Raw genomic sequence first — 53,275 nt, 5'->3', positions numbered from 1 at the left:
CCCGCAGATTCGCCCTTCCGGGCCTCGGCCAGGGCCAATTGCATCGGTTCGGGCAGGGGCCAACGGCTCATTTCTGCGGAATTGGCCGCAATACCTTGACCCCGCAAGGGTGAATCGGTATGCGCGCGCCTTCTCCCCGAACGGGTAGCCATTTTCGAAGCGAGTTTTGACATGTCCCGGATTTGCGAACTGACCGGCAAGGGCCGTCAGGTTGGCCACAACGTCAGCCACGCCAACAACAAGACCAAGCGCGTCTTTCTGCCCAACCTGCAGAACGTCACGCTGATGTCGGAAAAGCTGGACCGCAGCTTCAAGTTCCGCGTCTCGACCCACGGGCTTCGCTCGGTCGAGCACGTTGGCGGGCTGGACAACTGGCTGCTGAAGACCGTGGACAGCAAGCTTTCGGCCAGCGCGCTGAAGGTGAAGCGCGAACTGAAGAAGGTGGCGGAAGCCGCCTGATTCGCGCCGGGCGCGACTGCGCGCCCTGCCCCGCACCCAGCATGAGGCGTCCGGTCAGCCGGGCGCCTTTTGCTTTGCCCGCGTCGCTGGCAGATCCGCCGGATCGAGTTCCAGCCGCAACAGCAGCGTCCGCTGGGTCACTGCCCCGTTCGAATCGCTGATCAGCCAGACTGCCAGCCTCCCGTCCACCAGTGGCTCGATCGCCAGGCCTTCATAATTCTCTTCCAGCCCGGTCCCGTCGAGCGAGACCAGCGGCGTGCTCTGCCAGGATTGACCAGGCATGATCTCGCGCGGGTCCGCGAGCACCAGCCAGGTTCCGAAGCGCGGCGGCATCGGCCAGCGCAGCCGCCGGGTCAGGATCAGGACCCGGCCATCGGGCAGTTCGGCCATGTCGGTCGGGCGAAAGCCCGCCGGCCCCTCGAAGACGAAGCGCTCGGCCACCCCCGGCGAACCATCTGTCGCGGGCGCGATGTGCAGTGCCTCATGGCCAGTCCAGCCAAGTCTGGCGTAGGCTTCGGCGAGGACCAGGAACGAGCCGTCGCGCCGCCGCAGCATGGCTTCGGCTCCGCTGTTGACCGACCACTGGCGCATCTCGCGCGGCTTGAAGCGTGCGGCGACGCGCGCGCGCGAATCCAGCCGGAGCAGCACATTGGCCCCCTCGGCCGTCAGCCAGGTTTCGCCGGTAAGCGGATCACGGCTGGCGGCTTCGACATCGCGCATCGACTTGGCGTGCGCTTCGGGTCCGAACAGCCCGGCCTGGAATGGTTGCCCTGGCTGGCCCGGCTGCGGCAGCTCGAGCCGCTGTCCAAGGTCGCTATAGGCCCGCAGCCACCCCCGGGCCGGAACCACCAGCGCCGAATAACCACCGAAATTGCTGTTGGCGCTGGACAGCTGCCATGCCCCGGTGATGCGGAAAGGGGCCAGATTGACTGCTGCCGCACCGGCCAAGGGCAGGGCTGTTACCGTGACAGCCTGGCTGGGATTGTGGCTGTGCGGCGGATCACGCAGCCATACCGTGCCGGCAAGCGCCAGCACGAGTAGGAAAAGCAGAAACCGGCGGAACACGGCCCAAGGTGTGTTCGGTCAGGCCGAACAAATCAAGCGCGATCAAGCTGCGGCCGGCTCAAGGCCTGCAGTTAGTTGCCGCCAAGGGAACCGCTGGTCCAACCCTTGTTCATGTCCTGGACAAAGCCGCGCGCTTCCTCGTTGCCCTGGGTAATGACCCGGTCCCATTCCTTGTTGGTCCGGCAGACCTTGCGCCGCATGGCGATGGAGCCGGTCACCGGCTGACTTTCACACCGGATATAGGCAGGGTGGTCCTTGGCGAGCCCCTTGTTATAGGCCTTGATCTGCGAGGCCTTCATCCGGATGATGCCGCGCGGCCCTTCGGCGGCTAGCTGCGGAACCGGTGCGGCGGCAGGTGCCGCAGCTGGCGCCGCCGTTTCATTGGCGGCAGAAGCGAGCAGGAGAATGGCAAACAAGGTGGACATCGGCTTACCTCTTTGACCTGGACTTGCGCGAAGGCATACATGGTCTTGGCGCGCTGCCGCAACGCCACTGGACGACCGGTACATCGCGCTGGTCGAACCAGGTGCGCCGATTGACCTTGGCGATCAGCCGACGCATGGTTCGGGGGTTCGAACCCGAGGAGCACTGCGATGTCCCGTTTGCCGCTTGCCGCCACCCCGCTCGCGACAGCACTGGCCCTGCTGGCCGCTCCCCTTGCTGCGGCAGACAAGGAGGATGGTCCGCCCCCACCGGTGTTCCAGGCCGTGCTGGACTGCAAGGGTATTGCCGATCCCGCTGCGCGGCTCGCCTGCTATGACAAGGCCGTGGGTGAAATGGACGCGGCGCGGGCAGCCAAGGACCTGGTCGTGGCCGACCGGGCGACGATGCGCGAAGCCAAGCGCGGCCTGTTTGGCCTGTCACTACCCAAGCTGAAGCTGTTCGGCAGCGGCGACAACGAGGACGTGACCGAGATCGAAAGCACGATCGCGGCGATTCGTTCGGCCGGGGATGGCAATCCGGTGTTCGTCCTGGCCGATGGTGCCCGCTGGAAGCAGACCGAAGGTCGCGAAACCTTTCCCAAGGTCGGCCACACGATCCGCATCCGCAAGGGCGCGATGGGCAGCTACATGGCCAATATCAACGGCAAGGCGGCGGTGCGGGTGGTCCGGCTGGCCAACTGAGGTCGGCTTAAGGCCGGAACTCCTCTTCCCCCACCGCGCCGAGCACGGCTGAACCGCTGGCGAAAAGACCCCGGATCAGGTCACGTTCGGCCAGGGTCAGCCACGGGTTCCAGACATCGAAGATGAGCACGGCACGCAGGTCGTCGCTGTCGTTCCAGGCCTCATGCTCGATCGTGTCATCGAAGACAAAGGCCTCGCCCTCGCGCCATTCGCGGGTCTCGCCGCCCACCCGGAAGCCGCAGCCTTGCGGCACGATCAACGGCAGATGGACGATCGAGCGGATATTGGTCACCCCGGTATGCGGCGGGATCCGGGTGCGCGGCTTGAGCAAGGAGAAGAACGCGGTAGGCCCACGCCCCGGGATATCGGCGCGCTGGAAGGCTTCGAGCGCGGCGACGGTCTGCGGGCAGGCTGCGTGGATGGCGGCGTTGGGGCGACCGAACTCCCACAGGAAAATAGCCCCCCAATCGAGCGAATTGTCCAGCGGCGTCCACTTATTGTCGGGCGTGCCCTTGCGCTGGGTGACATAGGGCCGCAGCACCTGGCCCTCGCCCAGCAACAGCGCGCGCAACTCGTCGCGGATGGCATCGGTGCGGGCCTCCAGTTCGGCCAGCCAGGGGAAATGGTCGCGCGCGAAGAACTCGTCGGCGGGGAGGAAGGGAAACTCGATCCCGTGGCACTCGTTGCGATAGATCCGGCGGCGGCCCATCAGCACGTCGAGACAGGCATCGAAGCGGCGGGTATCGGCTGCGGTCAGCCCGGCGCGTGTGTCGGTGGTCTCGGCGGCGATCCGTTGTTCCATCTCACGGGCATGATCGGCCAGGAACCGTTCGGCATGATCGAGTACCGGCTGCAGGCCTGGCGGCGGGCTTTCGGCCATCTGGGCGAGCGCGATAACCCCGCGCCAGGCGAGCGCAGCCTGTGGCCCCTCGCCCCGCCGTTCATGCAATTCGGCCTTGCGCAGCAAGGCCATGAAGTTGCGCTGGTCGATCGCCAAGGCCTCGTCCAGCGCCTTGCGCTCGCCATGGTCGTCCTGCTGGTGGCGGCGGGCGGTGGCAACGTTGAGCCACAGCGAGGCTTCGCTCGGATCAGCCGCAGCGGCCCGCAGGAACATGGTTTCGGCCGTGGCGAATTCCTGCATGGCCAGCGCCGTAACCCCGCGTGAATTGAGCACCAGGGGATCATCCGGCACAAGCGCCAGGGCCTGGTCGAGCAGGCTGGCGGCGGCAACCGGATCTTGCCGGGCCTTGGCGGCCTGGGCCTGGTCCAGCAGCTTGCGCAATGCGTCTTCCACGGTGCACCCCATTATGGACAAGCGGGGCGACAAGTCCTAGCCCGAGGCCGACCCATCGCATGGCCATGCGTTTTCAACCAAATGCGGTGCGGGTCAAGGACAGGGGCGGACAAAGCCCGGAGTTGGACGGACGAAAGTGAGCCAGACGGCGCTGGAATGGAAGCATCGGGCCGAAGGAGCCCTGCGCGCCGGACGCCGCGATGAGGCGGTGGTCGCCTATCGCGAATACCTGGCCCTGGAACCGGGCGATGCCGATGGCTGGTTCAATCTTGGCTATGTCCTGCGCGCCGCGCGGCGGTTCGAACCGGCGGTGGAGGCCTATCGCACGGCGCTGGCAAACGGCGTGGCCCGGCCAGAGGAAGTGCACCTCAACCTGGCGGTGATCCTGTCCGAGCATTGCGGCAGGGATGCCGAAGCGCGAACCGAACTTGCGGCGGCGACCCGCGCGAATCCCGCGTTCCTGCCGGCCTGGCTCAATCTCGGCAATCTGCTGGAGGACCTGGGGGACGATGCCGGGGCGCGCGAGGCTTACACGGCGGCGCTGGCGGTCGATCCGGCCTGCGGACGGGCCCATGGGCGCCGCGGGATGGTCGACCTGCACCGTGGTGATGCCGAAGGAGCGGCGGCACGGCTGGAAGCCTTGCTGCGTGAGCGTGTGGTGTTCCGTGCCGATGACCAGGCCGAAGTCCTGTTTGCGCTGGGTCACGCGCTCGATGCCGTAGGCGATTTTGACCGGGCCTTTTCCGCGATCGACCAGGCCAACCGGCTGCGGACGCACCGGGTAAGGTATGATCCGCGCGCTGCCGAGCGGCTAATCGACGCAACCATCGCCGCCGGTCCGGCGCGACTTGATCCTGTTCCTGCTGATGGCCTTGAGCCGGTCTTCATCTGCGGCCTGTTCCGCTCAGGCTCGACCCTGGCCGAAGTGCTGCTGGAGCGACGCTTTGGCCTGGCAGCGGGGGGCGAGCTGGAAGCGATCCCGGCGATTGCGGTCGAACTTGGCCTGCCCTTGCGGCAGGATCTTGCCCTACTCGATCAGCCGACGCTGGCGGCCCAGCGGGCCGCCTATGGCGCCGAGCTGGCCCGGCTGCACGGCACCGCCGGGCGGGTGATTGACAAGCGGTGCGACAATTTTCTGCAGATCGGGCTGATCCGCGCGCTGTTCCCCGCTGCGCCGATCATCCATACCCGGCGCGATCCGCGCGATACCCTGGTCTCGCTGTTGTTCGGCAATTTCGATGACAGCATGGCCTATACCTTCAGCGCCGATGCCGCCGCGCACTGGATCCGGCAGTACCAGCGGTTGATGGCGCACTGGCGCGGGCGGTTTGGCGAGACCATCTTCGACCTCGACTATGAGGCGCTGGTCAGCGATGCAGAGCCGGTCATGGCGGCCTTGGGTGGTTATCTCGGGATCAATCCGGTTGCGGGCGGGCAAACGCCAGCGCCGGTTGATCGGGCGGTTCGGACGCTCAGTTCCTGGCAGGTACGCCAGCCGCTCCATCGCCGTTCCGCCGGGCGGTGGCAGAGTTATCGCAAGTTCCTCGATCCGATCCTGCGCAGTCTGGAGGCCTGATGAACGATCCCGTCGCCGCGCTGGTCCGCGAAACCATGGCCGATGCCAGCTGGCTGGCCCATCGTTATGATCCGAGCCACGATGCCGTTCACTTCGTCGCTGCCCCGCGCGATGAGCGGCGGCGCGTGCCGTTCCTGACCGATGAGAATCTGCCCGAAGCCAGTCGGCCGCGCGTGTTGCGGCGCCTCGATGTTGCGCAAGCGCCAGCCGGATCGGTCCACTTCATCTTTCATTCGGCCTATTGCTGCTCGACCCTGCTGGCCGCCTGCTTTGACCTGCCGGGCAAGTCGCACGCGCTCAAGGAGCCGCAGTTCCTCAACGACATGGTCGGTTGGCGGCAGCGCGGCGCGCCTCCCCAACAGATGGTCCAGGTGATGGACGAGGGTCTGGCCCTGCTGGCCCGCCCATTCACACCGGGTGAGGCCACCGTGATCAAGCCATCGAACATCGTCAACGGCTTGACTCAGCCCTTGCTGGCAATCCGTCCCGCCAGCCGGGCGATCCTGCTCCATGCGCCGGTGCGGGCCTTCCTAACCTCGATTGCGCGCAAGGGCTTGTGGGGCCGGTTGTGGGTGCGCGAACTGTTCATGGCGCAGCTCGCCGATGGACTGTTGGCTGATATGGGCATCGATGACAGCCAGTGGCTGCGCCAGAGCGACCTGCAGATCGCCGCGATCGGCTGGCTGGCCCAACAGCGGCTGTTTCATCGCCTGCTGGAACGCTGGCCGGAACGGCTGCGCTCACTGGACAGCGAAGTGCTGGTGGCACGCCCGGCCGAGGCTATGCGCGCGGCGGCCGAGCTTTACGGCCTGTCGCTTGACGAGGCGACCATCGCTGCCTCGATTGCAGAGAACTTCGCCCGCGATACCAAGACCGGCGATGCCTTCGCCGCGGGTCAGCGCGAGGCTGACCGCAAGGCTGGCGAAGCCGCTCACGCCGACGAGATCGACAAGGTGACGACCTGGATCGAGGCTGTGGCCCAGGCCAATGGCCTCGCCATGAACCTGCCGAACGCCCTCATCTGAAGATTCGCCTGTTGGCAGTGCCTTAGCCGCGCCTGGGGTGCAGCCCGGTGCCTTGCCGCCTGGCCCTTCGCATCACGAACTCTGAGCCCACGAAAAAGGGGGCGCCCTTGCGGACGCCCCCCGTTTCTTTCGATCGGTTGACCGAAGTTCTTAGAACTTCAGCGAGACCGAAGCGTTGAACGCACGACCCAGCGGATCGTAGGTCGACGGGAAGGTGTTCCCGCTGTTCGCCGCAGTCGAACCGGCACCGTCGCCAAGCAGCGGCGGGGTCTTGTCGAACAGGTTCGAGACGCCCACCGTCACACCGAGGTTGTCGTTAACGTTGAAGCGCACCGACAGGTCGATGTAGTTGTAGGCACCGATCTTGTTGAAGTTGAAGGTCTTGCCCGCCATCGGCGAGCTCGCACCGGCAGCGTTAGTAACCACGCCCGAGAACAGGTTGCGGCTGGCGGTGGTGAAGCCGCGAGCAGCAAAGTCAGCGGCCTGGCCTTCGTACTGGACCGAACCGATGTGACGCCACAGGATCGAGAAGTCGATGTCCCCGTAGGTCAGCGTGGTACGCTGCTGGAACGAGAACTTCGGCTGGATCTGACCCAGGCTCGGACCGCAGTTGGCCGAGTAGTAGCCAACGCATTCGCGGTTGATCGAGCTCGGCGAAGCGCGGAAGGTCAGCGAGTCGGTCCAGTTGCCCGACAGGTTCCAGTTCAGACCAAGCGCACCGATTTCACGCTTGTAATTGATGGTAAAATCGATGCCCTTCGTCGCCAGACGACCGTTGTTGGTCAGCTCCGAAACCAGACCGAGGGTGGTCAGCGCCGAACCGCTGAGGCCACCCGTCACCGGGTTGCGCCGGATCTTGGTGGTGCAGGCAGCCGAAGCGGCCTGGGCAGCCGTGATCGAGCCCGGGTTAGCCGTGAAGCAGTCCGTCAGGATGTCGCCCGGGGTCTTCAGGGTGATCGCCTGGTTGACCTTGACGTTGTAGTAGTCGACGGTCAGCGTCAGGCCCGGAACGAAGTCCGGCTGGAAGATCGCACCCACGGTAAAGGTGTCGGCCTTTTCTGGCTGGATCAGCGGGTTGCCACCCGAGGTCAGGTTGGCCTGGTTGGCAGTCGGGTTCGGGATCAGGCCGATCGAGGCCAGCGAAGCACCCTGGTTGACGCAGGCCGCGGTCAGGTTGGCGTTGCCAACCGGAGCCGTACCAGCGCAGGGATCAACCAGGAGGCTGGTCAGACCAGTCACTACGGGCGCGAACAGTTCGTTGATGTTCGGCGCGCGCACCGCACGCTGGTAGTTACCACGCAGCTTGATCGATTCCACCGGTTCCCAAGTCAGACCGGCCTTGTAGGTCCAGGTGTTGTACTTCGGGCTACCGGCTGCATCGACCTTGTAGCTCGAGTAGCGGGCACCCAGTTCAAGCACCAGCGACTTGGCGAAGGCAGCATCTTCGACCAACGGCGCGTTGAGTTCGCCGAAGATTTCGCTGACGTTGTAGCCACCCTTGAACGGCCGCACGGCGCCGCCGGCCCCGCCGAGTTCGCCCGGCGACTGCGCGAAGGCATCGGGGATGCGGTCATAGCTATACTGGCGATGTTCGGCACCAAGCGCGAAGGTGACATTGTCACCGCCCAGGGCCAGACCGGTGTCGCCCGAGAGCACACCCTTGACCTGGCTGAGCTTGTTCTTGATCTTGATGAAGCTCGAACCGTTCAGGAAGTTCGCCATCGCGGGGGTGATGCTGCCCGCCGGGCCCCACAGGTTGAGCGGAACGCAACCATTGGTGGTGACGGTGCAGGCGCTCGACGAAGAGGCGTTGAGAGCCTGCTGGACGCGCGAACGCAGCACGTAACCCGACTGGAGCTGATCCAGTTCGCTTTCGCCATGGGCACCCGAAACATCGAAGGTGATCCCGTCGCTGATGTCCCACTTCACGCCAGCGCGATAGTCGAACATCTGGGTGGTGTAGTCCGAAACGCGCGGACCGATTTCCACGGTACGACGATAGACCGCCGGCAACGGCAGCGCAGCGGCACCGGTGCAGGTTGCGCCCAGCGCAATACCGGCGCGGGTGCAGAGCTCGTCACGAACCGCCGACGGCAGGAACGGGTTGTTGCCCGGAATGGTCAGGGCCTCACCGAAAATCCCCGACGGAGCGATGATCGTCGAGACGCGGTTCTTCGAGTAGACGCCACGGGCGTAGACTTCGATCGAATCGGTCACTTCGTAGCGAGCCGAACCGTAGATGTTGAAGCGCTCGTAAGGCGTCTGATAGATGTTGTACGGGTTGAAGTTGAACCCGTTGTAGAAGTCGGCGAAAGCGGTGCCGCCCGAATTGATCTGGCGAATGACCGAACCCGGGAATGCGATCGTGGTGGGCACCGAGGTGCGCGACGAACCCGAAGCAACGCCGGTACGCGAGTTGATGCCGAAGACCGAAACGTCACGGTCACCCTGGTAGACCGGCTTGGCTTTCTGGTAGCCTACGCTGAGCACGGCATTGCCGCGGCCATCGTCGAAGTTGCCACCGATGGTCAGGTCGGTACGGAAGATCTGGCCGTCGCCTTCGTCAGTGATCTTGTAGGCGCTGGTCAGGTTGACACCGGCAAAGTCCTTGCGGGTCACGAAGTTGACCACGCCAGTCACGGCGTCGGCACCGTAAGTGGTCGAAGCGCCGCCGGTCAGCACGTCGACGCGCTGGACGAGGGCGAGCGGGATGTTGTTGAGGTCAACCGTGCCGAGCTGGTTGGCGACGACCAGGCGGTCACCGTCAAGCAGGACGAGGTTGCGCTGCGTGCCGAGGCCGCGAAGGTCGACCGAGGCGAAGCCGCTGTTGCCGTTGTTGACGGCCGAGCCGATGCCCGGAACCGCGCCGGGCAGGCTGCGCAGCAGTTCTTCGGCGCTACCGGTGTTGCGGAGCTGTATTTCATCCTCGCCCACGACGTTGATCGGGCTCGAAGCTTCGAGGTTCGGGTTGCGGATCAGCGAGCCGGTGACGACGATGGCCTCATCGGCCTTCTCTTCATCGGCTTCCTGCGCATAGGCGCCGGTCGAAGCGAGCATGGCGATGGCCGAACCGGCCAGCGCGAGCGACTGCAGATAGGTCGCGCTCGAGAGCGTTTTCTTGGTGGTTTTCACAGGTCTGTCCCTCTGTAGATCCGGCGGGTTGATCGCCAGGATTCCTGTCATCATCCATGAAACGAACAGGGGCATAGCCCCGCCTGCTGCACGGATAGATCGGTGGGACATGACGAAAACCCGGGTGCGGGGCAAAGCATTTCAAGTCCGCCGCCGCATTCGATTGCGGTCTGTTGCAAGTGCGCCACAGCTGCAAGTTGAACGAGTAATAATCGTTCGCATTCACGGCCGTCGGTGCAATCTTGCTGCGATACCCGCCGGTTACTGTACCGGCACCTTGGGCATCGGCGGGACGAACAGTTCCGGATCGAGCCGGGAGTCGCGCCATTTGAGGCTCCAGTGAAGGTGAGGTCCGGTGGCGCGACCGGTGGCGCCGATCCGGCCGATCACCTGCCCCTGGCGCACTGTTTCCCCCGCTTTCACCGCCAGCGCCGAACAGTGCAGGAAAGCGCTGTTCAGGCCCATGCCGTGATCGACCATCAGCAGCAGGCCTTCAAGGCTGAACGGACTGTCGGCCGCCAGCATCACCACTCCATCGGCCGGCGCGACAAAGGGCGTGCCCGAAGCGCCGGTGGCGATGTCGGTGCCTGAATGATAGCTGCCCGGCGTGCCATTGTAGATCCGCTGCGAACCGAACCGGCCTGAAAGCCGCCCGGTAGCCGGCCAGACCATCTTCTGCCGCCAGCCCTCGGCCGGGCGTTCGATCGCGCGGGCCGCCCTGATCCGCTCAAGTTCGGCCGCACGGCGACGGGCGAAGGCCTCGCTGGGAGCCGTTCCGGGGCGCGGCCCGATCGGAATGTGCTCGATCCGCCAGGCCCGCCGCGCGATCGGCAGCAGATAATCGATCAGGGTGCCGTTCACGAATTCGGCAACCAGCCGCGCTTCCGGTCCGGCATCGCGATCGAAGGCAATCAGGAAGCGGCCATCGGGCGCAACCGGCACCGGTTTGCCATTGAACAGCAAGCCGTGCGAACCGCGCGGGGCAAGGCCGCGGGCGAAGCCGCCCTGGATCAGCTGGCCGGTCAGCGCGAAGGTATCGGCCCGTTCGGCCGCGTGGGCGGGCCACAAGGCCCCGCCCGCCAGTCCGACCAGCCCGGCTCCGGCCCCGCCAAGCACGACCTGGCGGCGGTCCATTCAGCCTTGTCCCAGCAGTCGCCTGGTAGCCAGTTCGGGCGAGACATAGGCCTCCTGACGTTCGACGCACCAATAACGCAGCGCCTCCAGCGGAATCGCCTCGGCACTGACGGCGCAGACCACGTGCTTGCCATGGGTCAGCACGCGAAAGCCATTGGCCTGGTAGAACAGGGTGGCGGGACGGTCGGAAGCGGACATCAACATGCGGCACCTTCTAGCCCAGGGCGCGACCTAGAGCAATTTCCCCTGCTCCGGCGGCGGCGGCTTGGGCGCAGAGCGGGCACGGGCTGGCGCAGCGATCGGTCGGCCACCCTCCAGCGGGGCGACCTCCAGGCCGCCATCGCGGAAATGCAGGGTCAGCGCAGCCTGCGCTGCGGCATCGGCTCGGGTGGTCAGCGTCGCGCCATCAGCGCCCGTCACCCGGACATAGCCGCGTTGCAGGACCGCATCGGGATTTAGCGAGGCGTGCAGCCGGGCAAGGCCGGCCAACCGCTCCTTCGCCCGGCCCAGCCGCGCCTCCAGCAGCGGCAGCGAGAGCCTTCCGCCGCTGCGTTGCAGCTGGCTTTCCGCGAGGCGCGTGCGATCGACCAGCGCGCGGCGCAGGCGCTCGGCCGACTGGTCCAGCCGCTGGCTGTGCGGGCTGAACAGCGCCTGGGGCTGGGGCAGACGCTCGGCCCGGGCAGCCAGCCGCTCGCGTCCCAGCTGCAGCGGGCGGGCCACGGCACGGCGCTGGCGCAGGGCAAGTTCGGCCAGCTGCGCGGCCAGCTCCTCGCGCACCGGCACAGCGATCTCGGCTGCGGCAGTCGGGGTCGGCGCGCGCAGGTCGGCAGCGAAATCGACCAGCGTCGTGTCGGTTTCATGCCCGACGGCAGAGATGACCGGGATCGGACTGGCGGCAACCGCGCGAACCACGATCTCCTCGTTGAACGACCACAGGTCCTCGATCGAGCCGCCGCCACGCGCGACGATCACCAGGTCGGGCCGGGGCACCGGGCCGCCCGGCGCAATCGCTCCGAACCCGCGCACCGCCGCCGCGACCTGTTCCGCCGCACCCTGGCCCTGAACCAGCACCGGCCAGACCAGCACATGGACCGGAAAACGATCGGCGAGGCGGTGCAGGATGTCGCGGATCACCGCGCCGGTGGGCGATGTGACCACGCCAATTACCCGCGGAACGAAGGGCAGGCGTCGCTTGCGCGCGGGATCGAACAGCCCTTCGGCTTCCAGGCGGGCCTTGGTTTTTGCCAGCAGGGCGAGCAGCGCGCCCTCGCCGGCGATCTCCATCCGGTCGATCACCACCTGGTAATTCGAGCGGCCGGGGTAGGTGGTCAGCTTGCCGGTGACGACCACTTCCAGGCCATCCTCGGGCTGGAAGCCCAGCCGCTGGGCATTGCCGCGCCACATCACCCCGTCGATCCGCGCGTTCTCGTCCTTCAGGGAGAGATAAAGATGGCCCGAAGCCGCGCGTTTCACGCCGGAAAGCTCGCCCCGGATGCGGACGAAGCCAAAGCGGTCCTCGACCACCCGCTTCAGCGCGGCAGATATTTCGCTGACCGAGAGGGCGGCAGCGTTGTCCCCGGCGGCGTCCTTCGCTACCAGCCCGGCATCATCATCGTCGTCGGAATAAGGACCGGGCATGAACATCCTGCTGTTGGGATCGGGCGGACGCGAACATGCGCTGGCGTGGAAGCTGGCACAATCCCCGCGTTGCACAAAGCTGTTCGCCGCGCCCGGTAATCCGGGGATCGCAAGCCATGCCGAGCTGGTGGCGCTGAGCGCCGAGGATCATGCCGCCGTGCTTGAATTCTGCGCCGCCGAGCGGGTCGGGCTGGTCGTGGTCGGCCCGGAAGCACCACTGGTCGACGGGTTGGCGGATGCCCTGCGCGCCGCCGGAATCCCGGTGTTCGGGCCGAGCAAGGCCGCCGCACAGCTGGAGGGTTCAAAGGCCTTCACCAAGGAGCTTTGCGCGCGCCACAACATCCCCACGGCGGGCTTCAAACGGGTGACCAATGTCACTCAAGCGACACTTGCGCTGGCCGAGTTCGGCGCGCCGGTGGTGGTCAAGGCCGATGGCCTCGCCGCTGGCAAGGGGGTGACCGTGGCGATGACCATGGCCGAGGCGCAGGCGGCCGTGGAAGAGATCTTTTCCGGCAAGTTCGGAGCCGCCGGGGCCGAGGCGGTGATCGAGGAGTTCCTGGAAGGTGAGGAGGCGAGCTTCTTTGCCCTGACCGACGGGCACACCATCCTGCCCTTTGCCTCGGCGCAAGACCACAAGCGGGTGGGTGAAGGCGATACCGGGCCCAACACCGGCGGCATGGGGGCCTACAGCCCGGCCCACGTCCTGACCCCCCTGCTTGAGGGCGAGGCCATGACCCGGATCATCGCCCCCACCGTCAAAGGCCTGGCAGATGAGGGCATGCCCTATTCGGGCGTGCTGTTCCTGGGCGTGATGCTGACCAGGCGGGGTCCGGAACTGATCGAATACAACTGCCGCTTCGGCGATCCCGAATGCCAGGTCATGCTGATGCGGCTGGAAAGCGACCTTGTCGAACTGCTGCTCGCCTGCGCCGAAGGCCGCCTCGCCGCGATCGAGCCACCGCGCTTTTCCCCCGACACCGCGTTGACCGTGGTCTTGGCGGCCGACGGCTATCCCGGCACGCCGAAAAAGGGCGGTACAATCGCCGGGGTCGAGGCCGCCGAGGCCACCGGGGCCAGGGTGTTCCATGCCGGCACCGCGCTGGCCGACGGTGCGCTGGTTGCCAACGGCGGCCGCGTGCTCAACGTCACCGCCCGCGGCGCCAGCGTGACCGAGGCCCAGGCTCGAGCCTATGCCGCGGTCGACCTGATCGAGGCCCCCGACCTGTTCTGCCGCCGCGACATCGGCTGGCGCGAAGTGGCACGCGAAGCGGCGGGAGACTGAGCGGTCAGTCGGCCAGCCCGGTCTGGTCGAGCACCCCCCAGGGATCGCTGCCGGCCGAACTGCGCGCCTCGGCCAGCAGCCACTGACGAAAGGCGCGCACCTTGGCCAGCCCGCGCTTGAGCGGCGAATAGCACAGCCACAAGGCGTGGATCTCGCGCCCGATATGCGGAAAAGGCGCAATCAGCCGACCCTGCTCCAGTTCACGTGCGAACAGGAACGGGCTGAGCATGGCCACGCCGTGCCCCGCCAGTGCCGCCTGGCTATCCAGCGCCTGGGATTCGAACCGCAGCCCGGCCGGCGCGGCGAGGCTAGAGGGCGGTTCCGGCAATTGCTCCAGCCAGCGCGGCCACCACTCATCTTCCGCCGAAATGCGCGGCAGAGACAGGAAGTCGCGCGGCTCGTTCACCGGATGGTGCAGCAGGAAATCGGGGCTAGCCATCGGTGTGAACACATGACGCATTACGAAATGGGCCTCAAGCTCCGGTCCGGGCCGCACCACCCGGCGGATCGCCACGTCGAATTCGCCACTCTCCAGATCGACCAGCCGGTTGCTGACATCCAGCCGCACTGCCAGTTCGGGGTGGCGCAACTGGAACGCCCCCAACCGCGCCGACAGCCACAGCGTCGCGAAGGAGCTGGGCGCGGTAATGGTCAGCACGCGTTCGTTCTCGGCCCGGACCAGGGCAAAGGCTTCCTCCAGCCCGGCAAAGGACTCGCTGACCCGCGGCGCGATCCGGCGACCCAATGCGGTGAGAACCATGTTGCGACCGCGCCGGACGAAGAGCTGCGCGCCCAGCCGCTCCTCCAGCAGCTTGATCTGGTAACTCACCCCGGCCTGGGTCATCGCCAGTTCTTCCGCCGCGCGGCTGAAATTCTCGTGGCGCGCGGCCGCTTCAAACACCCTGACAGCAGCAAGAGGGGGAAGCCGGGACATCATCAATATATAAGCTGCACTTGTAATTTGTGTCCAACGCTTTGTTGGTTTCGGGCGGAGACTGCGGGCAGATGAGAGGCATCACGATGTCCCAAGGAACCAACCCATGCTCAAGATCCTCCTCCCGCTCACCCTCCTTGCCACCGGCCTTCAGGCCAGCCCGCTGCTGGCCCAGTCCGCCCCGGCAGCCCGGATTGCCCATGGCGACCTGAACCTCGCCTCGGCGGCCGGCGTGAAAGCCCTCGACCGCCGGATTGCTCGCGCTATCGATCAGGTCTGCGAACCGCAGGCCGGCTACATGGCGATTTACCTCGACCGGGCGGAAGACGAATGCCGCACTGCCCAGCAGGCGCAGATCCAGCCCCGGCGCGATGCTGCGATCGCCCGGGCACAGCAGCGGGCCGCCGTTTTCGCCAGCACTGCGCGGTAACCCCCCAGGGACGGTCACCCGCCCCCTGTCCCTCAAGCGTGACTTGTCCCTGACCGGGCGGCAATCCCAGCGGGTTGCCGCCCCACTGGCGTGCTCAGCCCAGCCGCGCCTTGATGAGGGCCTTGAGGTCAGCCTCCGGCCGGGCGCCGAAGTGCGAGATGATTTCGCCCGCGCAGATCGCGCCGAGCGTCAGGCATTCGCGGAGCGGGCGCTCATTGACGTGGCCGTAAAGGAACCCGGCGGCGAAGAGATCGCCCGCGCCGGTGGTATCGACCACTCGGACCACCGGTTCGGCCGGCACTTCGGCGCGCTGGCCACTGGAGACTGCAACGGCGCCATGTTCGCTGCGGGTCACGACCAGCACCGGCACCTTGTCCTCCAAGGCGGCGATCCCGGCATCGAAATCGTCGAGCCCGGTCAGCGCCGCCAGTTCGACATGGTTGGCGAACAGGATGTCGATCTGCCCTTCGGCGATCAGCGCGCGGAAATCATCGCCGTGGCGATCGATCACGAAGGCATCGGACAGGGTGAAGGCCACCTGCCGTCCGGCATTGCGTGCGGCGGCAATCGCCCGGCGCATCGCGGCGCGCGGCTCTTCCGGGTCCCACAGGTAGCCTTCGAGGTAGAGCACCTTGGCCGCGGCAATGGCTTCATCGTTGAGCGCGGCGGCCGGCAGGAACTGCGAGGCGCCCAGGAAAGTGTTCATCGTGCGCTGGCCATCGGGCGTCACGAAGATCAGGCAGCGCGCCGTTGGCGGATCGCCGGCCCGCGCCGCCACATCGAAGGCAATCCCGCCAGCGCGGATATCGTGGGCGAAGACCTCGCCCAGCTGGTCGTCGGCCACCTGACCGATGAAGGCGCACTTCGCCCCCAGCGCGGCCAGGCCCGCCAGGGTATTGGCGGCAGAACCGCCCGAAATCTCGCGCGCGGGGCCCATCGCGTCGTACAGCGCCTTCGCCCGTTCGGTATCGACCAGGGTCATGCCGCCACGGGTCAGGCCGAGCTGGTCGATCAGGTCGTCGGCGCAGGGGGCCATCACGTCGACGATGGCATTGCCGATCGCGATCACGTCGGTGGTCGGTGCAGTCACGGAAGATCCTTGTCGCCGGGGGAAAACGGGAATGATCCGGCGCGGTTAGCCATCATCCCGCCGCAGGGCAAGATGCCGCCTGATTGACAGCGCGCCCGCCAGCAGCGATTCGCATCAGCCATGCTGCGCGCCTTCACCCTTGCCCTTGGTCAGCTGACCGACCCTGCCGTGCTGCGAGTGCTGGGCAAGAGCCTGCTGGCCACCCTGGTGATCTTCGTGGTGGCAGGCAGCGGCCTGTGGTGGCTGGCCGAACGCGGTCTGGCCCTGGCCGGGCTGACCGAAGCGCGACTTGGTGAGGCAGGCCTGGGCGAGACGGGGCTGGTCGAAGCGGGTATGGTCCGGGCGCTGCTGTCGCTGGTGGCCGTGGTGGTGGCAGGCTGGCTGCTGTGGCGGATCGTGGCCCTGGCGGTCTTGCAGTTCTTTGCCGACGAAGTGGTCCACGCGGTCGAGGCGCGGCACTATCCGGCCCAGGCCGCCCGCGCCCGCCAGCTGGGATGGCGCGAGGAGCTGGGCCATGGCCTGCGCGGCGGTGCCCGCGCGCTCGGCTGGAACCTGGCCGCGCTGCCGTTAGCGCTGGTCCTGCTGGTCACGGGGATCGGCCCGGCGCTGGTCTTTCTGCTGGTCAATGCCGTGCTGCTGGGGCGCGAGTTGCAGGACATGGTCTGGCTGCGCCACTGCCCCGATTCCACCACCGCCCCGCCGCTGACCGGCCTGACCCGCCTGCTGCTGGGCGGCACGGTAACGGCGCTGCTGGCCGTGCCGCTGGTCAATTTCCTGGCGCCGCTGCTGGGTGCGGCGGCGGCGACCCACCTGGTCCACCGGCGAAAGGCCGATCATGCTGCCTAGATTGCTCGTTGTCGCCGTGCTGGTCCCGGCGCTGGCCGCCTGTGGCGGACTGCCCCAGCCACAAGGTCCGGGCGCCAGGCCCGCGCCGACCAAGCCAGCCCCCGCGAAGCCCGCCCCCACAAAGCCGACCGCCAACAAGCCGCCAACAGGGAAACCACGCCCGGCGCTGACCGCGCCGCGCCAGCCCGATCGCGCCCCGCTGCCCACCGCCCGGCCGCTGGCCCTGCCCGGGCTGGAAGGGGTGATCGGCGCAAGCTCGGCCGAACTGGGCCGCCAGTTCGGCAAGCCCCGGCTCGACGTGATCGAGGGCGATGCCCGCAAGCTGCAATTCAGCGGCCGGGCCTGTGTGCTCGACATCTACCTCTACCCGACCGTCCCGGGCCGCGAACCGATTGCCACCTATCTCGATGCCCGCCGGGCCAGCGACGGGCAGGATGTGGACCGGGCGGCCTGCGTTGCGGCGCTGCGCGCGCGTTAGGCTCGATGCCCGGAAAAGAAGGGTAACGGCGCCTTAACCCTGATCGGCGATAAGCCCGCGCAAGACCAATTGTGCAGGACCGCCTCGTCATGACCATGCATTTCCGCGATCTCGCCGCTGCCGCTGCGGCCGATGGCATGATTGCGCCGGATGAATTGCAGGACCTGCGCCGGGCCGGCTGGGCCGATGGCCGGATGGATCCGGACGAGGCCGAATCGCTGTTTGTTGCCAATGACCTGCTGACCGAGCCGGATCGCGACTGGTGCGATTTCTTCGTCGAGGCGCTGAGCAACTTCGTGGTCCATACGGTCCAGCCGGCAGGCTATGTCGACCAGGAAATGGCCGACGAGCTGATCGCGCGAATCGACCGCGATGGCCGGGTCGATTCGCTGGCCGAACTGGAACTGCTGGTCCGCGTTCTGGAAATCTCGACCAGCGTGCCCGCCAGTCTCAAGGCCTATGCCCTGCAACAGATCGAATGGGCAGTGGAACACGGCGAAGGCCCGACCCGCCATGGCGAACTGGCCGCAGGCGGAATCAATCCCACCGAAGTGGCGCTACTGCGCCGGATGATCTTTGCCGCCGGGGGTGACCGCCCGGCTGCGGTCAGCAAGGCCGAGGCCGAAATGCTGTTCCGGCTCAAGGACGCGTCGCTGTACGAAGCCAATTGCCCCGAATGGCAGGCGCTGTTCGTGCAGGGCGTGGCCAATTACCTGCTCGGCTTTGGTGGCAGCGAACCGCTGAGCGCCGAACGAGCCAGCGAACTGGAAGCATTCATGAACCAGGAAGGGGCCGGGATCGGCGGCTTTCTCGGCCGCATGGCCCGCGCCGACGTGGAGGATGCCTTCGGTAGCCTGCTCGGCGGGTCCGAGGCTGAAACGATCGACTGGGATGGCGAGGCCGAGGCCGCCGCGCGGCTCGATCCGGCCGAGGCTGACTGGCTGCGCGACCGGCTTGATGCCGACGAGGAACTGGATGAGCTGGAAAAGGCGCTGATCGCCTTCATCGACGAGGAAACGGGCGAAAGCTTTGTCCCGCGGCCGTAAGCAGGATCACCCGCGATAGGCGAAGCCACTCGCCACCAGCTTGCGCCAGCGGCGCTGGCGGTGCGTATAGAACAGCCGCGCGAAACCCCAGATCAGCGGGGTCAGCAAGCCAGCCTCGATATGGACCCGATCGACATAGCGGGTGCCGGCCCCTTCGGGCGTGATCTCGATCCAGTGATCCCAGCGCCGGATCAGCGGGCCATAGCCGTTATCGCGCACCACGAAGCGGCCAGCGGGCTGGACCGGCAGCTCGATCCCGATTGCCTGCCAGCCGATCGGAATGAAGCCGAACAGCAGCATCCAGGTGCGAAATTCGCCTTCGTGCCAGCGCGCGGGGAAGGGCCTGCCGCGGGGAACGAACCGCAACAGGCCCCGTGCCACATAATGCAGCAGGCGCGGAGTCTGGACATGGTCCCAGACCACTTCCGGAGGTGCGGCCAGATAGGTCGAAAGCTCAACCGTGCGCACGGCAGCGCTCAGACCGTAAAGCTCTCGCCGCAGCCGCAGCTGCCCTTGGCATTGGGGTTGTTGAACACGAAGCCGGCGGTGAAATCGTCTTCCACCCAGTCCATCGTGCTGCCGACCAGGTAGAGCACCGAGGCGCCATCGATGAAGAACAGCCCGCCGGGGGTTTCGATCCGCTCGTCAAAGGCATTGGCTTCGCTGATGTAGTCGACCGAATAGGCCAGCCCCGAACAGCCCCGGCGCGGGGTAGACAGCTTGACCCCGATCGCGCCCTCTGGCGCCTTGGCCATCAGCGCGGCGATCCGGGCTTCGGCGGCGGGCGTAAGGAGCACCGCAGCGGGGCGCTGGCGCAGTTTGGTCTCGCTCATCACAACATCCCCAGTTCGAGCCGGGCCTCGTCGCTCATCTTGGCGGGATCCCACGGCGGATCCCAGACCAGGTTGACCTCGCAATCGCGCACGCCGGGCACCGCGCCGACCCGCAGTTCGACCTCGCCGGGCATCGATTCGGCCACCGGGCAGTGCGGGGTGGTCAGCGTCATGATCACCACCACGGCGCCGGCATCATCTACCTCGACCCCGTAGATCAGGCCCAGGTCATAGATGTTCACCGGGATTTCCGGATCGAAGATGTCCTTCAGCGCGGCGATCACCCCATCGTGGATCGCACCGCCGGGCTCACCGGCAGGCACGTCCTGCGGCTGGGCCTTCAGGAAGCCATCGAGATAGTCGCGCTTGCGCTCCAGCTTGGCGGCAGCCGATTCCGGCGGCGTTGCCGCATCGTCGACCCGCGCGCGCGGCGGGGCCGAGACGGCCTCCACTTCCTGAATCGTGAATTTCGGTTCCCCACTCACCCGAAGATCCTCCGTGTCCGTTCAATCCCCGCCAGCAGCGCGGCGATATCGCTCTCATCCGAATACAGTCCGAAACTGGCCCGCGCCGTGGCCGGTACGCCCAGGTGATCCATCAGTGGCTGGGCGCAGTGATGCCCGGCGCGGATCGCGACCCCGGCTTCATCCAATATGGTGCCGAGATCGTGCGGATGCACCCCCTCCATCGCGAAAGAGACGATCCCGGCGCTTTCCTCCGGCCCGAACAGGGTGATGTCGTTGCGGCGGCGCAGTTCGCTGCGCAGTTGTGCCACCAGCGCCGCCTCGTGGGCGTGGATGGCCGCCAGCCCATGGGCCGCGACCCAGTCGGCGGCCGCGCCGAAGCCGATCGCCTCGACGATCGCGGGGGTACCGGCCTCAAACCGCTGCGGCGGCGCGGCATAGGTGGTCCGCTCGAAAGTAACGCGGTCGATCATCGCCCCGCCGCCCTGCCAGGGGGGCATGGCCTCCAGCAGCTCGCCCCAGCCCCACAGCGCGCCGATCCCGGTCGGGCCGTAGAGCTTGTGGCTGGAAAAGGCATAGAAGTCACAGCCCAGCGCCGCGACATCGACCGGCAGGCGCGGCACGGCCTGGCAGCCATCGAGCAGCAGCTTTGCCCCGACCCGGTGCGCGAGTTCGGCGGCGCGAGGGGCATCCAGCACCGAACCCAGCACGTTGGAGACGTGGGCGAAGGCGACCATCGTGTGCTCGGGCGTGAGCATGGCCTCGGCTGCATCCAGGTCGATCCGGCCATCGGCGGTCAGCGGGCAGACATCGACCTGCCAGCCGGCCAGCTGCCAGGGCACGATGTTCGAATGATGCTCCAGCACAGAAAGCAGGACCCGGCCCTTGTTCGGGTAGCTATAGGCCACGAGGTTGATCGCCTCGGTCGCGCCGCGGGTGAAGACCAGCTCGTCGTTCCGGCCGCCGATCAGCGCGGCAACCTTGCCCCGCGCGGCTTCGAAGGCCAGCGTCATCTCGGCCGAACGGGCATAGACCCCGCGATGGACCGTGGCATAGTCCGCGCCCATTGCCTTTAGCGTGGCATCGAGCACCGCCCGCGGCTTCTGCGCGGTGGCGGCGGTATCGAGGTAATGCCAACCACCGGCGAGGCCGGGGAACTCGGCGCGGAGGGGGACAGCGTTCACAGCAGCCGCTCCAGCGCGGCCTTGGCAGCGGCCTGCAAGGCTTCCTCGTCCGCCGCGCCGGTGAAGGCTTCGGCGACGAAGGCCTGGAGCATCAGCCGCTTGGCCAGCTCCGGCGGCAGCCCGCGCTGCGCCATGTAGAACAGGCTGTTCGCGTCCAGCTCGCCCACCGCGCAGCCGTGGGCGCACTTCACGTCGTCGGCGAAGATTTCCAGTTCGGGCCGGGCATTGGCCGTGGCCGTCCGGTCAAGCAGCATGGCCCGGACCGACTGTTCGCCATCGGTCCCGTCCGCGCCCTTGGCGACGCGCACCTTGCCCAGGTAATTGGCCGTGGCGCTGCCGCCCGCGACCGAGCGCACCACCTGGCGGCTGATCGCATCGGGGTGGGCGTGGAGGACATCGGTGACGATCTCGACGGTCTGATCCCCGCCCGCCAGCTGCGCCGCGCCAAGCGTGAATTCGGCCCCGGCGCCCAGCTCTACCCGTACCGCGACGCGGCCATAGGCAGCGGGCGCGTTCAGCACGCGCAGGTCAAAGCTGGCACCATCGCCCAGGGTAATCGCGATCTCGCGGGCGACCGGCTCGCTGCCATCCAGCACCAGCGCCAGGCTGCCGCGCTCACCGGCGGCAACGGCAATCGTTTCCACCGCCACCGGCCACAGCGGGGCCAGCGCGGCGAGGTCCGCATAGCGGAAGTCCTCGTCTTTGCGGGTGGGAAGGGCGAGGGCCTGGGTCACGCCGCCACTGCCTCGTAACCGCGCTCTTCCAGTTCGAGCGCGAGTTCCGGCCCGCCGGTGCGGACGATCCGACCCCCGGCGAGAACGTGGACAAAGTCCGGCTTCACGTAATCGAGCAGGCGCTGATAGTGCGTGATCAGCAGCACGGCCTTGTCGGGCTTGCGCATCACGGCATTGATCCCATCGCCCACGATCCGCAGCGCATCGATATCGAGCCCGGAATCGGTCTCGTCGAGGATCGCCAGCTTGGGATCGAGGATGCCCATCTGGACCATCTCGGCGCGCTTCTTCTCGCCGCCCGAGAAGCCGACATTCACCGGCCGCTTGAGCATATCCATGTCCAGCTTGAGCAAGGCCGCCTGCTGGCGCGCCAGCTTGAGGAAGTCCCCACCCGACAGCGGCTCCTCGCCCCGGCTCTTGCGCTGGGCATTGAGGCTTTCGCGCAGGAACTGGACGAAGGACACGCCCGGAATCTCGACCGGGTACTGGAAGCCCAGGAACAGCCCGGCAGCGGCCCGCTCGTGCGGTTCGAGTTCGAGCAGGTCCTGGCCCAGGAATTCGACCGAACCGCCAGTCACCTCGTAACCGGGCCGCCCGCCCAGGGTATAGCCGAGTGTCGACTTGCCCGCCCCGTTCGGCCCCATGATCGCATGGACCTCACCGGCGTTGATGGTGAGCGACAGGCCCTTGAGGATCGGCTTGTCCGCAACGGTGGCGTGAAGATCGGTAATGGTCAGCATTCAGGACATCTCGTCATTTGTCAGCCCGGACTTGTTCCGGGCCAGTGCTTCACTATGGACCGCGCGCAACAGAACCGCACCGGCCCGGAACAAGTCCGGGCTGACCGTTGTGGAGGCAATTAGCACCACGCTCATTTCCGCCCCCGCTTCAGCGCCCGCCGCTCATGCCAGCGTTCGCGCATTACGGCGGAAACGTGCGCGGCGGCGGCAGCCGGATCGGCCAGGACCGCCGTGGCGGAGAGCCGCTCGACCCGGTAGCCGACCTCGGTCAGGCTGCGGGTGCGGTCGGCGGTGAAGGCGGCGTCCTCGTCGCCATCGAGCTCGACCACCAGCATCAGCGGCTTGCAGGCGAAATCGACAATGGCCGAGCCGATCACGTCCTGCCGCTTGAACTTGTAGCCGCCGGTCTCGACCTCAAGGAGCGCTGCGGCGAGAGCCTCGCTGGCGGGCGAAGGGTTGCGGCGCATTTCGCGGGCGCGCTCGTGCAGGGCATCAAGCCGCTTTTCCGAGATTTCCCAGCCGCGACCCTTTTTCCTGATCGCGGGAGCGGCATCCTCGGCGGGCGCGCGGACGGTGAGGGTCTTCTTGGTCACTGCGCGGCGCTTTCAGCCGGGGCCGCGGCGGCTTCGGCCTTGAGCTGATCGAGCACGCGCATCTGCGCCCGGTCGACGAATTGCCCGGCCATCTGCTCCAGCGTTTCGCGCCGCACGAAGGGCACCTGTTCGGCCAGGGCATCGGTAATCGCGGCAACGGCGGCGGTCCGCGCGGTTTGCAGCGAGGCGAGGTCCGAGAGGTTTTCCGGCAGCTTGCCGTATTGCGCCTGATAGGCGGCGATTTCCGTCCGGGCACCCTGCCCCAGGATATCGAGCGCGGCCTTGGCCTCGGTCGAAAGCAGGCCAGCGATCTTGCTGTCATCCAGCGCCGCGAGCGCGCCGGATGCCGCTTCGCTGCCAGCAGGCACGGTGCTTTCACCGCAGGCAGTGAGCGACAGCGCCGAAACAACCACCAGGGTCACGATTCCAAGACGCATCAGCCAACACTCCCTTCCAGCGAAATGCCGAGCAGCTTCTGCGCCTCGACCGCAAATTCCATCGGCAGCTGTTGCAGCACTTCCTTGGCGAAGCCGTTGACGATCAGCGCCACGGCAGCTTCCTGATCCAGCCCGCGCTGCATCGCGTAGAACAGTTGGTCGTCCGAAATCTTGCTGGTGGTCGCCTCGTGTTCGATCTGGGCCGAGGGATTGCGCACCTCGATATAGGGCACGGTATGCGCGCCGCAGTCCTTGCCCAGCAACAGGCTGTCGCACTGGGTGAAATTGCGCACCCCTTCGGCCTGGGGGGCGACGCGGACGAGGCCGCGATAGGTGTTCTGGCTGTTGCCGGCCGAGATGCCCTTCGACACGATAGTCGAACGGCTGCCCTTGCCGTTGTGGATCATCTTGGTGCCGGTATCGGCCTGCTGGTAATTGTTTGTGACGGCGACCGAGTAGAACTCGCCCACCGAATCCTCACCGTTCAGCACGCAGGACGGATATTTCCAGGTCACCGCCGAACCGGTCTCGACCTGGGTCCAGCTGACCTTGCTGCGCTTGCCCTGGCACAGCGCGCGCTTGGTGACGAAGTTGTAGATCCCGCCCTTCCCCTCGGCATCGCCGGGATACCAGTTCTGGACGGTCGAATACTTGATCTCGGCATCGTCGAGCGCGACCAGTTCGACCACGGCGGCGTGGAGCTGGTTCTCATCGCGCATCGGCGCGGTGCAGCCTTCAAGGTAGCTGACATAACTGCCCTTGTCGGCGACGATCAGCGTGCGTTCGAACTGCCCGGTGTTTTCCGCATTGATCCGGAAATAGGTGCTGAGCTCCATCGGGCAGCGCACGCCTTCGGGAATGTAGACGAAAGTGCCGTCCGAAAAGACCGCGCAGTTGAGGGCGGCAAAGAAGTTGTCGTGCATCGGCACGACCTTGCCCAGCCACTTCTTCACCAGCTCCGGATATTCGCGGATCGCTTCCGAGATCGAGAGGAAGATGACCCCGGCCTTCTTCAGCTCTTCGCGGAAGGTGGTGGCGACCGAAACCGAATCGAACACGGCATCGACCGCAACCTTGCGCGCACCTTCCACCCCGGCGAGCACCTTCTGCTCTTCGAGTGGAATGCCGAGCTTCTTGTAGACCTCGAGAATCTCGGGATCGACCTCGTCCAGGCTGGAGAGCTTCTTCTTCGCCTTGGGCGCGGCGTAGTAATAGGCGTCCTGGTAATCGATCGGCGGAATGTTGAGCTTGGCCCAGTCGGGCGTGGGCATGGTCTGCCAGTGACGGAAGGCCTTCAGCCGCCAGTCGAGCATCCATTCGGGCTCGTTCTTCTTGGCGCTGATGAAGCGGACGGTATCCTCATTCAGGCCCTTTTCGGCGAACTCGGTTTCGATATCCGCCGACCAGCCGTGCTCGTAATCGGCCACCTTGGCGGCGGCTTCACGCGCGGCCTGATCCTTGATCGCGGTTTCCTCGCTCATGCCGCGGCTCCTTCGGCCTGCACCGCTGCCAGCCGGGTCAGCGGTACCTGCGACAACGCACCGCGCAGCGCCTCGTTGACGATCGGCCAGTGCGGCCTGACGGCGCAGCAAGCATCGAGCGAACAGTCCGAGCGCGCCTCGTCCACGCATTGAGTCAGCGCGATCGGGCCTTCGACGGCCTCAATGATATCAGCGAGGCTGATGGCCGCAGCCGGGCGCGCCAGCTTCAAGCCGCCGCCCACGCCGCGCGTCGAACGCAGCAAACCGGCCGCCGTCAGGCGACTGACCAGCTTCTGCACGGTGGGCACCGGCAGGCCGGTTTCGGCGGCCAGTTCCGCCGCGGACACGCGCGAGCCGCCGCAATGGCGCGCAGCGGCGCTCATCGTGACGACAGCATAATCGGCCATGGAAGATAGGCGCACTGGAGGGCTCCGGCCAAAATCGGATTGATTCGTTCCGAATTGCCCTAGGCCCCTTTTTGGCCCAGATCAATCGTCCGGAATGCGCGCGATATTGGGCTTGATCCGGGTGTAGTTCTCCAGTGAATTGGCCTTCGACAGCACGTTCTCGCGATCAGCCATCAGGCGTTGCGGGGTGCGGCCGGTGAAGTGGCGAATCTCGCGGATCAGGTGCGACTGGTCATAGAACAGGTTGAACAGTTCGGCGATCTTCGCCTCGGGCAGACCGGGGGCCTGCAACAACGCCGCGACCCGCAGGGCCCGGTACTTGCGCATCAGCAGCTTCGGGCTGCACCCGAAATAGCGCATGGTCAGCCGCTGGATCTGTCGCGGCGAATAGCCGGCCGCGGCATGCAGGTCGGCCAGCGCCGGATCGAGCGAGGTCGACAGCCAATCGCTGATCGTGCGGGCCAGTCGGGCATGAGCCGGGTCGATCGGGGCCAGCCGGGTGGCAAGGTCCGCGACCATGGCGGCAGCGAGATCGGGCACCGCCATCCGGCCGGCGCGCCAACCCGCGCGCAGGTCATCGCCCAGCCGGTTGATCGCCTCGCCCAGCACCGCTCCGGCATCATCGACCCGGTCGGCCCATTGCGCGGCATCGCGTCCGGTCAGGGCGATCCAGCCCAGCGGGGCGAGCGCCACGGCCACCATCCGCAGCGGCCCGGCCACTTCCAGCCCGACCGCGGCATTGGTTGGCGCGAGCAGCGTTTCGGGGTGGGCGGCATCGGTTCGGCCCGAAGCAAAGCGCAGCGAACCTTTGCCCTCAAGGACAATGGCCAGGTAACCGACGGCCGCCGGGAGGGTATCGGAGATATCGCGTTCGTCGCATTCCAGCATGAAACTGGTAGTGAAGAAGGCTTGCAGGTTCGGCGGTACGGGAAAGTGGGTCAGCCGGATCAGGCTGGCAGGCGTCAGCGCCGACTCTTCGCCGCCCCCGATAACTGTTTCACGACCACCCCGGTACATTACTCGCAAGAGTGCCGCTCGGCCGCTCTGACGGCAATAGGTATTTAGGCGAGTTCAACCGGCTCCGCCCAGGTTGCTGGCTCAGGGATCGTCGGCACAAAAAAAGCGACCCTGCGCTTTGGGCGGAGGGTCGCTACTGAAGTTGAGGAACCACCAAGCAAATTGGCAGTTCTTCGGGTCGCCAGCATGAGCTAGCCGGGAATCGCGGCGGCGCATTGTATGGAATCGTCAATCTGTGACGAACCGGTGCACCATATCGACTTGACTGGCCGCTGCTGCCATAGGCTGGCACCCCGTGACCATGCTCTACTCGCTGCTTCGCCCCGCCCTGTTCCTGTTCGAAGCCGAGCGCGCGCACCGGCTGACGATCGATTCGCTGAAGGTAATGCCGCATGGCGGGCCGCCGCGCGCCGGGTCGCTGGCAACCACGGTAGCGGGGATCGATTTCCCCAATCCGCTGGGCATGGCCCCGGGCTTCGACAAGGATGCCGAAGTGCCCGATGCCGTGCTGGGGCTGGGCTTCGGCTTTACCGAGATCGGCACCGTGACTCCGCGCCCGCAGCCGGGCAACCCCCAGCCGCGCCTGTTCCGCCTGAGCGAGGACCGCGCGGTGATCAACCGGATGGGCTTCAACAATGGTGGCCACGCGGCGGCGGCGGCGCGGCTGGCCAAACGCAAGCGACAGGGCGTGGTCGGCGCCAATGTGGGGGCCAACAAGGATTCGGCCGACCGGATTGCCGATTACCTGGCCGGAATCGCCGCTTTCCGCAGCCTGGCCGACTATATCACGGTCAACATCTCCTCGCCCAACACCCCCGGCCTGCGCGACCTGCAGGGCGACAAGGAGCTAAACGACCTGCTGTCCGCCATCGCCGCCGAGCGGCAGGCGGGCGATCCGCCGGTCTTCCTGAAAGTGGCGCCGGACCTAGACGAGGCCGCCCCGGCCCGAATCGTCGAAGCCGCGCTCAAACATGGGATCGCAGCGATCATCGTGTCGAACACCACGATCACCCGGCCACCGCTGCAATCGCGGTTTGCCGGCGAGGCGGGCGGGCTGTCGGGCGCGCCGCTGCGCGATCTGGCGCAAGCGCGGCTGCGCGATTTCCGTGCGGCTGCCCAGGGCGCGATCCCGTTGATCGGTGTGGGTGGGATCGCCAGCGCCGAGGATGCCTGGGCGCGAATCCGGGCCGGGGCCAGCCTGGTCCAGATCTACAGCGCGATGGTCTATGAAGGGCCCGGCCTTGCCCGCCGGATCACCCACGGGCTGGAGCGACTGATGCGGCGCGACGGCTTTGCCAGCATTGCCGAGGCGGTGGGAAGCGAATAGGCAGGGCCCATGGTCCTGTTTCGCAACACCGCGCTCGCTGCTCTGGCCTTGGCCAGCGTCACCCCCCTTGCCGCCCCCTTTACCACCCCGGCCCTGGCGAAGACCGCCGCGACCGCGCCGTTTGAAAGCGGCATGGTTTCCGCCGCCGATCCGCGCGCGGCCGAGGCCGGCGCGGAAATCCTACGCCAGGGCGGCAATGCCACCGACGCCGCGCTCGCCGTGCTGCTGGCGCTGACCGTGGTCGAACCGCAAAGCTCCGGCATTGGTGGCGGCGGCTTTCTGGTGCTCGATACGGGCCCTGGCAAGGCGGGGGGCGGCCAGCTGATCACCCTCGACGGGCGCGAAACCGCCCCCAAAGCTGCCACGCCCGACTGGTTCAAGGCGGGGGACAAGTACCTGTCCTACATGGAAGCAATCCCCGGCGGGAAGAGCGTGGGCGTGCCCGGCAACCTGGCGCTGATGGCAGAGGCACACCGCCGCCACGGCAAGCTCAAGTGGCGCGCGCTGTTCCAGCCGGCGATCCGCCTGGCGCGCGACGGCTTTGTCGTCTCCCTGCGGCTCAACCAGTTCCTGACCCGGTTCAAGCTCCTGGCCGCTTCGACCGAACAGGGCCGCACGCTTTATTACCACGCCGATGGTAGCCCGATCGCGGCGGGTTCAACGCTGAAGAACCCGGCGCTGGCGACGTTCCTCGAACATCTTTCCCGGGAAGGGCCAAAGGCCTTCTATCGCGGGCAGAACGCGGCCGAGATCGTCCGGACGGTGAACACTGCCCCGCGCAACCCCAGCGCGATGACCCTGGCCGATATCAAGGCCTATCGCGCCAAGTCGCGTCCGCCGGTCTGCGTGACCTATCGCCAGCACCGGATGTGCGGGATGGGGCCGCCGAGTTCCGGCGCGACGACCGTGCTGGGCACGCTCAAGCTGCTCGAGCGGTTTGACCTCAAGGCCATGGGCAAGGATTCGCCCACCGCCTGGCACCTGATCGCCGAGGCGCAGCGGCTGGCCTATGCCGACCGCGAACGCTACCTGGCCGACCCCGATTTCGTCGACGTGCCGGTGGTCGGGCTGCTGGCCCCCGACTACATCGCCGCCCGGTCGCAGCTGATCGCGACGGATCGCGCCATGCCCTCGGTCGCGCCGGGCAACCCGGCCGGGGTCAAGGTGGCGCTGGCCGACGGGGCAGGACCGGTGGAACGCGGCACCAGCCACTTTTCGGTGATCGACCGCAATGGCATGACCGCCAGCCTGACCTCGACCATCGAGGGGCCGTTCGGCTCCGGGCTGATGGTCAACGGCTATTTCCTCAACAACGAGCTTACCGACCTGTCGATCCTGCCTGAGCGGGACGGGCGGCTCGTCGCGAACCGGGTGGAGGGCGGCAAGCGGCCGCGCAGCTCGATGGCGCCGACCATCGTCTATGGTCCCGATGGCAAGGTGAAGCTGGCCGTGGGCGCCGCCGGTGGCGTGACCATCCCGGCCCAGGTGCTGAAGGCGATCATCGCCGTGGTCGACTGGAACCTGCCGGCCGACCAGGCCCTGGCCCTGCCGGTGATCTATGCGCCGGGCGGCAATACCGTCTTCGTCGAGCGCGGGACCGAGCACGAGGCGCTGATCCCGGTGCTCCAGGGCCTGGGCCATGCCGAGGTGCGCCTGCGTGACCGCAGCTTCAAGGGCAACGCCGTGCAGGTTTTGGACGGCAAGCTGCTGGGCGCGGCCGATCCGCGCAGCGAAGGCGAGGCCGCACGGCAATAGGCCTGTCATCAAATGGCTCCGCCAGTAGGCGCTTGCCGCTAGGGCCAAGCCCGCCTAGGGAACGGGCTATTAGGGGAAGGGTGCTGCAAAAAGGGGCAGTGCACGTGGTAGATATTTCCGACTTGCCGACCAGCGCCAATCTGGTCGAACTTCTGCTGAAGCGCGCCGATGCACGGGGCGACCGGCCGTTTCTTTGGGCCAAGCACGATGGCAGCTGGCAATCGCTGAGCTGGAACGAAGTGGTGCGGCAGGTCTGCACCCTGGCGGAATCGCTGCGCGCCATGGGGCTGCAGGATGGCGACCGGGTGATGCTGGTCTCCGAAAACCGCCCCGAATGGTGCATCGCCGATTTCGCGATCATGGCGGCGGGCTGCATCACCGTCCCTGCCTATGTCACCAATACCGAGCGCGACCACCTGCACATCCTCGACGATTCGGGTGCAAGCGCGGTGATCGTGGCCAACGACAAGCTGGCCGTGCCGCTGCTGGGCGCGGTGCTGCGCTCGGGCAAGGCCAAGCATGTGATCGGGATCGAACCGCTGCGCATGGGCCAGCAGGGCACTTTCGCCTATCACGACTGGTCCAGGCTGACCGCGGGTGATGGCGCGGCGGCGCGGGTGGCGGTTGAGGCGCGGATCGCGGGGATCAGCCGGGCGGATACCGCCTGCCTGATCTACACCAGCGGCACGGGCGGCGCCCCGCGCGGGGTGATGCAGCACCACGGCTCGATCATCATGAACGTCGATGGGGCTGCGCGCGTGCTGGCCGAGGATTTCGGGCTGGACGAGGATGAGGCCTTCCTGTCGTTCCTGCCGCTGAGCCATGCCTATGAGCATACCGGCGGGCAGATGCTGCCAATCGGCGTGGGCGCACAGATCTATTACGCCGAGGGCCTCGAAAAGCTGGCCAGCAATATCGAGGAAACCCGCCCCTCGATCATGGTCGTCGTGCCGCGCCTGTTCGAGGTGCTGCGCGCCCGGATCATGAAGCAGATCGAAAAGCAGGGGAAGGTCGCCAACTTCCTGATGGACCAGGCCATGGCGATCGGTTCCAACAAGGCCGCCGGGCGCAAGCGCTGGCGCGACAAGCCGATGGACCTGGTGCTGGAAAAGACCCTGCGCCCCAAGATCCGCGCCAAGTTTGGCGGGCGGATCAAGGCCATGGTTTCGGGCGGCGCGCCGCTTAGCCCGGAAGTGGGCGTGTTCTTCGAATCGATGGGGCTGACCATGCTCCAGGGCTATGGCCAGACCGAGGCCGGTCCGGTGATCTCGTGCAATCGGCCCCAGGTGGGGCTGAAGATGGACACCGTCGGCCCGCCGCTCCACGGGGTGGAAGTGCGGATTGCCGAGGACGGCGAAATCCTGGTGCGCGGCGAGCTGGTGATGCACGGCTATTGGCGCAACCAGGTCGAAACCGACAAGGCGCTGAAGCCTGATCCGGCCGAACCCGACAAGGGCCCCTGGCTGCACACCGGCGATATCGGCCATATCGACGAGGCCGGGCGCGTTGTGATCACCGACCGCAAGAAGGACATGATCGTCAACGACAAGGGCGACAATATCTCGCCCGCTCGGGTCGAGGGCTTGCTGACGCTCCAGCCGGAAATCGCCCAGGCCATGGTGATCGGCGATCGCCGCCCCTACATCGTCGGGCTGATCGTGCCCGATGCCGAATGGGCGCTGGAATGGGCCCGCGAGCAGGACGAAAAATTCGACCTGAAGGCGCTGCAGGACCTGCCCGCCTTCCGCAGCGCCGTGCGCGCAGCGATTGACCGGGTGAACAAGGACCTGTCGGTAATCGAAAAGGTGCGCCAGTTCGCTTTCGCGGACGAGCCCTTCACCATCGACAACGAGGAGCTGACCCCCAAGCAGTCGATCCGCCGCCACAAGCTGAAGGAACGCTACAGCGAGCGGCTGGACGCGCTTTACAAGGGGTAAGGTCGCGGCTCAGGCCGCTTCCTTTTCCACCCATTCGGGGTAGAAGCTCGGCGCGCGGCTCGACCAGCCTGGCGCAGTGGCGGCGGCTTCGCTGATCGACTGGAGCAGGTGCTTGCGCCGTTCGGGCCGGATCTGCGGCAGCGCGGCGGCGGCGCAGAAGGCGCTCGGCAGGAAAGGCCGGACTTCGGCCCCCAGCAGCCGTTCGTAAAGGAAGCGGTAGGCCGAAAAGCAGGTCAACCGATCCTGCGCGATGTCGAAGGCGGTGACGCGCAGCAGCTTGCCCATGAAACCTTCCAGGCTTTCGAACGCGCTGTCGCCGGGCACCTGGCCGCGCAGGGCCTTGAGTTCCTGGTAGACCACGTACTGGCTGCGGATCGAGGCGGTTTCCTCGGCATCGCGGGCCCACAGCTTGAAGGCATCCTGCCGACCCAGCCCGACATCGAGGCTGCGCTTGATGTAGCGCTGCTCGCAGGGCGTGAAACTGGCGAACTCGCGCAGTTCGGCAATAGTCAGCGATGCGGTACCGGTATTGGCCATGATTGCCCCCTTGGTTCGGGAGCAGATCACCAGAATTTGGTTAGCATCGCGTTAACCGTGTCTGGTCAGGTGCGCTCATGACATCCGTCATGAGCTTACGGCAACGGCCGCCCTGACTTGAGGCAGCAAACCTAGATCAATCCGGCCAGCGGGCTGGAGGGATCGGCATATTTGCGGGTCGCCATCCGGCCGGAGAGATAGGCGTGGCGCCCGGCCTCGACAGCCAGCTTCATCGCCCGCGCCATGCGGATCGGATCCTTCGCCTCGGCAATCGCCGTGTTCATCAGCACTCCGTCGCAGCCCAGTTCCATCGCCACGGCGGCATCAGAGGCCGTGCCGACCCCTGCATCGACCAGCACCGGCACTTTCGCGCCTTCGACGATCAGGCGGATCGTCACCCGGTTCTGGATGCCAAGGCCCGAGCCGATCGGGGCGCCCAGCGGCATGACCGCGACCGCCCCGGCATCTTCCAGCTGCTTCGCCGCGATCGGATCGTCGGTGCAATAGACCATCGGCAGGAAGCCTTCCTTGGCCAGCACTTCGGTGGCGCGGATGGTTTCGACCATATTAGGGTAAAGCGTGCGGGCTTCCCCCAGCACTTCCAGCTTGACCAGGTCCCAGCCGCCCGCCTCGCGCGCCAGCCGCAGAGTGCGGATCGCGTCCTCTGCGGTGAAGCACCCGGCGGTGTTGGGCAGGTAGGTGATCTTCTTGGGATCGATGAAGTCGGTCAGCATCGGCGCCTTGGGATCAGACACGTTGACCCGGCGCACCGCCACCGTGACGATCTCAGCCCCCGAAGCCTCGACCGCGGCGGCGTTCTCGGCAAAGTCCTTGTACTTGCCGGTGCCGACGATCAGCCGCGAGCGGAAGGTCCGACCGGCGACCGTCCAGGTGTCTTGGGCCAGGGTATCATCGGACTGATGATCGCCGCCGCCGACGAAGTGGACGATTTCCAGCACGTCGCCATCGACCAGCGCCACGTCGCCCAGGGTCGAGCGCGGCACGATCAGGCCATTGCGTTCAACCGCGACCTTGGCCGGATCGAGTTCGAGGCTACGCACCAGATCGGCCACGGTGCCATGCGCGGCGCGGCGAGGTTCGCCATTGACGGTAAGGGAAAGCTGGTCGGTCATGCCCAGCGCAGATAGCGTTCGGGCAGATTTTGGCAATGGACCGATGGGACAGGTGTGGCGGACGGTTCAGCCCAGCCGCAGGTTGCGCCAGTGCGCCCAGGCCAGCAGGCTGACCCCGGCCATGGTCAGCACCGCTTCTTCCGTGCCGTGGCCGACGAACAGCGCCGCGGCCATCAGCGCCAGACCGGCGGCGCCAATCTGCAAGGGGCGCGGATCGCGGTGGCGGACCACGCCGATACCCAGCGTTATTGCCCCCACACCAATCGCCAGGGCCAGGCCAATGCGGTGGATCACCGGCGCGAACAGGAACTGCCCGCCCAGCCCCAGCCCGGCAACCAGCAAGAGCCCGGCGAGGCAGTGCAACAGGCACAGCCCGGACAGGAGCACGCCGAAACGGTCAAGCCGGCCGCGAATAAGGTTGATCGCATCGCGCATCGTTCCGGGCCTATATGTTACAATGTTACATGGCGCAATACGGTCTTCGGCATACGGTCCAAAAACCCGGCTTGCGCTTTTGCGGGCATCGGCGCAGTGAGCGGCCTGATGACTGCTCCCTCCCCTCGCCCCCTGGCCCTCGCCCGGTGGCTCTTCGCCGTAGCCGCCCTGGTCGTTTTCATCGTTGCCGTGGGCGGGATAACCCGCCTGACCGAATCCGGCCTGTCGATCACCGAATGGAAGCCGGTTTCGGGCATCCTGCCGCCGTTGAACGAGGCGCAGTGGGAAAAGGCCTTCGACGATTACAAGCAGATCCCGCAATACATCGAGGTAACCGGCCCGGCCGGCATGACCCTGGCGGATTTCAAGTTCATCTTCTTCTGGGAATGGGTTCACCGCGTGATCGCGCGGATCATCGGCCTCGCCTTTGCCATTCCCCTGGCCTGGTTCTGGATCAAGGGCGCGATTCCCAAGGGCTATCACGGGCGCTTGGTGGCCTTGCTGGCGCTGGGCGGACTGCAGGGGACGATTGGCTGGTGGATGGTCTCGTCCGGTCTCAGCAATGACATCCGGGTCAGCCATTTCCGCCTGGCAACGCACCTGCTGGTGGCGCTGTTCACCCTGGCCGGGCTGATCTGGACCGCACTGGACCTGCGCGCGCTCGCTCGGGGCGAGCCGCGCGCGCGGTTGACCGGGTTCACGGTGTTCGTCAGCCTAGCGCTGCTCGTGCAGCTGTTCTTCGGTGCCCTCGTCGCCGGCATGCGCGCGGGTTATGTCGCCGGGGCGGGCTGGTTCAACTGGGATGTCTGGCCGCTGATGCAGGGCAGCTTCTTCCCCGCCGGGATCGACTGGGCCATGGGTCAGGTCCACGCCCTGCTCAACGACCCGTTCCTGACCCATTTCGTCCACCGCTGGTGGGCCTGGGGCGTGGTGGCGATCCTCGTGGTCATGGCCCGCAAGCTCCGTCCGATCGACCGGCGCGCCTCGATCGCGATCCATGCCACCTTCGGCACCCAGGTGCTGCTGGGGATCGCCACGGTCTATAGCGGGGTGGAACTGTGGATCGCGGTGGCGCACCAACTGGTCGGTGCACTGCTGGTGGCAAGCGTGGCCTGGGGCGCCCACGCGCTGGGCCGCCGTCCGGCGTGATCCTGCGCCGGATCCTGCTGGCCGGCGTGGCGGGCCTGGCCACCACGTCTGCGGCGGTGGCGCACGCTTGCACTCCACCTTTGGCCCCGGCCAGCCCGGTCCGATTCATGCCACCAAGTGGCCCGGTCATGGTGTCGCGCACGCTGATTCGCGCCTTGCCCGATGGCAAGGAAGTGCGAACGGTCCGCCGCTATCGGGTCTGGTTCAGCCCCGACGGCGAAGGCTTCCGGATCGATGGCGAACTGGCCGAGGTGAAGGTGGAGGTGCCACCGATCCTCGAAGGACTGGCCGCGATCGAACGGTCGCGGACCGATCCTGGGCTGTTTCCGGTTCGGCTGGACGGTGCAGGTCATATCCAGCCCGGCCTGGCTACAACCGACGATGGCGCCCGCGTGCGAGCCGCCGCACTGGGCCAGGTCATGCTCAACCAGGCAACGCTGGCGCCGCCCACGCGTGCGCAGGCGAGCGCCATGCTGCAACAGGTCTCGATTGCCGCGGCCGGACAGACCGCCTGGCCCGCGGATCTGTTCAACCCCGCCGAGGCGGAACGACGTGAGCGCCGCGCCCTGGCCCTGCCCGGCGGCCAGCAGGGCTCGGTCGAAATCGCGATAACGGCCAGCGGCCGCAGCCCGGGGCGCCTGCCCGGCCGGGTCGAGCGGCTGGTGGTGACCGAGCTGGATGGAACGCGCCGCACTTCGCGCGAGGTCTGGACTTTCGCGCCGGCGGATTGACCCTCCAGTTGTTGCGGTATTATTTTACCTCTACGGAGAAGGGCCGCAAAGCTTGACTTTGGGGGCACTTTCCCCGAATGGGCCGCCTTCCCGCGTGGGCCGGAGCGATTCTGGCCCGCGTGACGAACAAGGGATCTGACCTTTTAACGGAACGGAGTTGCCATGAAGGCGCTTTCCAAGGTCACCCGGTCGATCAAGCCGGCCGAGGTGGAAAAGAAGTGGCATCTGATTGATGCCGAAGGCCTGGTGGTCGGCCGTCTGGCCGTCGTCATCGCCAATCATCTGCGCGGCAAGCACAAGCCGAGCTTCACCCCCCACGTCGATTGCGGCGATCACGTTGTCGTGATCAACGCCGACAAGGTGAAGCTGACCGGCAACAAGCTGAAGCAGAAGACCTATTACAAGCACACCGGCTATGCCGGCGGCATCAAGGAAGTGACCGCCGACAAGGTGCTGGACGGCCGCTTCCCCGAGCGCGTGCTCGAAAAGGCAGTTGAGCGCATGATCCCCCGTGGTCCGCTCGGCCGGGCCCAGATGCGCGCCCTTCACCTCTACGCCGGCACCGAGCACCCGCATGGTGGCACCCAGCCCCAGCCGCTCGACGTTGCTGCCATGAACCGCAAGAACAAGGTGGGTGCCTGATGTCCGACACCACGCTTAACGATCTGGCCGACCTGGGCGCTGCCGCCGACGTCGCCACCCCCGCCGCTCCGGCTGCGCCGCTCCGCGAAAAGGAAGTCGACGCCCAGGGCCGTGCCTATGCCACCGGTCGCCGCAAGGACGCGGTCGCCCGCGTCTGGATCAAGCCCGGCTCGGGCAAGGTGATCATCAACGGTCGCGATCAGTCGGTCTACTTCGCCCGTCCGACCCTGCGCCTCGTGATCGACCAGCCGTTCCAGGTTGCCGAACGCGCCGGCCAGTACGACGTGATCGCCACCGTCAAGGGCGGCGGTCTCTCGGGTCAGGCCGGTGCCGTGAAGCACGGCATTGCCCAGGCGCTGACCAAGTTCGAACCGGCCCTGCGCGGTGCGGTGAAGGCGGCCGGCTTCCTCACCCGCGATAGCCGCGTGGTCGAGCGCAAGAAGTACGGCCGCGCCAAGGCCCGCCGCAGCTTCCAGTTCAGCAAGCGCTGATCCCAGGAACCTGCCAGGACTTGCGGCTCATGCCGTTTGCAAAAGGGGTCGGCCGCAAGGCTGGCCCCTTTTTCGTTTCCCCGTTCGACCGGATCCGCGGATGACCACACCCCACGCCCCGCTTGCCGCTACCCCCAACCGGATGATGTTCAGCGGCCGGATCGGCTGGCTGCGCGGCGCGATCGGGGCCGGCCTGGCCATCGCCCTGACAGCGCTGGTCGCCCGACTGGCGCTCGGCTTCGATCCCGCCCTGCCCTGGCTGGTCGCCTCGATGGGGGCGTCGGCCGTGCTGGTCTTCGTGCTGCCGGCCAGCCCGCTGGCCCAGCCCTGGCCCGTGTTCGGCAGCCATATCGTGGCCGGTGCGATCGGCTTTGGCTGCCATGCGCTGTTCGGCCCGCACTGGGCGGCGGCGGGGCTGGCCGTGGGCGTGGCGGTCGCGGGGATGAGCCTGCTGCGTTGTCTCCATCCGCCCGCAGGCGGCACCGTGCTGCTGACCGCGCTGGCCAGCCCGGCAATTGCCGCCGAAGGGCTATGGTTCCTCGTGGCACCGCTGGGCCTCAACGTCATCGCGCTGCTGCTTGGCGGCCTCGCCTGGAACCGGTTGACCGGGCATTCCTATCCGCACCGACCGGCGCCGCAACCGCCGCAGTCCGACTGGCTCGGGCATGTCGAGGATGCCGATCTGGACGCTGTCCTGGCCGAATGGGACGAGGTGCTGGATGTCAGCCGCGCCGACCTGTCCGCGCTGGTCCATGCCGTCGAGGCCCGGGTCAGGGCACGGCGAGGCGTCTAGAGCGTCTGCACATCAACCGCGAAGCCGCCCGCCCCATCCAGCACCAGCCGGTTGAATGAGGGACGGGTGCTGCGCAGGCGCTGTGACAAGGTACCCGCACCGACGATCCTGATCCGGTGACCTTCCACCTCGACCTCGCGGTCGAAGGGGTCGTGGACATGGCCGGACAGGACAGCATGGGCCCCGGCCCGGGCCAAGGCCGCCAGCGCCCGCTTGCCACCACGGGTCGATGCGGTGGCCTGGGTATCGGCCTCGACCAGCGGGTGATGGCAGGCCACCAGCCGCAGCAGCGCTGCATCGTGGCGGGCGAGACCATGCAGGGTGGCCTCCAGATCCTTCGCGCTGACCCGCCCTTTCGACCAGTTGAGCCGTAGCTGGGCGCGGGCGATGGTCTTCAGCGAAACCACCGCCACGTCGGCACGAGCAATCTCGCTGCCCAGCCGGTGCTTCAGCGCGTGGAAATGGGCATAGGGCCGGGCCAGCCGCCGCAACATCAGGTGGTAATAGGGCACATCGTGGTTGCCCGGTTCGATCGAAACCGGCACCGGCAGGCGGGTCAGCCATTCGGCCGCCAGGCCGAACTCGCGCGCCGTGCCGCGCATGGTCAGATCGCCGGTGCAGATTACCCCGGCGGGCCGCTCGCGCTCCACTTCGGCGGCAAACCAGTCGAGCGCCTGCCGGTCTTCGTAGCCGAAGTGCAGGTCGCTGACGTGATAGAGTACGGTCTTGTCCATCGGTGCCGCGTTACACTCGCCCGGACAGGATCAGCCAGGCGGAAAGGCCATTGATCGCGCTGTAGCCAAGATAGAACCAGGCCCAGCCCGTCGATCCCGCCGCCACCATCAACATGGCGGTCAGCAGCATGGTGAACTCGATCGCCAGGCTGACCCGGCCACCCAGCGCCTGGAACAGCCAGGGCGCCTGGGCGAGCAGCGGATGGCCGCTATCGAGCACCGCGCGGTGCAGCGCGAAATTGCCGACGCCCAGCAGGAAAGTGACGATGAACAGCATCAGGCCGCCAGCCGTATCACGCGAATCGCGCGCCTGACAGCCGGTTCGTGCGTGGTTCGATTCATGCAGTTCGGCGGAATGGATCGGTCACTGGTCGGTGTCGAGCGCGTTTTATCGAACTAACACACTCTTCGGTCGAGCCCGGCGCGCCGCGTCCGCGTCACTCGGCTAGATGGGTTGCCGGGGCAAAGACGAAGCACACGCAAACAACGGAGATGAAACGATGTCCCGCAAGATTGCCAAGACGCTGATGGCCGCGATGGCGCTGACCTGCACCGGCCTTGCCGCAACCCCTGTCATGGCCCAGGCCCACGGTTCGGTGATCAAGATCGATGACCTGAACCTGATGTCCGAAGCCGGCCGCGCGACGCTGGACCGCCGCATCACCAGTGCCGAACGCCAGCAGTGCATGAATGCCTCGGTCACCGGATCGCGAACCCGCGCGGTACGGGCACAGAAGGCCTGCATGGCGGAAGTCCGCCGCCAGGCCGAAGCGCGTATCCCGGCCGCCAGGGAACTCTGAACAACCCCCGACCCTGCCCCCGGGGGTGGCCGGGCGCCAGCAAGGGAGACCGCAAGCTCCTGGCGCCCGGCCCCTGATGGGGTTGGTCGTCGCCTCAAGGCCCGGAGATGGTTGGTTTGAGGCGCGTCAGTCTGAAAGGAATCCGGACATGAACCGCATGATTGGTACTTCACTTGGCCTCTTGGCCGCCTGCCTCGCCGCCCCCGCTGTCGCTGGTTACGGCAGTGCGCTGGTAACCTGGTCCGATCTGGACCTTGCCAGTCCCAGCGGCCGCGCCACGCTGGAACAGCGCATCGATGTGGCGGCCAACCAGGCCTGCAAGGCGGTCACGATTACCGGATCGCGGATCCCCTCCGCAAGGGAGCGGGACAACTGCAAGGTCGAAGTGCGCCGCGAGCTGAGCAAGCGCCTGATTGCCGCGCAGCTGAAGAAGTAACCCCATCCGGGCGGATGGCCGGGCTGCCTCAGCGCCCGGCCATTGCCTTGGCCTTGGCCAGATAGGTCCGGCCAATCCTTACCGCGCTGCCGTCGGCCAGTTCGGCCGACCACACCCCCAGCCCATCGTGCCGAAGGCCGGTAATCCGGTCACGCCGCAGGATCGTGGAGCGATGCAGGCGGATGAACTGCGCAGGATCAAGCCGCGCTTCCAGCCCGGTCACCGTCTGGAGCAGCAGGTAGCTGCGATCACCCACATGCAATCGCACATAGTCGCGCTCGGCATCGATCCGGTCGACATCAGTCGCCGCGATCCGCAGCAGTTCCGAACGATAGGGTACCCAGAACTCGGTCAGCCAGTCCCCGCCCTGACCGGCCCGCTCGCCACGGCGGGCGATCGCGCGCGTGACCGCGCGTTCCAGCCGTTCAGGGGTGACGGGCTTCAGCACATAGTCGACCGCATCGAGATCGAAGGCCTCGACCGCGAAGTTCTCATGCGCGGTGACGAAGATCACCGCCGGGCGCGGGGTGCGTCCGGCCAGCGCCCTTGCCACAGCCAGCCCGTCCAGTTCGGGCATGGTCATGTCGAGCAGGACCAAGTCGGGGGACAGGGCATCGATCAGGCGCAGGGCAGCCGCGCCATCCTGGGCGGTTCCGGCCACGTCGATCGCGGCCAGATCGCGGCAGATCAGCTGCATCCGCTCGATCGCCAGCGGCTCATCATCGACGATCAGGGTGCGAAGCGGCGTCGCCGGCTGAAGGGTATCGGTCATCTCAGGGCTCAATCATGGTGTTCGAGGGGGAGGCGGATTACCGTGCGCCAGCCGCCGTCGGGCGCCGGGCCGGAATCGAGCTGGGCCGCGCTGCCATAGCGGGCGGCCAGGCGATCGCGGACGTTTGCCAGTCCGATGCCAAAGCCGCTGCCCGTGCCGACCTGGCCCGCCTTGGCGGCACCGGGCCCATCGTCGGAAACCTCGATCACCAGCCGGCCGTACTCGCTCCGCGCGGCAATGGTCAGGGTGACAGGCCGGGTCGTCGCGGCGACGGCATACTTGACCGAGTTTTCGACCAGCGGCTGCAGGATCATCCCTGGCATCCGGGCGTCGGCCAGTTCGGCCGGAATCTCGTAACGGGTGCGCAAACGGTCGGGAAAGCGGACGGCCTCGATCTCGAGATAGAGCCGCTGCAGCGCGATCTCCTGATCCAGCGCAACATCACCGGTCGGATCGCCGGCCAGGCTGCGGCGATAGAAGGTCGACAGCGTCTGGATCATCTGTTCGGCGGCCTGGGCCTTGCCGGTCATCACCAGGGCGGAGAGCGAATTGAGCGTGTTGAACAGGAAGTGCGGATTGACCTGGTAGCGCAGCGAGCGCAGCTCGGCCGCCTTGGCCGCGCGGCGATATTCACCCTCGCGCCGTTCCGCCGCACGCGCCTGTTCGGCATTGGCCAGCGAGAAGTAAAGCGCCGCCCAGGCCAGCAACAGATAGTAGCGACCCAGCGCCACGTCGGTCAGCTGACGCCAGCGCTGATCCTCACGCACTTCGGCGTCGATCGTGATCGCCGGCTGCTCGGCCGAAGCGGGCGGCGCGGGCGTTTCGGTGATCAGCGGCGGCGCCCCGGCGCTGGGAACGGCGCGGGCCAGCCCTTCCTGCTCGCGGTCGATCGGATCGATCAGCAGGTTGCCGGATTCGTCGGTCCGCACCCGCAGCCCTTCACGCTCACCGATCTTGGCGGTGACCTGCTCCTCGATCGAGGAAAAGACCCACTGGTTGATGCCAGCCAGCACGACCGAGGCGGGCAGGGCAACCAGCAGGACGGCCACAACCTTGATCCAGGCACGGCGCGGCTCAAGCAGGCGGAGGAGCGGCCAGAGGGCCAGGGTCACGCCCATCGAGGCGAGGGTGACCAGCCCCCGGCGCAGGAGCAGTGCGTCGATGAACTCCAGCCCGACCAGCCAGCCGCGCAGGGTGACGATGGCGAAATAGGCCAGCCATAGCCCCGCTACCGAGGCAAGGACGACCTTGAACGGCACGCGCGAGACGGTGTGGTTGGCTCCCTCCATGACGGTCAACCTAGCGGGAAACCGCCGGGTCTGACCAGCCACTTGGTCGAAGGCGGGCAGGCGTTGGTCGAACCGCCAAGGCTCAGCCCGTGGGCAGCAGGCCTTCCCTGGCGATCTTGTCCTTCCAGAAGCGCGGAGCCAGCTGGTGGACATTGTTGCCTTCGCTGTCCACCGCGACCGTCACCGGCATGTCCTCGACGGTGAACTCATAGATCGCTTCCATGCCCAGGTCCTCGAAGGCCACGACCTTGGCCTCGCGGATGGCGCGCGCCACCAGATAGGCCGCGCCGCCCACGGCCATCAGGTATGACACCTTGTGCTTGGCAATAATCTCGGTCGCACCCTGGCCGCGCTCGGCCTTGCCGATCATGGTCAGCAGGCCCAGCTCGCACATCATATCGGTGAACTTGTCCATGCGGGTCGCGGTGGTCGGCCCAGCGGGGCCCACCACTTCGCCCATCACCGGATCGACCGGGCCGACATAATAGATCGCGCGGCCCTTGAAATCGACCGGCAGGGGTTCGCCCTTGCTCAGCATGTCCTGGATGCGCTTGTGGGCCGCATCCCGCCCGGTCAGCATCTTGCCGTTCAGCAGCAGCCGGTCACCCTGCTTCCAGCCGCGCACTTCCTCGGCGGTCAGCGTGTCGAGGTTGACCCGCTTGGCCGCCTTGTCCGGCGTCCAGTGGACTTCGGGCCAATCGGCAAGGTTGGGCTTTTCCAGGAAGCTCGGCCCCGAACCATCCAGCGTGAAGTGCGCGTGGCGGGTGGCGGCGCAGTTGGGGATCATCGCCACCGGCTTGCCCGCCGCATGGCACGGCGCGTCATAGATCTTGACGTCGAGGATGGTCGACAGCCCGCCCAGCCCCTGGGCACCGATGCCCAGCGCATTGACCTTGTCGAAGATCTCGATCCGCATCGCCTCGATATCATTCTGGGGGCCGCGCGCCTTCAGCTGGGCCATGTCGATCGGTTCCATCAGCGACTGCTTGGCCAGCAGCATGCAGTGTTCGGCCGTGCCGCCGATCCCGATCCCCAGCATGCCGGGCGGGCACCAGCCGGCGCCCATCTGCGGCAGCATCTCGATTACCCAGTCGACGATATTGTCGCTGGGGTTCATCATCTTGAACTTGGACTTGTTCTCGCTGCCGCCGCCCTTGGCCGCGAGATCGATCGAGACCTTGCTGCCTGGCACCATGGTCACGTGCAGCACGCTGGGGGTGTTGTCGCGGGTGTTGCGGCGGGTGAAGGCCGGATCGGCCAGCACCGAGGCACGCAGCTTGTTTTCCGGGTGAAGATAGGCGCGGCGCACCCCTTCATCGACCACGTCCTGCAGCGAACGGTCGCTTTCGAGCCGGCAGTTCTGTCCCCATTCGACGAAGACATTGACGATGCCGGTATCCTGGCAGATCGGCCGGTGCCCTTCGGCACACATCCGGCTGTTGGTCAGGATCTGGGCAATCGCGTCCTTGGCCGCCGGGCCCTGCTCCGCCTTGTAGGCCTCGCCCAGCGCGCGGATATAGTCCATCGGGTGGAAATAGCTGATGAACTGGAGCGCGTCGGCGACGCTCTCGATCAGGTCTTCCTCGCGGATCGTCACCATTTCGGCCATTGCAACGCGCTCCTGAATCTGGGGTTTGCCCGCCCTTTAGTCATGCAATGGCCCTTGCGTCAAAGCGCTTGGCGCAGCACGGCGCTTCGCCTAGAAGCAAGGCGATTGTGCGGCTGTATTATTTGTGCAATACAGCTCCGCAAGGAAGGGTTCTGAAATGACTATCACTGCCGAGCGTCCGGGCACTGTCGATTTCGCTGCCGCCCGCCGCGCCATGATCGACAGCCAGCTGCGCCCCAGCGGGGTCAACGATCCCGCCGTACTCGATGCCTTTGCCCGCATTGCGCGCGAGGAATTCGTGCCCGCCGCCGCGCGCGGCCATGCCTATATCGACCGGGCGATCCCGTTGGACGATGGCCACGCGCTGGCCGCGCCGCTGTTCCATGGCCGGATGCTGACCGAGGCTGCACCGGTTGCGGATGATCGCGCGCTGGTGGTTACCGGCGGCAGCGTTTACCTCGCCGCGCTGGCCGAGCTGCTGGCCGGGTCAGTGACCGTCATCACCGCCGCCGATGCCGCTGCCGGCAAGGCCAAGGGTCGGTTCAGCCTGATCCTGGTGGACGGCGCGATCGAGCACTTGCCCGACAATCTTTCCGCCCGCCTCGAAGACGCTGGTCGACTGGTGACGGGCCTTGTCGAACGCGGGGTGACCCGTCTGGCGATTGGCCGCAAGGCCGCCGGGGCCGTGGCGCTGTTGCCACTGGCTGAAATGGGAATCCCGGTGCTGGCCGAATTCGCCGCGCCGAAACGCTGGAGCTTCTGAGCATGGCCACACGGCTGGGGCGCGCTATCCTGCTGGCGGGAATTGGCCTGGGGGCCGCTCCTGCCCTGGCCGATGACCTGCGCGAGGCGCTGGTGCTCGCTTACAATACCAATCCGATGCTCCAGGCCGCCCGCGCCCAGCAGCGCGCCGTTGACGCTGGCGTCGCGGTGGCCCGTTCGGTCGCCCTGCCGACGCTGAGCGGCGCGGCCACCCATACCGAGCTGATCAAGCGGTCCGCTTCCACCGTCGGCGGACCGCTGTCCGGACCCGTGCGCAACTTCTCCGCCGATCTCAATGCCGGGATGCCACTTTATGCCGGTGGCGCGATCCGCAATTCGATCAATGCCGCCAAGACCCGCGTTGAAGCCGGCCGCGCCGATCTGCGCGGGGCCGAGACCGAAGTGTTCAGCGCGGTGGTCGCCGCCTATATGGACGTGATCCTGAACCAGGCGGTGGTCAGCCTCAACCGCGGCCAGGTCGGCGTGCTGGAAGTGAACCTGCAAGCTACCAAGGACCGGTTCGAGATCGGGGACCTGACCCGGACCGACGTGGCGCAGTCGCAGGCCCGGCTCAGCCTGGCCAAGGGCCAGACCCGCGGGGCCGAGGCCCAGCTGGTCGCCGCGCGGGAGCGTTACATTGCCGTGGTTGGCAAGGAACCGGTCGACCTGCAGCCCCCGCCGCCGCTGCCGGGTTTGCCGGCCGATGTCGAACCGGCCGTCCAGGTGGCGCTCGATTCGAACCCCGACCTGCTCGCTGCCCGCCAGCGCAGCAAGGCCGCCGGGTACGACACGGCGGCTGCCGGTTCGGGCCGCTTGCCCACGGTGAGCGTGTTCACAGGCCTCGGTTACACTGATTACTACAACACCTTGGGCGGCGGTTCGCCGGCGCTCAACCAGTCGAGCACCACGGCCCAGGCCGGAATCCGGGCTTCGATACCCCTGTTCCAGGGCGGTCTGCCTGCGGCCCAGCGCCGCCAGGCCCAGGCCCGCGAAGGCGCGACGCTGGAACAGGAAATCGCGATCGAGCGGCAGATCGTCTCGGGCGTGCGCGCCGCTTTTGCCAGCTGGCAAGCCACGCGCGAGATCATCGATTCGTCGCAGGCCGCAGTCGATGCCGCCAAGCTCAGCCTCGAAGGCGTGAAGGCCGAGAACACGGTTGGCAACCGCACTATCCTCGACATCCTGAATGCCGAGCAGGAACTGCTCAACGCCCAGGTCCAACTGGTGACCGCCCAGCGCAACGCCTATGTCGCCGGGTTCAACCTGCTGGCCGCCATGGGCAAGGCCGAAGCGCGCGATCTCGCGCTCGATGGCGGGGCGCTGTACGATCCGGTCGCCAATTACGACCGGGTGGCAGGCAACATCTGGGATTGGGCCAGCGATCCCGCGCCAAAGGCTCAGGGCACACGCACCGTTGACACCAAGGCCCAGGACGGGTCAGTAAAGCCCCAGTGATTCCGTCCCGGATCGGGACGCCATGGGGGTTATGCGATGCGCCAGACCGGTGAACCTTCGGTCGAGGAAATCCTCGAATCGATCAAGAAGGTGATCGCACGCGACAATCGGGCAATTGCCGCGGTTGAACGCAAGGTGCGCGAAGAGCGCGGCCTGCGCCCCTCCCCCGAACCGGCCGAAGCAGCGGACGACGATGTCTTCGAACTCGATTCGTCGGCGGAACTGACCGAGGATGAAGCGGTCGACGAATCGCCACTGCTGCCCGAGGAGCGCGCCAGTTCGATGCGCGAATCGCTGGCCGCGCTGGCCATGCTGGCCGAACCCGGCGTCCCCCCGCAGATCGTCCGTTCGGGCGAAACCTCGCTTGAAGGGCTGACCCGCGAACTGCTGCGCCCGGCCCTGGCGGAATGGCTCGACAAGAACCTGCCGCCGCTGGTCGAACGCATGGTCGCAGCCGAGATCGCGCGGATCGTCGGCAAGAAGGTCTGACCCGCTGGCCGACCATCTCCCTGCCGAAATCGCCGAAGCCCGCACCCGGCTTGATCGGCTGGGCGGTCATGCCGTGCGCTGGCAGATCTTCCTCTGTGCCGATCCCGGCGAACCCAAGTGCTGCGACCTCGCCAGCGGGCAAGAGGCGTGGAAATTCCTGAAGAAGCGGCTGGGTGAACTCGGCCTGGGGGGCCACACCGGGGTGCTGCGCAACAAGGTGGGCTGCCTGCGGGTCTGCGCGGCCGGTCCGGTCGCGGTGGTCTGGCCCGGGCCGACCTGGTACCACTCATGCACGCCCGAAGTGCTGGAACGGATCATCCAGCAACACCTGATCGGCGGCGAGCCGGTGGCTGAATACCGCCTCGATCCGCCGGCTGCGACTCAGGGCTGAGCGCTCAGTCGCGTTCGTCGACAGCTTCGTCGTGGCCGGTTCCGCTGGAGAGGAACAACAGGGCCATCAGCGCCACCGTCAGCATCATGAAACCGGCCGTGCCCAGCACGGTCGCGATGTAGAGATGGATCGAGGGCAGGCCGAATTCGAGGGCCAGGTAAACGATCAAACCGACGCAGACCACCAGCGTGACCAGGGCCCAATTGCGCATCAGGCGCTTGTACCGGCCCCAGGCGATTGCAGCGAGTTCGGGATTTTCAAGCGGCGAACGGTTCATGGACCGCGCCATGCGCCTCTGCGCGCGGCAAGGCAAGAGGCAGGCCAGCGGGCGGGACGAATGGGCGGACTCGCCATCGCCGCCGGATCATGGCATCATCCGGTTCCGGCTGGGGGAGGATAGCCATGACCATTGGCCGCCTGATCGAGGGTCGCAGCGGCCCGATCATTTCAATCGATGTAGCGGCCACCGTGCGCGAAGCCGTCGCGCTGCTGGCCGAAAAGCGGATCGGCGCCCTGCCGGTACTGAAAGACGGGGCGATCGCCGGAATCTTTTCGGAACGCGATGTGGTCTATCGCCTCGCCGCAGTCGGCCCGGCGATGCTGGACGGCCCGGTGGGCGACGTGATGACCGCACCGGCCATCACGGTCGATCCGGCGACCGAGGTGCTCGAGGCACTGGGGCTGATGACCCGGCGGCGGATCCGGCACTTGCCGGTGGTGCGCGATGGGGCGATGATCGGCTTCGTTTCGATCGGCGATCTGGTGAAATACCGGATCGAACGGATCGAAAGCGAGGCCGAGGCCATGCGCAGCTATATTCAGAGCGCCTGACGCCACCTTGCGGGCCGGGGCTGCTCGGCCTACATCGGCACCATGGATGCGCCGACCATGAACCTCAGTCCCGCCGCCGCCGCGCGCGTGGCCTTCATTGCTGCCAAGCAGGGCAAGCCGGCTGCCTTGCGCCTGGCGGTCGAGGGTGGCGGCTGCTCGGGCTTCCAGTACCGCTTCGGCCTGGCCGAGAGCATCGACGACGATGACCTGGTGGTCGAGACCGATGGCGTGAAACTGGTGGTCGACCCGGTCAGCCTCGACCTGGTCGCTGGCAGCACGGTCGATTTCGTCGATTCGCTGGGCGGTTCTGCCTTCAAGGTCGAGAATCCGCAGGCAGCCGCCGGCTGTGGCTGCGGCTCCAGCTTCGCGGTCTGATCACAGCCGGTGCGGATCGCCTCGTTCAACATCAACGGGATCAAGGCCCGGCTGCCGCGGCTGCTCGAATGGCTGGCGGAAACCCGCCCGGCGGTCGCCTGCCTGCAGGAAATCAAGACCCAGGACGAGGGCTTTCCCGCCGCCGAGTTCGAGCAGATCGGTTATCAGGCCGTGTGGCACGGGCAGAAGGGTTTCAACGGGGTGGCCGTGCTGGCCGACGGGACCAGACCAGTCGTAGTGCAGCAAGGCCTGCCCGGAGACCCGGACGACGCGCAGTCCCGCTATCTTGAGGTCGAGGTGTTCGACACCCGGATCGTCAACATCTACCTGCCGAACGGCAATCCGCAGCCAGGCCCCAAGTTCGATTACAAGCTCGCTTGGATGGAGCGCCTGCGCACCCGGATGCGAGCCATCATGGCCGAGGAAGCGCCCGCCGTGGTGCTGGGCGATTACAACGTGATCCCGACCGACCGCGACATCTGGTCGCCCAAGGCCATGGCCGACGATGCGCTGATGCAGCCCGAATCGCGCGATGCCTACATGCGGCTTCTGGCCGATGGCTGGACTGATGCCATCGCCACGCACAATCCGCGCGGCGGAGTCTGGACCTATTGGGATTACCAGGCCGGGGCCTGGCAGCGCGATCACGGGTTCCGGATCGACCATGCCCTGCTTTCACCGGAGCTGGCTGACCGGTTACTGGCCTGCGGGGTCGACAAGGATCATCGCGGCCGGGAAAAGGCCAGCGATCACGCCCCGATCTGGGTCGAACTGCGCCGCTGAAGCCTTAGCAAAAGGAAGGGGGGCCGAAGCCCCCCGTTCCGATCAGCGGTAAAATCCGTTCAACGATAGAAAACGTGATTGTCGACGCGGGCCATGCGCTTGAGGCGCCAGCCGGGCGAGACATAGGCTGCGTGGAAGAACAGCGCGCCTTCCACCGGGCTGCGCCAGGTGCCTTCATGCGCGATCTGGGCAATCGCCACGGCATTCTTCCAATGGCGCGAATTGCGGTTGATCGTCGGCATCGACTTGCCGCGCACGAACGAGAACTGCGACGGCTGGTAAACCACGCCGCAATAGGTTTCCGGGAAGCGGCCCGACTTGGAACGGGTGACGATCACCCGGCCCACCGCCAGCTGGCCTTCCAGCGATTCACCCTTGGCTTCGAAATAGATCGCCCCGGCCAGGCAGGTGAGATCGTGTGAGAGCTCTTCGGGCTGGGGCTGGGCCACGACCAGATCTGCCAGGCTCGCGGCAACAGTGCTCTCCTCCGCGTCTTCCGACGGTAGCGGCTGGATCACCGGCTGGGAAATGGTCTGGATGGGGGGTTCTGCCTGGATCAGTGCGGGAACCTTGGTTTCCGCGGCAGCGCCCGAACCGTTGGCGCTGACCAGGATCATCATGAGGCTCGCGGCGACAGCGATGGCGCTGGCGCTGGCGCGGTTGAGCTTGGTACTGTTGTGAATGCGGCGCATTCGTCCGTCTTATTGGGCGGTGGACGCGCCCGGCGCAGGATGGGAAGGGGGCGGAAAAACCTAGATCAGACTGCCCCCGGCCGATAATCCTGCCGGCTGTCCCCCGTCTGCGTGCTAGCGCGAAGGGCCGAAACGCCGCCCGCGCCGCCTGCGCACAAACAAAGGTGCGCCCCCTTGATTCCGCAGTGCAGCAAAGTCAACCCACCGCTCACCCCGATCGGATGAACCGTTCACCATTCACGATATCCAGTTCGACAATCCACAGGTCGGGGTCCTGGTTACCACGGCGTGCCAGCCATTCCTGGATTTCCTGTCTGTTTTCAGGATCTTCAGCCTTGGCAAGGAGCCATTCCCGCGTACCGTCGGGACGCGGCATGCGTTCGAAAACTCGCGTATTTCCGCCCTTTTCGGTCAGGACGACAAGGATTGTCCCGCCATCGCGTTCACCTTTGCGCAGGACAGTGGCAAAGCCACCTGCCGCCTCGACCAGCCGGATCAGGGCGCCCACCTCGAACTGTGCGGGCAGGCGCGGTTCCATGGCCCTAACCGCCAAGCTTGGCGGCATAGCCCGGCAAGCCAGCCAGGGCGATGCGGCTGCGCATGAAGGTGCCGGTGCCGCGGCCAATTTCCTCGCCCTCGGCATCGACCAGCCGGCTTTCCGCGACCAGCACCCGCTTGCGCCCGGAAACCCAGCGCCCTTCGGCAATGACCTGCCCGGTGCGGACCGGCTTGGTGAAATGGAGGTTGAAGGCCGTAGTCAACAGGAAACGGTCGGTTACCAGCGTGTTGGCCGCATAGAAGGCGGCATCGTCCAGCATCTTGAAATAGATCGTGCCGTGCGCCGCCCCGGCCGCGTGATAGCAGCTCTCGGTCACGTTGAAGACGATCCGGGCGCTGCCTTCGCCGGTCACGGTCAATTCGGATTCGAACAGCCGGTTGACCGGTGCCGAGGCATAGAGGCTTTCCAGCGCGCGCCAGTGCAGCGCGGCACCGGTCACACCCCCGTCAGGCGGCGTCGCGGTCGATGACATTGGCAAGCAGGGCGTAAAGCGCCTCGGCCCCCGGGGCCTCGCTCAGCGCGGCATGCATGGCCTCGTCGCGCATCATCCGGCTGATCGCCGCCAGCGCATGGAGGTGCGCGGCCCCGGCGGCCTCGGGCGAAAGCAGGCCGAACACCAGATCGACCGGCATGCCATCGGCGGCATCGAAGGCGACCGGGGCTTCTAGCCGCTGGAACACGGCGACCGGGCGCGCCAAGCCGGGCAGGCGGGCATGGGGAATCGCCACGCCGCGCCCGAAACCGGTGCTGCCGAGCCGTTCCCGCTCTTCGATCCGTTCCAGCACCTGGACCGGATCGAGGCCATAGACTCCGGCGAATCGCTGCGCGAGCTGCTCGAGAATCGTCTGCTTGCTGTCAGCAGCGATAGTGCCGACGGCTTCGGGCAAGAGCGTGAAAAGTGCGGTCATGACAGTGGGATAGGTCCGAAACGGGGGGCGCTGGCACTGGCCAGGAGGCAAGGGAGGCGGAATCGCTGCCGCACCATCACCCCCTCACCCTCACCAAAGGTCAGGCGCGCCCATACTCTTATGGTCAGGAAGGTTCAACCCACCCGATTGACCCGTCGCCCCGGCGGTAGACCATGTTGTGTTTGCCGGTGGCGGCATTCTTGAACAGCAGGGCATTGGTATTGCGCAGGTCCAGCATCATCACCGCGTCGGAGACACTGGCTTCGGGCACGTCGACGCGGGTTTCGGCGATCACCACCGGGGCATCGACGGTAACCTCCTCTTCTTCGGCATCGGGCTCGATGAAGACGGTATAGGCCGCTTCCTCGGTTTTGATCGCATGGGCGGCGGCCTCGTGCCGGTCCTTGATCCGGCGCTTGTAGCGGCGCAGCTGCTTGTCGATCTTTTCCGCCGCCTGATCGAGCGCGACGTGGGCATCATGGGCAATGCCCGCGCCCTTGAGCACCAGGCCCTGCATCACATGGGTGACGATATCGGCCCGAAAGGCCCCGGCCGGGGCGCGGTTGAAGGTAACAGAGGAAGAGAGCGCGTTAGAGAAGTACTTGTTCACCACTGCGGAAATCCGTTCCTGGGCATGGGCCTGGAGCGCTTCGCCGGTTTCGATCTGGTGGCCGGATACGCGGATGTCCATGGGGTCTTCTCCTCTTGGTTGAATCAGGCCGATCCACTCAGGAACGCCATAGCGGCTCCTTCAGCGAATCGAGCAATGCGGCGTGGGCGGCCAGTTCGGCCTCGCTGGGTGCATGGGGGCGGGGCGCACGGAAGGGTCGATCGCGCTGCGGGCGGGCGACGGGCTCGGCCAGGCTGACCACATTGGCATCGGCCGCCAGTTCCAGCCCGATCTGCCGCCCGCCGGTCAGTTCGACATAGACCTGGGCCAGCAGCTCAGCATCGAGCAGCGCACCGTGGAGCGTGCGGTGGCTGCGATCGATGCCATACCGCGTGCACAGCGCATCGAGCGAGTTCTTGGCCCCGGGATGGCGGACCCGGGCGAGCGCCACGGTATCGATCATCCGTTCCTTTGAGAGCGGATCGAGCCCGCACATCTCCAGCTCCATGTTCACGAAGCCGAAGTCGAACCCGGCATTGTGCGCCACCAGCATCGAATCGCCGATGAATTCGAGGAACTCGGCGGCTTTCTCATGGAAGCGCGGCTTGTCGGAGAGGAAGGTGGCGGACAGGCCATGCACTGCTTCGGCCGCAGCGGGCATGTCGCGGTCAGGGTTGAAATAGCAGTGAAAAGTGGCGCCGGTCGTGACCCGGTTGACCATCTCGACACAGCCGATTTCCACCAACCGGTCACCGCTCCTGGGATCAAGCCCCGTGGTTTCGGTGTCGAAAATGATCTCGCGCATTACCCCCTAGATATCGGCCGGGGATTCGCCGCTGGCAAGGGGCCGACTCGCTAATTCTTTGCACCGGTGATCGCATGGACAAGGCGCGCCACCGCATGGCGCGTTTCGGCCAGCGAAGTACCGGTATCGATCACATGATCGGCCCGCGCCCGCTTTTCGGCATCTGGCACCTGCAACTTGAGGATCTGGGCGAACTTTTCCTCGGTCATCCCCGGCCGGGCCAGGACCCGTTCGCGCTGCTGCTCGTAAGGGGCAGAGACCACGGCGACGGCATCGAGCCCGTGATTGCCGGTCTTCTCGAACAGCAACGGGATATCGAACACGATCAGCGGGGCATCGGCATTGTCAGCCAGGAAGGCCCGGCGCATTTCCGCCACTTCGGGGTGAACGATCGATTCGAGCAGTTTGAGCGCCTCGGGATTGCCGAAAACGGCAGCGCCCAACTTCTGCCGGTCGACCCCCTGCGCACCGGTCGTGCCGGGAAAGGCGCGCTCGATCGGCGCAAGGCAGGCACCGCCCGGCCCCTGCAACTCGTGGACCGCGGCATCGGCATCGAACACCGGCACGCCAAGGCCGCGCAACATCGCGGCGACTGCGCTCTTGCCCATACCGATCGAACCGGTGAGGCCGAGGATGAAGGGACGCTTTTCGGTCATTTCGTGAGCAGGCTCCGCAATTCGGTATCGGCGCGGCGCGGCGCAGGCTGGCCGAAGAACTTCTCGAATGCGACCGCCGCCTGGCCGATCAGCATGGCCAGGCCATCGATCGTGACGAGGCCCTGCGCCCGCGCATCCTGCAGCAATTGCGTGTCGAGCGGCGACGTCACAATATCATAGGCAACTGAATTACCAAGAAATCCACCCCAGTGCAGGTCAAGCGGCGGGTGGCCGGTCATGCCGAGTGGGGTGGCGTTGATGACCAAGCTGAACACCTCGGCATCAGCGGGGCGCAGCGGCCCGGCGGGCAGGGCGGCCAAATCGAGCAGAAAGTCCTCGTCGCGGCCCAGATAGTCGAAGAATTCGGCCCGGGCCTTGGCCGGGTTGCGGCTGATTGACCAGATCAGGAACTCGTGGTGAAACAGCGCATCAATGATCGCCCGCGCCGCGCCGCCGGTGCCGATGACATAGGCGAAGCGGTATTCCTGCTCCCCCAACAGCGGCAGGACCGGTTCCATAAATCCTGGTGCATCAGTGTTATAGCCCGTCAGCAGGCCATCGGTCCCGCGCACCACGGTGTTGACCGCGCCGATCCGCTCGGCCTCGGGATCGAGGGCATCGAGCAGGGACATGACCGCCTGCTTGTGCGGCATGGTGACGTTGCAGCCGCGCCAGGCCGGATCGGTGCGCCGCGTGGCGATGTAAGCGGCGAGGCCCTCTGCCGTGACATGACAGGCACGGTATTCTGCGGCGATCCCGAGCTGTTCCAGCCAGAAACCATGGATCGCGGGCGACTTCGACTGGGCGATCGGATCGCCGATCACTTCGGCGTAGGGCACAGTCACGCCACCAGCACTCCACGGGCACGCAAGGCCCCCAGCACGGGTAGCAAAGGCATACCAAGGACGGTGAAATGACTGCCTTCGATAGCCTCGAACAATTGTAC

Annotated in this window: 65 protein-coding genes (2 of these 65 only partly in view); 26 read left to right on the top strand and 39 right to left on the bottom strand. The window is 66.6% G+C overall.

The genetic code is table 11. The annotated features are described in order from the left end of the window. A protein-coding gene (locus tag O9281_RS09605) for a nucleoside deaminase (RefSeq protein ID WP_298184968.1) crosses the window boundary here: on the bottom strand, window positions 1–71 show its 5' portion. It extends 385 nt beyond the left edge of the window; 71 of the gene's 456 nt are visible here — the first part of the coding sequence; it begins with the start codon at window positions 69–71; its stop codon lies off the left edge, out of view. Window positions 72–171: 100 nt separating this feature from the next. Here O9281_RS09605 and rpmB point away from each other — a divergent pair, with 100 nt between their 5' ends. Further along, window positions 172–459 (top strand): 50S ribosomal protein L28, encoded by a 288-nt coding sequence (gene rpmB, locus O9281_RS09600; RefSeq protein WP_298184966.1) that lies wholly within the window; start codon window positions 172–174, stop codon window positions 457–459. A 54-nt stretch (window positions 460–513) separates the two neighbouring features. Here rpmB and O9281_RS09595 read toward each other — a convergent pair whose 3' ends face one another. Both O9281_RS09595 and O9281_RS09590 read right to left on the bottom strand, forming a co-directional pair. Beyond that, complete coding sequence (locus tag O9281_RS09595; RefSeq protein WP_298184963.1) at window positions 514–1,524, bottom strand: esterase-like activity of phytase family protein; 1,011 nt, start codon at window positions 1,522–1,524, stop codon at window positions 514–516. Window positions 1,525–1,595: 71 nt separating this feature from the next. After that, the gene (locus O9281_RS09590) at window positions 1,596–1,949 is read right to left on the bottom strand and encodes a hypothetical protein (RefSeq protein WP_298184961.1); all 354 of its coding nucleotides are present in this window, start codon (window positions 1,947–1,949) and stop codon (window positions 1,596–1,598) included. 168 nt (window positions 1,950–2,117) lie between these two features. Here O9281_RS09590 and O9281_RS09585 point away from each other — a divergent pair, with 168 nt between their 5' ends. Beyond that, window positions 2,118–2,648: a hypothetical protein gene (locus tag O9281_RS09585; protein ID WP_298184959.1), complete on the top strand. Its 531-nt coding sequence runs from the start codon at window positions 2,118–2,120 to the stop codon at window positions 2,646–2,648. Window positions 2,649–2,655: 7 nt separating this feature from the next. Here the strand turns inward: O9281_RS09585 and O9281_RS09580 are convergent, their stop codons facing one another. Next, the gene (locus tag O9281_RS09580; RefSeq protein WP_298184957.1) at window positions 2,656–3,942 is read right to left on the bottom strand and encodes an aspartyl/asparaginyl beta-hydroxylase domain-containing protein; all 1,287 of its coding nucleotides are present in this window, start codon (window positions 3,940–3,942) and stop codon (window positions 2,656–2,658) included. Between the two features lie 136 nt (window positions 3,943–4,078). Here O9281_RS09580 and O9281_RS09575 point away from each other — a divergent pair, with 136 nt between their 5' ends. Both O9281_RS09575 and O9281_RS09570 read left to right on the top strand, forming a co-directional pair. Continuing rightward, on the top strand, window positions 4,079–5,518 hold the full coding sequence (locus O9281_RS09575) for a tetratricopeptide repeat-containing sulfotransferase family protein (protein ID WP_298184956.1): 1,440 nt from the start codon (window positions 4,079–4,081) through the stop codon (window positions 5,516–5,518). Beyond that, window positions 5,518–6,543 carry a hypothetical protein gene (locus O9281_RS09570; RefSeq protein ID WP_298184953.1) on the top strand — a complete coding sequence of 342 codons (1,026 nt, stop codon included), beginning with the start codon at window positions 5,518–5,520 and terminating at the stop codon, window positions 6,541–6,543. The genes O9281_RS09575 and O9281_RS09570 overlap by 1 nt, the downstream gene beginning before the upstream one ends. Window positions 6,544–6,693: 150 nt before the next feature. Here O9281_RS09570 and O9281_RS09565 read toward each other — a convergent pair whose 3' ends face one another. The 4 genes from O9281_RS09565 to xseA all read right to left on the bottom strand — a co-directional run bounded on the left by O9281_RS09565 (window position 6,694) and on the right by xseA (window position 12,447). Further along, complete coding sequence (locus O9281_RS09565) at window positions 6,694–9,675, bottom strand: TonB-dependent receptor (protein WP_298184951.1); 2,982 nt, start codon at window positions 9,673–9,675, stop codon at window positions 6,694–6,696. Window positions 9,676–9,936: 261 nt separating this feature from the next. After that, complete coding sequence (locus O9281_RS09560) at window positions 9,937–10,809, bottom strand: M23 family metallopeptidase (RefSeq protein WP_298184949.1); 873 nt, start codon at window positions 10,807–10,809, stop codon at window positions 9,937–9,939. Further along, window positions 10,810–11,013, bottom strand: coding sequence for a DUF2093 domain-containing protein (locus tag O9281_RS09555; RefSeq protein WP_298184947.1), 204 nt, complete (start codon window positions 11,011–11,013; stop codon window positions 10,810–10,812). 27 nt (window positions 11,014–11,040) lie between these two features. Beyond that, window positions 11,041–12,447, bottom strand: a complete 1,407-nt coding sequence (gene xseA / locus O9281_RS09550) for an exodeoxyribonuclease VII large subunit (RefSeq protein WP_298184945.1) — start codon at window positions 12,445–12,447, stop codon at window positions 11,041–11,043. On the opposite strand from xseA, the gene purD reads away from it, so the two are divergent. Continuing rightward, window positions 12,446–13,729 (top strand): phosphoribosylamine--glycine ligase, encoded by a 1,284-nt coding sequence (purD, locus tag O9281_RS09545; RefSeq protein ID WP_298184944.1) that lies wholly within the window; start codon window positions 12,446–12,448, stop codon window positions 13,727–13,729. The two genes, xseA and purD, sit on opposite strands and share 2 nt — an antisense overlap. 4 nt (window positions 13,730–13,733) lie before the next feature. Here the strand turns inward: purD and O9281_RS09540 are convergent, their stop codons facing one another. After that, window positions 13,734–14,630 carry a LysR substrate-binding domain-containing protein gene (locus O9281_RS09540; protein ID WP_298184942.1) on the bottom strand — a complete coding sequence of 299 codons (897 nt, stop codon included), beginning with the start codon at window positions 14,628–14,630 and terminating at the stop codon, window positions 13,734–13,736. A 139-nt stretch (window positions 14,631–14,769) separates the two neighbouring features. Between O9281_RS09540 and O9281_RS09535 the strand changes: the two genes are divergently transcribed. Further along, window positions 14,770–15,093 (top strand): UrcA family protein, encoded by a 324-nt coding sequence (locus tag O9281_RS09535; RefSeq protein ID WP_298184939.1) that lies wholly within the window; start codon window positions 14,770–14,772, stop codon window positions 15,091–15,093. Window positions 15,094–15,187: 94 nt separating this feature from the next. Here the strand turns inward: O9281_RS09535 and O9281_RS09530 are convergent, their stop codons facing one another. Next, window positions 15,188–16,183: an adenosine kinase gene (locus O9281_RS09530; protein ID WP_298184937.1), complete on the bottom strand. Its 996-nt coding sequence runs from the start codon at window positions 16,181–16,183 to the stop codon at window positions 15,188–15,190. Between the two features lie 120 nt (window positions 16,184–16,303). Here O9281_RS09530 and O9281_RS09525 point away from each other — a divergent pair, with 120 nt between their 5' ends. The 3 genes from O9281_RS09525 (at window position 16,304) to O9281_RS09515 (ending at window position 18,553) form a co-directional block, all read left to right on the top strand. Beyond that, entirely contained in the window at window positions 16,304–17,029 is a 726-nt protein-coding gene (locus O9281_RS09525) for an EI24 domain-containing protein (protein ID WP_298184935.1), read from the top strand. Next, window positions 17,019–17,507 (top strand): hypothetical protein, encoded by a 489-nt coding sequence (locus O9281_RS09520; protein WP_298184933.1) that lies wholly within the window; start codon window positions 17,019–17,021, stop codon window positions 17,505–17,507. Before O9281_RS09525 ends, O9281_RS09520 begins: the two co-directional genes overlap by 11 nt. 89 nt (window positions 17,508–17,596) lie before the next feature. Continuing rightward, the gene (locus tag O9281_RS09515) at window positions 17,597–18,553 is read left to right on the top strand and encodes a hypothetical protein (protein WP_298184931.1); all 957 of its coding nucleotides are present in this window, start codon (window positions 17,597–17,599) and stop codon (window positions 18,551–18,553) included. 6 nt (window positions 18,554–18,559) lie between these two features. Here O9281_RS09515 and O9281_RS09510 read toward each other — a convergent pair whose 3' ends face one another. The 11 genes from O9281_RS09510 to O9281_RS09460 all read right to left on the bottom strand — a co-directional run bounded on the left by O9281_RS09510 (window position 18,560) and on the right by O9281_RS09460 (window position 26,443). Then, window positions 18,560–19,021: a hypothetical protein gene (locus O9281_RS09510; RefSeq protein WP_298184930.1), complete on the bottom strand. Its 462-nt coding sequence runs from the start codon at window positions 19,019–19,021 to the stop codon at window positions 18,560–18,562. 8 nt (window positions 19,022–19,029) lie between these two features. After that, on the bottom strand, window positions 19,030–19,386 hold the full coding sequence (locus tag O9281_RS09505) for an iron-sulfur cluster assembly accessory protein (protein WP_298184928.1): 357 nt from the start codon (window positions 19,384–19,386) through the stop codon (window positions 19,030–19,032). Continuing rightward, window positions 19,386–19,871, bottom strand: a complete 486-nt coding sequence (locus O9281_RS09500) for an SUF system Fe-S cluster assembly protein (RefSeq protein ID WP_298184926.1) — start codon at window positions 19,869–19,871, stop codon at window positions 19,386–19,388. The genes O9281_RS09505 and O9281_RS09500 overlap by 1 nt, the downstream gene beginning before the upstream one ends. After that, the gene (locus tag O9281_RS09495; RefSeq protein ID WP_298184924.1) at window positions 19,868–21,034 is read right to left on the bottom strand and encodes an aminotransferase class V-fold PLP-dependent enzyme; all 1,167 of its coding nucleotides are present in this window, start codon (window positions 21,032–21,034) and stop codon (window positions 19,868–19,870) included. The genes O9281_RS09500 and O9281_RS09495 overlap by 4 nt, the downstream gene beginning before the upstream one ends. Continuing rightward, complete coding sequence (locus tag O9281_RS09490) at window positions 21,031–21,768, bottom strand: SufD family Fe-S cluster assembly protein (RefSeq protein ID WP_298184922.1); 738 nt, start codon at window positions 21,766–21,768, stop codon at window positions 21,031–21,033. Before O9281_RS09490 ends, O9281_RS09495 begins: the two co-directional genes overlap by 4 nt. Then, window positions 21,765–22,508, bottom strand: coding sequence for a Fe-S cluster assembly ATPase SufC (gene sufC / locus O9281_RS09485; RefSeq protein WP_298184920.1), 744 nt, complete (start codon window positions 22,506–22,508; stop codon window positions 21,765–21,767). The genes O9281_RS09490 and sufC overlap by 4 nt, the downstream gene beginning before the upstream one ends. A gap of 131 nt (window positions 22,509–22,639) precedes the next feature. After that, the gene (locus O9281_RS09480; protein ID WP_298184918.1) at window positions 22,640–23,101 is read right to left on the bottom strand and encodes a DUF559 domain-containing protein; all 462 of its coding nucleotides are present in this window, start codon (window positions 23,099–23,101) and stop codon (window positions 22,640–22,642) included. After that, window positions 23,098–23,538, bottom strand: a complete 441-nt coding sequence (locus O9281_RS09475) for a hypothetical protein (protein WP_298184916.1) — start codon at window positions 23,536–23,538, stop codon at window positions 23,098–23,100. Before O9281_RS09475 ends, O9281_RS09480 begins: the two co-directional genes overlap by 4 nt. Then, the gene (gene sufB / locus O9281_RS09470; RefSeq protein WP_298184914.1) at window positions 23,538–25,019 is read right to left on the bottom strand and encodes a Fe-S cluster assembly protein SufB; all 1,482 of its coding nucleotides are present in this window, start codon (window positions 25,017–25,019) and stop codon (window positions 23,538–23,540) included. The genes O9281_RS09475 and sufB overlap by 1 nt, the downstream gene beginning before the upstream one ends. Then, window positions 25,016–25,441, bottom strand: coding sequence for an SUF system Fe-S cluster assembly regulator (locus O9281_RS09465; RefSeq protein ID WP_298184912.1), 426 nt, complete (start codon window positions 25,439–25,441; stop codon window positions 25,016–25,018). Before O9281_RS09465 ends, sufB begins: the two co-directional genes overlap by 4 nt. Before the next feature lie 66 nt (window positions 25,442–25,507). Continuing rightward, window positions 25,508–26,443, bottom strand: a complete 936-nt coding sequence (locus O9281_RS09460; RefSeq protein ID WP_298184910.1) for an AraC family transcriptional regulator — start codon at window positions 26,441–26,443, stop codon at window positions 25,508–25,510. A 301-nt stretch (window positions 26,444–26,744) separates the two neighbouring features. Between O9281_RS09460 and O9281_RS09455 the strand changes: the two genes are divergently transcribed. The 3 genes from O9281_RS09455 (at window position 26,745) to O9281_RS09445 (ending at window position 31,462) form a co-directional block, all read left to right on the top strand. After that, window positions 26,745–27,770, top strand: coding sequence for a quinone-dependent dihydroorotate dehydrogenase (locus O9281_RS09455; protein ID WP_298185043.1), 1,026 nt, complete (start codon window positions 26,745–26,747; stop codon window positions 27,768–27,770). 9 nt (window positions 27,771–27,779) lie between these two features. Further along, window positions 27,780–29,525 carry a gamma-glutamyltransferase gene (gene ggt, locus O9281_RS09450; RefSeq protein ID WP_298184908.1) on the top strand — a complete coding sequence of 582 codons (1,746 nt, stop codon included), beginning with the start codon at window positions 27,780–27,782 and terminating at the stop codon, window positions 29,523–29,525. 104 nt (window positions 29,526–29,629) lie between these two features. After that, complete coding sequence (locus tag O9281_RS09445; RefSeq protein WP_298184906.1) at window positions 29,630–31,462, top strand: long-chain fatty acid--CoA ligase; 1,833 nt, start codon at window positions 29,630–29,632, stop codon at window positions 31,460–31,462. A gap of 9 nt (window positions 31,463–31,471) precedes the next feature. Here the strand turns inward: O9281_RS09445 and O9281_RS09440 are convergent, their stop codons facing one another. The 3 genes from O9281_RS09440 to O9281_RS09430 form a co-directional block, all read right to left on the bottom strand. Then, on the bottom strand, window positions 31,472–31,999 hold the full coding sequence (locus O9281_RS09440) for a hypothetical protein (RefSeq protein ID WP_298184904.1): 528 nt from the start codon (window positions 31,997–31,999) through the stop codon (window positions 31,472–31,474). Window positions 32,000–32,130: 131 nt separating this feature from the next. After that, window positions 32,131–33,132: a sulfur carrier protein ThiS gene (gene thiS, locus O9281_RS09435; protein WP_298184902.1), complete on the bottom strand. Its 1,002-nt coding sequence runs from the start codon at window positions 33,130–33,132 to the stop codon at window positions 32,131–32,133. 66 nt (window positions 33,133–33,198) lie between these two features. Then, window positions 33,199–33,567, bottom strand: coding sequence for a MerC domain-containing protein (locus O9281_RS09430; protein WP_298184899.1), 369 nt, complete (start codon window positions 33,565–33,567; stop codon window positions 33,199–33,201). Between the two features lie 108 nt (window positions 33,568–33,675). Between O9281_RS09430 and O9281_RS09425 the strand changes: the two genes are divergently transcribed. The 5 genes from O9281_RS09425 (at window position 33,676) to O9281_RS09405 (ending at window position 37,373) form a co-directional block, all read left to right on the top strand. Next, window positions 33,676–34,716: a COX15/CtaA family protein gene (locus O9281_RS09425; protein WP_298184898.1), complete on the top strand. Its 1,041-nt coding sequence runs from the start codon at window positions 33,676–33,678 to the stop codon at window positions 34,714–34,716. Beyond that, a complete protein-coding gene (locus tag O9281_RS09420) occupies window positions 34,713–35,447 on the top strand; it encodes a hypothetical protein (protein WP_298184897.1) in 735 nt (244 codons plus the stop codon). The genes O9281_RS09425 and O9281_RS09420 overlap by 4 nt, the downstream gene beginning before the upstream one ends. 162 nt (window positions 35,448–35,609) lie before the next feature. Continuing rightward, window positions 35,610–36,089 (top strand): 50S ribosomal protein L13, encoded by a 480-nt coding sequence (gene rplM / locus O9281_RS09415; RefSeq protein ID WP_298184895.1) that lies wholly within the window; start codon window positions 35,610–35,612, stop codon window positions 36,087–36,089. Further along, a complete protein-coding gene (gene rpsI, locus O9281_RS09410) occupies window positions 36,089–36,580 on the top strand; it encodes a 30S ribosomal protein S9 (RefSeq protein WP_298184893.1) in 492 nt (163 codons plus the stop codon). Before rplM ends, rpsI begins: the two co-directional genes overlap by 1 nt. A 100-nt stretch (window positions 36,581–36,680) precedes the next feature. Further along, window positions 36,681–37,373, top strand: a complete 693-nt coding sequence (locus O9281_RS09405; RefSeq protein WP_298184891.1) for an HPP family protein — start codon at window positions 36,681–36,683, stop codon at window positions 37,371–37,373. On the opposite strand, the gene O9281_RS09400 is transcribed toward O9281_RS09405, so the two are convergent. Further along, window positions 37,370–38,107: a metallophosphoesterase gene (locus O9281_RS09400; protein WP_298184889.1), complete on the bottom strand. Its 738-nt coding sequence runs from the start codon at window positions 38,105–38,107 to the stop codon at window positions 37,370–37,372. The two genes, O9281_RS09405 and O9281_RS09400, sit on opposite strands and share 4 nt — an antisense overlap. Window positions 38,108–38,117: 10 nt before the next feature. Continuing rightward, window positions 38,118–38,384 carry a hypothetical protein gene (locus O9281_RS09395; RefSeq protein WP_363321468.1) on the bottom strand — a complete coding sequence of 89 codons (267 nt, stop codon included), beginning with the start codon at window positions 38,382–38,384 and terminating at the stop codon, window positions 38,118–38,120. 223 nt (window positions 38,385–38,607) lie between these two features. Here O9281_RS09395 and O9281_RS09390 point away from each other — a divergent pair, with 223 nt between their 5' ends. Together O9281_RS09390 and O9281_RS09385 are read left to right on the top strand one after the other, a co-directional pair. Beyond that, a complete protein-coding gene (locus O9281_RS09390; RefSeq protein ID WP_298184887.1) occupies window positions 38,608–38,907 on the top strand; it encodes a UrcA family protein in 300 nt (99 codons plus the stop codon). A 148-nt stretch (window positions 38,908–39,055) separates the two neighbouring features. After that, the gene (locus O9281_RS09385; protein ID WP_298184885.1) at window positions 39,056–39,343 is read left to right on the top strand and encodes a UrcA family protein; all 288 of its coding nucleotides are present in this window, start codon (window positions 39,056–39,058) and stop codon (window positions 39,341–39,343) included. 28 nt (window positions 39,344–39,371) lie between these two features. On the opposite strand, the gene O9281_RS09380 is transcribed toward O9281_RS09385, so the two are convergent. From O9281_RS09380 to O9281_RS09370, 3 genes are all read right to left on the bottom strand, one after another. Then, window positions 39,372–40,115 carry a LytTR family DNA-binding domain-containing protein gene (locus O9281_RS09380; RefSeq protein WP_298184883.1) on the bottom strand — a complete coding sequence of 248 codons (744 nt, stop codon included), beginning with the start codon at window positions 40,113–40,115 and terminating at the stop codon, window positions 39,372–39,374. A gap of 8 nt (window positions 40,116–40,123) precedes the next feature. Next, a complete protein-coding gene (locus tag O9281_RS09375) occupies window positions 40,124–41,404 on the bottom strand; it encodes a sensor histidine kinase (RefSeq protein WP_298184881.1) in 1,281 nt (426 codons plus the stop codon). A gap of 82 nt (window positions 41,405–41,486) precedes the next feature. Continuing rightward, window positions 41,487–43,013: a fumarate hydratase gene (locus tag O9281_RS09370; RefSeq protein WP_298184879.1), complete on the bottom strand. Its 1,527-nt coding sequence runs from the start codon at window positions 43,011–43,013 to the stop codon at window positions 41,487–41,489. A 157-nt stretch (window positions 43,014–43,170) separates the two neighbouring features. Here O9281_RS09370 and O9281_RS09365 point away from each other — a divergent pair, with 157 nt between their 5' ends. The 4 genes from O9281_RS09365 to O9281_RS09350 all read left to right on the top strand — a co-directional run bounded on the left by O9281_RS09365 (window position 43,171) and on the right by O9281_RS09350 (window position 46,110). Further along, the gene (locus tag O9281_RS09365; protein ID WP_298184877.1) at window positions 43,171–43,776 is read left to right on the top strand and encodes a protein-L-isoaspartate O-methyltransferase; all 606 of its coding nucleotides are present in this window, start codon (window positions 43,171–43,173) and stop codon (window positions 43,774–43,776) included. A 2-nt stretch (window positions 43,777–43,778) separates the two neighbouring features. Then, complete coding sequence (locus O9281_RS09360; RefSeq protein WP_298184875.1) at window positions 43,779–45,230, top strand: TolC family outer membrane protein; 1,452 nt, start codon at window positions 43,779–43,781, stop codon at window positions 45,228–45,230. 36 nt (window positions 45,231–45,266) lie between these two features. Next, window positions 45,267–45,719, top strand: a complete 453-nt coding sequence (locus tag O9281_RS09355; protein WP_298184873.1) for a DUF2497 domain-containing protein — start codon at window positions 45,267–45,269, stop codon at window positions 45,717–45,719. A 73-nt stretch (window positions 45,720–45,792) separates the two neighbouring features. Continuing rightward, entirely contained in the window at window positions 45,793–46,110 is a 318-nt protein-coding gene (locus O9281_RS09350) for a (2Fe-2S) ferredoxin domain-containing protein (RefSeq protein WP_363321467.1), read from the top strand. A 4-nt stretch (window positions 46,111–46,114) separates the two neighbouring features. On the opposite strand, the gene O9281_RS09345 is transcribed toward O9281_RS09350, so the two are convergent. Next, a complete protein-coding gene (locus O9281_RS09345; RefSeq protein ID WP_298184872.1) occupies window positions 46,115–46,387 on the bottom strand; it encodes a hypothetical protein in 273 nt (90 codons plus the stop codon). Window positions 46,388–46,512: 125 nt separating this feature from the next. Here O9281_RS09345 and O9281_RS09340 point away from each other — a divergent pair, with 125 nt between their 5' ends. From O9281_RS09340 to xth, 3 genes are read left to right on the top strand one after another with little or no spacing between them, the layout of a single operon-like run. Further along, complete coding sequence (locus O9281_RS09340; RefSeq protein WP_298184870.1) at window positions 46,513–46,941, top strand: CBS domain-containing protein; 429 nt, start codon at window positions 46,513–46,515, stop codon at window positions 46,939–46,941. A 42-nt stretch (window positions 46,942–46,983) separates the two neighbouring features. Beyond that, window positions 46,984–47,316 carry an iron-sulfur cluster insertion protein ErpA gene (erpA, locus tag O9281_RS09335; RefSeq protein ID WP_298184869.1) on the top strand — a complete coding sequence of 111 codons (333 nt, stop codon included), beginning with the start codon at window positions 46,984–46,986 and terminating at the stop codon, window positions 47,314–47,316. Window positions 47,317–47,325: 9 nt separating this feature from the next. Next, on the top strand, window positions 47,326–48,099 hold the full coding sequence (xth, locus tag O9281_RS09330) for an exodeoxyribonuclease III (protein WP_298184867.1): 774 nt from the start codon (window positions 47,326–47,328) through the stop codon (window positions 48,097–48,099). 59 nt (window positions 48,100–48,158) lie between these two features. On the opposite strand, the gene O9281_RS09325 is transcribed toward xth, so the two are convergent. The 9 genes from O9281_RS09325 to O9281_RS09285 all read right to left on the bottom strand — a co-directional run. Next, window positions 48,159–48,791, bottom strand: a complete 633-nt coding sequence (locus tag O9281_RS09325; RefSeq protein WP_298184865.1) for a cell wall hydrolase — start codon at window positions 48,789–48,791, stop codon at window positions 48,159–48,161. A 208-nt stretch (window positions 48,792–48,999) separates the two neighbouring features. Further along, a complete protein-coding gene (locus tag O9281_RS09320; protein ID WP_298184863.1) occupies window positions 49,000–49,329 on the bottom strand; it encodes a DUF1491 family protein in 330 nt (109 codons plus the stop codon). Window positions 49,330–49,333: 4 nt separating this feature from the next. Next, on the bottom strand, window positions 49,334–49,822 hold the full coding sequence (locus O9281_RS09315; protein WP_298184861.1) for a PaaI family thioesterase: 489 nt from the start codon (window positions 49,820–49,822) through the stop codon (window positions 49,334–49,336). Next, window positions 49,797–50,258, bottom strand: a complete 462-nt coding sequence (locus O9281_RS09310; protein ID WP_298184859.1) for a PTS sugar transporter subunit IIA — start codon at window positions 50,256–50,258, stop codon at window positions 49,797–49,799. Before O9281_RS09310 ends, O9281_RS09315 begins: the two co-directional genes overlap by 26 nt. Window positions 50,259–50,382: 124 nt before the next feature. Then, the gene (gene raiA, locus O9281_RS09305; protein ID WP_298184857.1) at window positions 50,383–50,949 is read right to left on the bottom strand and encodes a ribosome-associated translation inhibitor RaiA; all 567 of its coding nucleotides are present in this window, start codon (window positions 50,947–50,949) and stop codon (window positions 50,383–50,385) included. Between the two features lie 37 nt (window positions 50,950–50,986). After that, the gene (gene dnaQ / locus O9281_RS09300) at window positions 50,987–51,673 is read right to left on the bottom strand and encodes a DNA polymerase III subunit epsilon (RefSeq protein ID WP_298184855.1); all 687 of its coding nucleotides are present in this window, start codon (window positions 51,671–51,673) and stop codon (window positions 50,987–50,989) included. A 50-nt stretch (window positions 51,674–51,723) separates the two neighbouring features. Beyond that, window positions 51,724–52,329, bottom strand: a complete 606-nt coding sequence (coaE, locus tag O9281_RS09295) for a dephospho-CoA kinase (RefSeq protein ID WP_298184853.1) — start codon at window positions 52,327–52,329, stop codon at window positions 51,724–51,726. Beyond that, window positions 52,326–53,174 carry a shikimate dehydrogenase gene (locus O9281_RS09290; RefSeq protein ID WP_298184851.1) on the bottom strand — a complete coding sequence of 283 codons (849 nt, stop codon included), beginning with the start codon at window positions 53,172–53,174 and terminating at the stop codon, window positions 52,326–52,328. The genes coaE and O9281_RS09290 overlap by 4 nt, the downstream gene beginning before the upstream one ends. Next, window positions 53,171–53,275 carry the 3' end of a Maf family protein gene (locus O9281_RS09285; RefSeq protein ID WP_298185035.1) on the bottom strand. Its footprint extends 480 nt past the window's final position, so 105 of the gene's 585 nt are visible here — the last part of the coding sequence; its start codon lies off the right edge, out of view; it ends in the stop codon at window positions 53,171–53,173. Before O9281_RS09285 ends, O9281_RS09290 begins: the two co-directional genes overlap by 4 nt.

The organism is Novosphingobium sp. (assembly GCF_027531025.1).
In the GTDB taxonomy this organism is placed as follows: Bacteria; Pseudomonadota; Alphaproteobacteria; order Sphingomonadales; family Sphingomonadaceae; genus Novosphingobium.
The sequence above is the reverse complement of the archived record's forward strand: the minus strand, read 5'-3'. Positions and strand labels throughout refer to the sequence as shown.

What these genes read in the sequence shown, in the direction of transcription:
- thiS (WP_298184902.1), bottom strand. Translation starts at nt 33,132, where the DNA reads ATGACCGACCAGCTTTCCCTTACCGTCAATGGCGAACCTCGCCGCGCC.
- O9281_RS09460 (WP_298184910.1), bottom strand. Translation starts at nt 26,443, where the DNA reads ATGTACCGGGGTGGTCGTGAAACAGTTATCGGGGGCGGCGAAGAGTCG.
- O9281_RS09515 (WP_298184931.1), top strand. Translation starts at nt 17,597, where the DNA reads ATGACCATGCATTTCCGCGATCTCGCCGCTGCCGCTGCGGCCGATGGC.
- O9281_RS09430 (WP_298184899.1), bottom strand. Translation starts at nt 33,567, where the DNA reads ATGCGCGATGCGATCAACCTTATTCGCGGCCGGCTTGACCGTTTCGGC.
- rpmB (WP_298184966.1), top strand. Translation starts at nt 172, where the DNA reads ATGTCCCGGATTTGCGAACTGACCGGCAAGGGCCGTCAGGTTGGCCAC.
- O9281_RS09340 (WP_298184870.1), top strand. Translation starts at nt 46,513, where the DNA reads ATGACCATTGGCCGCCTGATCGAGGGTCGCAGCGGCCCGATCATTTCA.
- O9281_RS09375 (WP_298184881.1), bottom strand. Translation starts at nt 41,404, where the DNA reads ATGGAGGGAGCCAACCACACCGTCTCGCGCGTGCCGTTCAAGGTCGTC.
- O9281_RS09535 (WP_298184939.1), top strand. Translation starts at nt 14,770, where the DNA reads ATGCTCAAGATCCTCCTCCCGCTCACCCTCCTTGCCACCGGCCTTCAG.
- O9281_RS09390 (WP_298184887.1), top strand. Translation starts at nt 38,608, where the DNA reads ATGTCCCGCAAGATTGCCAAGACGCTGATGGCCGCGATGGCGCTGACC.
- O9281_RS09380 (WP_298184883.1), bottom strand. Translation starts at nt 40,115, where the DNA reads ATGACCGATACCCTTCAGCCGGCGACGCCGCTTCGCACCCTGATCGTC.
- sufC (WP_298184920.1), bottom strand. Translation starts at nt 22,508, where the DNA reads ATGCTGACCATTACCGATCTTCACGCCACCGTTGCGGACAAGCCGATC.
- O9281_RS09355 (WP_298184873.1), top strand. Translation starts at nt 45,267, where the DNA reads ATGCGCCAGACCGGTGAACCTTCGGTCGAGGAAATCCTCGAATCGATC.
- O9281_RS09425 (WP_298184898.1), top strand. Translation starts at nt 33,676, where the DNA reads ATGACTGCTCCCTCCCCTCGCCCCCTGGCCCTCGCCCGGTGGCTCTTC.
- erpA (WP_298184869.1), top strand. Translation starts at nt 46,984, where the DNA reads ATGGATGCGCCGACCATGAACCTCAGTCCCGCCGCCGCCGCGCGCGTG.
- xseA (WP_298184945.1), bottom strand. Translation starts at nt 12,447, where the DNA reads ATGCCCGGTCCTTATTCCGACGACGATGATGATGCCGGGCTGGTAGCG.
- rplM (WP_298184895.1), top strand. Translation starts at nt 35,610, where the DNA reads ATGAAGGCGCTTTCCAAGGTCACCCGGTCGATCAAGCCGGCCGAGGTG.
- sufB (WP_298184914.1), bottom strand. Translation starts at nt 25,019, where the DNA reads ATGAGCGAGGAAACCGCGATCAAGGATCAGGCCGCGCGTGAAGCCGCC.
- O9281_RS09475 (WP_298184916.1), bottom strand. Translation starts at nt 23,538, where the DNA reads ATGCGTCTTGGAATCGTGACCCTGGTGGTTGTTTCGGCGCTGTCGCTC.
- O9281_RS09345 (WP_298184872.1), bottom strand. Translation starts at nt 46,387, where the DNA reads ATGAACCGTTCGCCGCTTGAAAATCCCGAACTCGCTGCAATCGCCTGG.
- O9281_RS09320 (WP_298184863.1), bottom strand. Translation starts at nt 49,329, where the DNA reads ATGGAACCGCGCCTGCCCGCACAGTTCGAGGTGGGCGCCCTGATCCGG.
- ggt (WP_298184908.1), top strand. Translation starts at nt 27,780, where the DNA reads ATGGTCCTGTTTCGCAACACCGCGCTCGCTGCTCTGGCCTTGGCCAGC.
- O9281_RS09555 (WP_298184947.1), bottom strand. Translation starts at nt 11,013, where the DNA reads ATGTTGATGTCCGCTTCCGACCGTCCCGCCACCCTGTTCTACCAGGCC.
- rpsI (WP_298184893.1), top strand. Translation starts at nt 36,089, where the DNA reads ATGTCCGACACCACGCTTAACGATCTGGCCGACCTGGGCGCTGCCGCC.
- O9281_RS09440 (WP_298184904.1), bottom strand. Translation starts at nt 31,999, where the DNA reads ATGGCCAATACCGGTACCGCATCGCTGACTATTGCCGAACTGCGCGAG.
- O9281_RS09455 (WP_298185043.1), top strand. Translation starts at nt 26,745, where the DNA reads ATGCTCTACTCGCTGCTTCGCCCCGCCCTGTTCCTGTTCGAAGCCGAG.
- O9281_RS09405 (WP_298184891.1), top strand. Translation starts at nt 36,681, where the DNA reads ATGACCACACCCCACGCCCCGCTTGCCGCTACCCCCAACCGGATGATG.
- O9281_RS09385 (WP_298184885.1), top strand. Translation starts at nt 39,056, where the DNA reads ATGAACCGCATGATTGGTACTTCACTTGGCCTCTTGGCCGCCTGCCTC.
- O9281_RS09315 (WP_298184861.1), bottom strand. Translation starts at nt 49,822, where the DNA reads ATGTCATCGACCGCGACGCCGCCTGACGGGGGTGTGACCGGTGCCGCG.
- O9281_RS09325 (WP_298184865.1), bottom strand. Translation starts at nt 48,791, where the DNA reads ATGCGCCGCATTCACAACAGTACCAAGCTCAACCGCGCCAGCGCCAGC.
- O9281_RS09570 (WP_298184953.1), top strand. Translation starts at nt 5,518, where the DNA reads ATGAACGATCCCGTCGCCGCGCTGGTCCGCGAAACCATGGCCGATGCC.
- O9281_RS09525 (WP_298184935.1), top strand. Translation starts at nt 16,304, where the DNA reads ATGCTGCGCGCCTTCACCCTTGCCCTTGGTCAGCTGACCGACCCTGCC.
- O9281_RS09585 (WP_298184959.1), top strand. Translation starts at nt 2,118, where the DNA reads ATGTCCCGTTTGCCGCTTGCCGCCACCCCGCTCGCGACAGCACTGGCC.
- O9281_RS09395 (WP_363321468.1), bottom strand. Translation starts at nt 38,384, where the DNA reads ATGCTGTTCATCGTCACTTTCCTGCTGGGCGTCGGCAATTTCGCGCTG.
- O9281_RS09520 (WP_298184933.1), top strand. Translation starts at nt 17,019, where the DNA reads ATGCTGCCTAGATTGCTCGTTGTCGCCGTGCTGGTCCCGGCGCTGGCC.
- purD (WP_298184944.1), top strand. Translation starts at nt 12,446, where the DNA reads ATGAACATCCTGCTGTTGGGATCGGGCGGACGCGAACATGCGCTGGCG.
- O9281_RS09590 (WP_298184961.1), bottom strand. Translation starts at nt 1,949, where the DNA reads ATGTCCACCTTGTTTGCCATTCTCCTGCTCGCTTCTGCCGCCAATGAA.
- dnaQ (WP_298184855.1), bottom strand. Translation starts at nt 51,673, where the DNA reads ATGCGCGAGATCATTTTCGACACCGAAACCACGGGGCTTGATCCCAGG.
- O9281_RS09370 (WP_298184879.1), bottom strand. Translation starts at nt 43,013, where the DNA reads ATGGCCGAAATGGTGACGATCCGCGAGGAAGACCTGATCGAGAGCGTC.
- coaE (WP_298184853.1), bottom strand. Translation starts at nt 52,329, where the DNA reads ATGACCGAAAAGCGTCCCTTCATCCTCGGCCTCACCGGTTCGATCGGT.
- O9281_RS09365 (WP_298184877.1), top strand. Translation starts at nt 43,171, where the DNA reads ATGACTATCACTGCCGAGCGTCCGGGCACTGTCGATTTCGCTGCCGCC.
- raiA (WP_298184857.1), bottom strand. Translation starts at nt 50,949, where the DNA reads ATGGACATCCGCGTATCCGGCCACCAGATCGAAACCGGCGAAGCGCTC.
- O9281_RS09505 (WP_298184928.1), bottom strand. Translation starts at nt 19,386, where the DNA reads ATGAGCGAGACCAAACTGCGCCAGCGCCCCGCTGCGGTGCTCCTTACG.
- O9281_RS09360 (WP_298184875.1), top strand. Translation starts at nt 43,779, where the DNA reads ATGGCCACACGGCTGGGGCGCGCTATCCTGCTGGCGGGAATTGGCCTG.
- O9281_RS09560 (WP_298184949.1), bottom strand. Translation starts at nt 10,809, where the DNA reads ATGGACCGCCGCCAGGTCGTGCTTGGCGGGGCCGGAGCCGGGCTGGTC.
- O9281_RS09400 (WP_298184889.1), bottom strand. Translation starts at nt 38,107, where the DNA reads ATGGACAAGACCGTACTCTATCACGTCAGCGACCTGCACTTCGGCTAC.
- O9281_RS09310 (WP_298184859.1), bottom strand. Translation starts at nt 50,258, where the DNA reads ATGACCGCACTTTTCACGCTCTTGCCCGAAGCCGTCGGCACTATCGCT.